Annotated in this window: 44 protein-coding genes and 1 other RNA gene; 14 read left to right on the forward strand and 31 right to left on the reverse strand. The window is 62.8% G+C overall.

Annotation, left to right across the window (positions count from 1 at the left end; genetic code table 11):
- Positions 1 to 144 precede the first annotated feature (144 nt).
- Complete coding sequence (locus ACFE8X_RS16825; RefSeq protein ID WP_375452654.1) at positions 145 to 1,014, forward strand: 50S ribosomal protein L11 methyltransferase; 870 nt, start codon at positions 145 to 147, stop codon at positions 1,012 to 1,014.
- A gap of 229 nt (positions 1,015 to 1,243) precedes the next feature.
- Here ACFE8X_RS16825 and ACFE8X_RS16830 read toward each other — a convergent pair whose 3' ends face one another.
- Positions 1,244 to 1,375, reverse strand: a complete 132-nt coding sequence (locus ACFE8X_RS16830) for a hypothetical protein (protein WP_263574796.1) — start codon at positions 1,373 to 1,375, stop codon at positions 1,244 to 1,246.
- 209 nt (positions 1,376 to 1,584) lie between these two features.
- Here ACFE8X_RS16830 and ACFE8X_RS16835 point away from each other — a divergent pair, with 209 nt between their 5' ends.
- On the forward strand, positions 1,585 to 3,408 hold the full coding sequence (locus tag ACFE8X_RS16835) for an aminopeptidase P family protein (protein ID WP_375452655.1): 1,824 nt from the start codon (positions 1,585 to 1,587) through the stop codon (positions 3,406 to 3,408).
- Between the two features lie 12 nt (positions 3,409 to 3,420).
- Here the strand turns inward: ACFE8X_RS16835 and ACFE8X_RS16840 are convergent, their stop codons facing one another.
- The 13 genes from ACFE8X_RS16840 to ACFE8X_RS16900 form a co-directional block, all read right to left on the reverse strand.
- The gene (locus ACFE8X_RS16840; protein WP_375452656.1) at positions 3,421 to 4,716 is read right to left on the reverse strand and encodes a hypothetical protein; all 1,296 of its coding nucleotides are present in this window, start codon (positions 4,714 to 4,716) and stop codon (positions 3,421 to 3,423) included.
- An 18-nt stretch (positions 4,717 to 4,734) separates the two neighbouring features.
- Entirely contained in the window at positions 4,735 to 6,945 is a 2,211-nt protein-coding gene (ligA, locus tag ACFE8X_RS16845) for an NAD-dependent DNA ligase LigA (protein ID WP_375452693.1), read from the reverse strand.
- A 181-nt stretch (positions 6,946 to 7,126) separates the two neighbouring features.
- A complete protein-coding gene (gene recN / locus ACFE8X_RS16850; protein ID WP_375452657.1) occupies positions 7,127 to 8,797 on the reverse strand; it encodes a DNA repair protein RecN in 1,671 nt (556 codons plus the stop codon).
- Positions 8,798 to 8,934: 137 nt separating this feature from the next.
- The gene (locus ACFE8X_RS16855) at positions 8,935 to 9,780 is read right to left on the reverse strand and encodes an outer membrane protein assembly factor BamD (protein ID WP_375452658.1); all 846 of its coding nucleotides are present in this window, start codon (positions 9,778 to 9,780) and stop codon (positions 8,935 to 8,937) included.
- An 88-nt stretch (positions 9,781 to 9,868) separates the two neighbouring features.
- Positions 9,869 to 10,825, reverse strand: a complete 957-nt coding sequence (gene lpxC / locus ACFE8X_RS16860) for a UDP-3-O-acyl-N-acetylglucosamine deacetylase (protein WP_375452659.1) — start codon at positions 10,823 to 10,825, stop codon at positions 9,869 to 9,871.
- Between the two features lie 109 nt (positions 10,826 to 10,934).
- Positions 10,935 to 12,593: a cell division protein FtsZ gene (gene ftsZ / locus ACFE8X_RS16865; RefSeq protein ID WP_375452660.1), complete on the reverse strand. Its 1,659-nt coding sequence runs from the start codon at positions 12,591 to 12,593 to the stop codon at positions 10,935 to 10,937.
- A 399-nt stretch (positions 12,594 to 12,992) separates the two neighbouring features.
- On the reverse strand, positions 12,993 to 13,976 hold the full coding sequence (locus tag ACFE8X_RS16870; protein WP_375452661.1) for a magnesium transporter CorA family protein: 984 nt from the start codon (positions 13,974 to 13,976) through the stop codon (positions 12,993 to 12,995).
- A gap of 236 nt (positions 13,977 to 14,212) precedes the next feature.
- Positions 14,213 to 15,511 (reverse strand): cell division protein FtsA, encoded by a 1,299-nt coding sequence (gene ftsA / locus ACFE8X_RS16875; RefSeq protein WP_375452662.1) that lies wholly within the window; start codon positions 15,509 to 15,511, stop codon positions 14,213 to 14,215.
- Between the two features lie 11 nt (positions 15,512 to 15,522).
- Positions 15,523 to 16,404 carry a cell division protein FtsQ/DivIB gene (locus ACFE8X_RS16880; protein ID WP_375452663.1) on the reverse strand — a complete coding sequence of 294 codons (882 nt, stop codon included), beginning with the start codon at positions 16,402 to 16,404 and terminating at the stop codon, positions 15,523 to 15,525.
- Positions 16,392 to 17,312 (reverse strand): D-alanine--D-alanine ligase, encoded by a 921-nt coding sequence (locus tag ACFE8X_RS16885; RefSeq protein ID WP_375452664.1) that lies wholly within the window; start codon positions 17,310 to 17,312, stop codon positions 16,392 to 16,394. The genes ACFE8X_RS16880 and ACFE8X_RS16885 overlap by 13 nt, the downstream gene beginning before the upstream one ends.
- Positions 17,309 to 18,727: a UDP-N-acetylmuramate--L-alanine ligase gene (gene murC, locus ACFE8X_RS16890; protein ID WP_375452665.1), complete on the reverse strand. Its 1,419-nt coding sequence runs from the start codon at positions 18,725 to 18,727 to the stop codon at positions 17,309 to 17,311. The genes ACFE8X_RS16885 and murC overlap by 4 nt, the downstream gene beginning before the upstream one ends.
- Entirely contained in the window at positions 18,724 to 19,839 is a 1,116-nt protein-coding gene (gene murG / locus ACFE8X_RS16895) for an undecaprenyldiphospho-muramoylpentapeptide beta-N-acetylglucosaminyltransferase (RefSeq protein ID WP_375452666.1), read from the reverse strand. Before murG ends, murC begins: the two co-directional genes overlap by 4 nt.
- Entirely contained in the window at positions 19,836 to 20,999 is a 1,164-nt protein-coding gene (locus ACFE8X_RS16900; RefSeq protein WP_375452667.1) for an FtsW/RodA/SpoVE family cell cycle protein, read from the reverse strand. Before ACFE8X_RS16900 ends, murG begins: the two co-directional genes overlap by 4 nt.
- Before the next feature lie 180 nt (positions 21,000 to 21,179).
- On the opposite strand from ACFE8X_RS16900, the gene ACFE8X_RS16905 reads away from it, so the two are divergent.
- Complete coding sequence (locus tag ACFE8X_RS16905; RefSeq protein WP_375452668.1) at positions 21,180 to 21,422, forward strand: hypothetical protein; 243 nt, start codon at positions 21,180 to 21,182, stop codon at positions 21,420 to 21,422.
- Between the two features lie 2 nt (positions 21,423 to 21,424).
- Positions 21,425 to 21,826, forward strand: a complete 402-nt coding sequence (locus tag ACFE8X_RS16910; RefSeq protein ID WP_375452694.1) for a type II toxin-antitoxin system VapC family toxin — start codon at positions 21,425 to 21,427, stop codon at positions 21,824 to 21,826.
- Here ACFE8X_RS16910 and mraY read toward each other — a convergent pair.
- The 6 genes from mraY to rsmH are packed head-to-tail and all read right to left on the reverse strand — an operon-like array spanning position 21,823 to position 28,873.
- Positions 21,823 to 22,908, reverse strand: a complete 1,086-nt coding sequence (gene mraY / locus ACFE8X_RS16915; RefSeq protein WP_375452669.1) for a phospho-N-acetylmuramoyl-pentapeptide-transferase — start codon at positions 22,906 to 22,908, stop codon at positions 21,823 to 21,825. The genes ACFE8X_RS16910 and mraY overlap by 4 nt on opposite strands.
- Positions 22,909 to 22,933: 25 nt before the next feature.
- Positions 22,934 to 24,313, reverse strand: a complete 1,380-nt coding sequence (murF, locus tag ACFE8X_RS16920) for a UDP-N-acetylmuramoyl-tripeptide--D-alanyl-D-alanine ligase (RefSeq protein WP_375452670.1) — start codon at positions 24,311 to 24,313, stop codon at positions 22,934 to 22,936.
- Entirely contained in the window at positions 24,313 to 25,758 is a 1,446-nt protein-coding gene (locus ACFE8X_RS16925) for a UDP-N-acetylmuramoyl-L-alanyl-D-glutamate--2,6-diaminopimelate ligase (protein ID WP_375452671.1), read from the reverse strand. Before ACFE8X_RS16925 ends, murF begins: the two co-directional genes overlap by 1 nt.
- Before the next feature lie 24 nt (positions 25,759 to 25,782).
- Positions 25,783 to 27,492, reverse strand: coding sequence for a peptidoglycan D,D-transpeptidase FtsI family protein (locus tag ACFE8X_RS16930; protein ID WP_375452672.1), 1,710 nt, complete (start codon positions 27,490 to 27,492; stop codon positions 25,783 to 25,785).
- Entirely contained in the window at positions 27,492 to 27,875 is a 384-nt protein-coding gene (locus ACFE8X_RS16935; RefSeq protein ID WP_375452673.1) for a hypothetical protein, read from the reverse strand. The genes ACFE8X_RS16930 and ACFE8X_RS16935 overlap by 1 nt, the downstream gene beginning before the upstream one ends.
- Positions 27,872 to 28,873 (reverse strand): 16S rRNA (cytosine(1402)-N(4))-methyltransferase RsmH, encoded by a 1,002-nt coding sequence (rsmH, locus tag ACFE8X_RS16940; protein WP_375452674.1) that lies wholly within the window; start codon positions 28,871 to 28,873, stop codon positions 27,872 to 27,874. Before rsmH ends, ACFE8X_RS16935 begins: the two co-directional genes overlap by 4 nt.
- Positions 28,874 to 29,143: 270 nt before the next feature.
- Here rsmH and ACFE8X_RS16945 point away from each other — a divergent pair, with 270 nt between their 5' ends.
- The 4 genes from ACFE8X_RS16945 (at position 29,144) to ACFE8X_RS16960 (ending at position 35,420) form a co-directional block, all read left to right on the forward strand.
- On the forward strand, positions 29,144 to 30,634 hold the full coding sequence (locus ACFE8X_RS16945; protein WP_375452675.1) for a CHASE3 domain-containing protein: 1,491 nt from the start codon (positions 29,144 to 29,146) through the stop codon (positions 30,632 to 30,634).
- On the forward strand, positions 30,631 to 31,077 hold the full coding sequence (locus tag ACFE8X_RS16950; RefSeq protein WP_375452676.1) for a response regulator: 447 nt from the start codon (positions 30,631 to 30,633) through the stop codon (positions 31,075 to 31,077). The genes ACFE8X_RS16945 and ACFE8X_RS16950 overlap by 4 nt, the downstream gene beginning before the upstream one ends.
- A gap of 3 nt (positions 31,078 to 31,080) precedes the next feature.
- Positions 31,081 to 32,112, forward strand: a complete 1,032-nt coding sequence (locus ACFE8X_RS16955) for a histidine kinase dimerization/phosphoacceptor domain -containing protein (protein ID WP_375452677.1) — start codon at positions 31,081 to 31,083, stop codon at positions 32,110 to 32,112.
- 317 nt (positions 32,113 to 32,429) lie between these two features.
- A complete protein-coding gene (locus tag ACFE8X_RS16960; protein ID WP_375452678.1) occupies positions 32,430 to 35,420 on the forward strand; it encodes a PAS domain-containing protein in 2,991 nt (996 codons plus the stop codon).
- 75 nt (positions 35,421 to 35,495) lie between these two features.
- On the opposite strand, the gene rnpB is transcribed toward ACFE8X_RS16960, so the two are convergent.
- Positions 35,496 to 35,888: RNase P RNA component class A (gene rnpB, locus ACFE8X_RS16965), an RNA gene on the reverse strand.
- 98 nt (positions 35,889 to 35,986) lie between these two features.
- On the opposite strand from rnpB, the gene ACFE8X_RS16970 reads away from it, so the two are divergent.
- The gene (locus ACFE8X_RS16970) at positions 35,987 to 36,589 is read left to right on the forward strand and encodes a DUF922 domain-containing protein (protein WP_375452679.1); all 603 of its coding nucleotides are present in this window, start codon (positions 35,987 to 35,989) and stop codon (positions 36,587 to 36,589) included.
- Positions 36,590 to 36,594: 5 nt separating this feature from the next.
- Here ACFE8X_RS16970 and ACFE8X_RS16975 read toward each other — a convergent pair whose 3' ends face one another.
- The 6 genes from ACFE8X_RS16975 to ACFE8X_RS17000 all read right to left on the reverse strand — a co-directional run bounded on the left by ACFE8X_RS16975 (position 36,595) and on the right by ACFE8X_RS17000 (position 43,732).
- Positions 36,595 to 37,242, reverse strand: a complete 648-nt coding sequence (locus ACFE8X_RS16975) for a TerB family tellurite resistance protein (RefSeq protein WP_375452680.1) — start codon at positions 37,240 to 37,242, stop codon at positions 36,595 to 36,597.
- A gap of 305 nt (positions 37,243 to 37,547) precedes the next feature.
- Positions 37,548 to 38,426 carry a hypothetical protein gene (locus tag ACFE8X_RS16980; RefSeq protein WP_375452681.1) on the reverse strand — a complete coding sequence of 293 codons (879 nt, stop codon included), beginning with the start codon at positions 38,424 to 38,426 and terminating at the stop codon, positions 37,548 to 37,550.
- A 182-nt stretch (positions 38,427 to 38,608) separates the two neighbouring features.
- Complete coding sequence (gene metF, locus ACFE8X_RS16985) at positions 38,609 to 39,505, reverse strand: methylenetetrahydrofolate reductase [NAD(P)H] (protein ID WP_375452695.1); 897 nt, start codon at positions 39,503 to 39,505, stop codon at positions 38,609 to 38,611.
- Between the two features lie 11 nt (positions 39,506 to 39,516).
- Positions 39,517 to 40,467 carry an ArsR/SmtB family transcription factor gene (locus tag ACFE8X_RS16990; RefSeq protein ID WP_375452682.1) on the reverse strand — a complete coding sequence of 317 codons (951 nt, stop codon included), beginning with the start codon at positions 40,465 to 40,467 and terminating at the stop codon, positions 39,517 to 39,519.
- Positions 40,468 to 40,674: 207 nt separating this feature from the next.
- The gene (locus ACFE8X_RS16995; protein WP_375452683.1) at positions 40,675 to 41,805 is read right to left on the reverse strand and encodes a DUF2336 domain-containing protein; all 1,131 of its coding nucleotides are present in this window, start codon (positions 41,803 to 41,805) and stop codon (positions 40,675 to 40,677) included.
- Between the two features lie 427 nt (positions 41,806 to 42,232).
- On the reverse strand, positions 42,233 to 43,732 hold the full coding sequence (locus ACFE8X_RS17000; protein ID WP_375452684.1) for a catalase: 1,500 nt from the start codon (positions 43,730 to 43,732) through the stop codon (positions 42,233 to 42,235).
- A 103-nt stretch (positions 43,733 to 43,835) separates the two neighbouring features.
- On the opposite strand from ACFE8X_RS17000, the gene ACFE8X_RS17005 reads away from it, so the two are divergent.
- Positions 43,836 to 44,795 (forward strand): LysR substrate-binding domain-containing protein, encoded by a 960-nt coding sequence (locus tag ACFE8X_RS17005; protein ID WP_375452685.1) that lies wholly within the window; start codon positions 43,836 to 43,838, stop codon positions 44,793 to 44,795.
- On the opposite strand, the gene rarD is transcribed toward ACFE8X_RS17005, so the two are convergent.
- The 3 genes from rarD to ettA all read right to left on the reverse strand — a co-directional run bounded on the left by rarD (position 44,713) and on the right by ettA (position 48,372).
- Complete coding sequence (rarD, locus tag ACFE8X_RS17010; RefSeq protein ID WP_375452686.1) at positions 44,713 to 45,651, reverse strand: EamA family transporter RarD; 939 nt, start codon at positions 45,649 to 45,651, stop codon at positions 44,713 to 44,715. The genes ACFE8X_RS17005 and rarD overlap by 83 nt on opposite strands.
- 172 nt (positions 45,652 to 45,823) lie before the next feature.
- Complete coding sequence (locus ACFE8X_RS17015) at positions 45,824 to 46,657, reverse strand: alpha/beta fold hydrolase (protein ID WP_375452687.1); 834 nt, start codon at positions 46,655 to 46,657, stop codon at positions 45,824 to 45,826.
- Between the two features lie 59 nt (positions 46,658 to 46,716).
- Positions 46,717 to 48,372, reverse strand: a complete 1,656-nt coding sequence (gene ettA, locus ACFE8X_RS17020) for an energy-dependent translational throttle protein EttA (protein ID WP_375452688.1) — start codon at positions 48,370 to 48,372, stop codon at positions 46,717 to 46,719.
- A gap of 290 nt (positions 48,373 to 48,662) precedes the next feature.
- On the opposite strand from ettA, the gene ACFE8X_RS17025 reads away from it, so the two are divergent.
- The 3 genes from ACFE8X_RS17025 to ACFE8X_RS17035 all read left to right on the forward strand — a co-directional run bounded on the left by ACFE8X_RS17025 (position 48,663) and on the right by ACFE8X_RS17035 (position 52,365).
- Positions 48,663 to 49,556, forward strand: coding sequence for a TolB family protein (locus tag ACFE8X_RS17025; protein ID WP_375452689.1), 894 nt, complete (start codon positions 48,663 to 48,665; stop codon positions 49,554 to 49,556).
- A 100-nt stretch (positions 49,557 to 49,656) separates the two neighbouring features.
- Entirely contained in the window at positions 49,657 to 51,021 is a 1,365-nt protein-coding gene (locus tag ACFE8X_RS17030) for a M16 family metallopeptidase (RefSeq protein ID WP_375452690.1), read from the forward strand.
- Between the two features lie 3 nt (positions 51,022 to 51,024).
- A complete protein-coding gene (locus ACFE8X_RS17035; protein ID WP_375452691.1) occupies positions 51,025 to 52,365 on the forward strand; it encodes a M16 family metallopeptidase in 1,341 nt (446 codons plus the stop codon).
- On the opposite strand, the gene ACFE8X_RS17040 is transcribed toward ACFE8X_RS17035, so the two are convergent.
- Positions 52,334 to 54,502 carry an FdhF/YdeP family oxidoreductase gene (locus ACFE8X_RS17040; RefSeq protein WP_375452692.1) on the reverse strand — a complete coding sequence of 723 codons (2,169 nt, stop codon included), beginning with the start codon at positions 54,500 to 54,502 and terminating at the stop codon, positions 52,334 to 52,336. The two genes, ACFE8X_RS17035 and ACFE8X_RS17040, sit on opposite strands and share 32 nt — an antisense overlap.
- A gap of 854 nt (positions 54,503 to 55,356) precedes the next feature.
- On the opposite strand from ACFE8X_RS17040, the gene urtA reads away from it, so the two are divergent.
- Positions 55,357 to 56,458: urea ABC transporter substrate-binding protein (gene urtA / locus ACFE8X_RS17045; RefSeq protein WP_375452696.1), on the forward strand; the 1,102-nt coding region annotated here is incomplete at its 3' end.

Below are 56,458 nucleotides of genomic sequence, written 5' to 3' on the forward strand. Positions count from 1 at the left end.
GAGGCACGTCTCGCCGCATGCCGTTTGACTGTCATCCAACCGCCCGGTGACCCCGAGCGGCGCATCGGCACGTCGCGTCCGCCAAGCCTGCATTGACTTGCCCTCCCCAAAACGCCAAGTACCAACCATCAAGAGGTTTCGCCCATGGCCGTCGACCAGCTTTCCGCCCCGCTCACGAAAGATCAGGCCTACGCCTTGGTCGATGCCGTCATGGAGCGCGACGACCTGGCTTTGACCGCTTCGGCGCACGAGCATGAGGCCACCGGCGAGTGGCTGTTCGAAGCCACCTGCGACAGCCCGCCGGACCTTGATTCATTTGCTGAACTGGCGCTCCAAACCCTTGGCGGCGCCGTGGATTTTTCCGTCGCACCGATCGATCCCGAGATCAACTGGGTCGCCCGCTCGCTCGAAGGCCTGCCCCCGGTGATCGCGGGTGGCTTTTACGTCTATGGGAGCCACGAAACCGGCCCGATTCCCTCGGGCCTCACCGCCATGCGGATCGACGCCGCCCAGGCCTTCGGCACCGGCCATCATGAAACCACCACCGGATGCCTCGAAGCCATCGATCGCCTGCTCAAGCGCAAACGGCCGCGCATCATGATCGATGTCGGCACTGGCACCGGCGTGCTCGCCATCGCCTTGGCCAAGCGCCTGCATATGCCTGTCATCGCCAGCGACATCGACCCGATCTCGGTCAGGACCACCCTGGACAACGCCACCCGGAACGGCGTCGGCAAGTTCATCATCCCGGTCGAAGCCACCGGCCTCAACCACCGCACCATCACCCAAACCGCGCCCTATGACCTGGTCGTCGCCAATATCCTGGCTGGCCCGCTCACCGCCCTCGCCCCCGCCATGGGCCGCCTGGTCGAACGTGGCGCCACCATCATCCTCTCCGGCATTCTCGAGCGCCAGGCCCCCGGCGTCATCGCCGCTTATTCCCGCCAGGGCATGGTCCTCACCCAAAAGCTGCAGCGCAAGGACTGGACCACGCTGATGCTGGAAAAGCGGTGAACCTTTCCCGTGAGGCGGCAGGTTGGTGCGTTCAGATTTGAGTCAGGCCGAGCCGAAAGCGGTGATCTTCGAGAACCGGAGCGGAGCGTACGTTTGGGTACGTGAGCACCGGAAGCGGAGAAGGTCAGCGCTTGCAGGCCGGCATCATCCAAACATCAATGCACCAAAGCAAAATCCCCGAAGCAAGCTCCGGGGATCCTTAGATCGTCAGCAGTAAACTGCAGCGGCCTTACGGGCGCTTGGTGAATGCGCCGATCAGCTGGTGCTGCATGCGATAGCTGACCTGGCGGCTCGATTCACGACCGCGGGCGTCGATGACGGACCCCAGGGCCTTGCGGAAATCGTTCTTGCTCTCAGTCATTTCAGTCTCCATGCGCGGTGTCGGTTGTCTGTTGCCCCCGACACGATGATATTTAGTCCAATGCGTTCCATTCAGTTAGGCCTTCGGCGACACATCAGCCATGTCGGCTGCGCAACTCCCGTTACCACTTCATTAATTTGCCGTTCAGACTGGCATTCGCGTCTCGCACCACTAAGATCGGCGCCGTTGTTCGCCGCAAGGAATCCACCATGACCACGCCAGACTTCGCTCCCGCCGTGTTCCAGAGTTTCGAGGAAAAGGCGGATCCCAAAAACGTTGCGCCGCGCCTTGCAGCGCTCCGAACCGAACTGGGCAAAGCCGGGCTGGACGCGTTCCTCATTCCCCGCGCCGATGCCCATCGCGGCGAAGCGGTGCCGCCGGGCGAGGCGCGCCTGGCCTATGTCACCGGCTTCACCGGCTCGGCCGGCATTGCCATTGTCGGCCCGAACAAGGCCGGCCTGTTCGTCGATAGCCGCTACACCATTCAAGCGCCGACCCAGACCGACACCAAAAAAGTCACCGTCCATGAAGTGGGCCAAGGCAGCATTTCCGACGAGATCGCGGCCTACGTGCCCAAAGGCGGCCGTATCGGCTTTGATCCCTGGCTGCACACCCCCGGCGAAATCCGCGACCTCACCGCCCGTCTTGGCGCCCGCGCTACCCTCGTACCCAGCGAAAACCTGGTCGACCGCATCTGGCCCGACCGACCGGCACCACCCGCATCGACCATTGAACTGCTCGGCCACAATCGCGCCGGCAAGACCTCGGCCGACAAGCTCGGCGAGTTGCAGGCCGATCTCATCGGCGACCATGCCGATGCCGCTATCCTCACCCTGCCCGAATCGATCAACTGGTTGCTCAACATCCGCGGCCGCGACGTGCCCAACACGCCCTTCGTGCTCGGCTACGCCATCGTGCCCAAAACCGGCCTTCCCACGCTGTTTCTTGATGCCTCCCGCATCACACCCGAGCTAACCCTGGCCTTGGCCGGCATCGCCAAACTGGCCAAGACCAAAACACTCGCCACCGCCCTCGCCCGCCTCGGCAAGGGTGCCAAATCCGTGCTGATCGACCCGGCCTCCGCGCCCGAAGCCGTCGCCGCCACCCTGCGCCAGGCCGGCGCCAAACTGATCGAAAAGCGCGATCCGGTGCTGCTGCCCAAGTCGCGCAAGAACGACGCCGAGCTCTCCGGCATGCGCGAAGCCCATAGGCTTGATGGCGTAGCGCTGGCCAAGTTCCTCGCCTGGTTCGATGACCATGCACCCTCGGGCCAGCTCACCGAAATCGGCATCGTCACCGCGCTGGAAGCCTTTCGTCGCGCGGAGGAAAGCTGCGTCGATGCCAGTTTCGATACCATCTCGGGCGCCGGCGCCAACGGCGCGATCGTGCATTATCGCGTCACCAACAAGACCGACCGGGCCCTGGCCGCCGGCGAACTCATGCTGCTCGATTCGGGTGCTCAATATCTATCGGGCACCACCGATATCACCCGCACCATGTCGACCGGCGCCTCCACCCCCGAGCAGCGCGATCGCTTCACCCGCGTGCTCAAGGGCATGATCGCCATCTCCACCGCCCGCTTTCCCAAGGGCACGTCGGGCGCCCAGATCGACGTGCTCGCCCGCCAGTTCCTCTGGCAGGCCGGCGTCACCTACAATCACGGCACCGGCCATGGCGTCGGCGCCTTTTTGTCGGTCCATGAAGGCCCGACCGGCATTTCCCCGCGCTACACCCTGCCGCTCGAAGCGGGCAATGTGCTCTCTAACGAACCCGGCTACTACAAGCCCGGCGAATACGGTATCCGCATCGAAAACCTGATCATCGTGCGCGACAGCACTATCGCGCCCGGCTACCTCGAGTTCCAAACCCTGACCCTGGCGCCTATCGACACCCGCCTGCTCGACGCAACGCTGTTGACTGCCGCCGAGCGCGACTGGCTCAACGCCTATCACCAGCGCGTTTTCGCCGAGATCGTCCCCCTGCTCGACGGCAAGGTCAAGGCCTGGCTCAAGCAAGCCACTGCCGCGATCTAGAAAAAGGACCGTTTAGTTGAACCAGAACGCATAGCCGAGCCACTGATCCCCGAACACGCGGTTGGCGTCGGCGAAGTTGGCCGCAGTCGCCACCGGGCCGTCCTTGAGGAACGGTTTGGCGCCGAGCCCGGTCAGGATCATGATCAGATCGGTCTGCGTCGCCGTCTCGAAATAGGCTTTGAGATCGAACCCCTGCTTCAAGCGCCAATGCGGCACCAGCAACTCGCCGTTGAGGATTTGATCGGCCGTGTCCAGCGTCGCCATCCAGGCTTTGACGACGTCCTCGTCCACCTTCAAATCCTTGGACATCGGCGTCTGACCGGGTGACGGCACCAGTTCATGATCATCGTCCGTTTCCGCCAGGATCGCGTCCCAGTTCCGGCGCGACAGCGCCGTGATCGACAGCAGCCGCTGCCGAATGCCGGCGAGCCGCGCCGTGTCGATCACCGGGAAATTCAGCGTATGAATCGCTGCCACTACGTCGGCGATCGAAGTGTCGGTCGCCGGGTCCATCATTAGCGTGCCGTTGCTGGTATCCTGCATCGGCAGGCCCGATTTGGGAAAGAAGCGGTGGAAATAGGCATCCACCAGGTCATGGAAGTCATGGGCCAAAAGGAAATCCGCCTGCGACGCCGCGACTTGGCTATAGCCTGCAAACCAGATCGCGTCCGCCCGATCAAAGCCGATCGTCAAGTCCTGCGAAGCGGCCGGCACGCCATCCTTTCTCTTTTGCGCGGGTGGCGGACCATCCGGAAACGGAATGTCCGCCCATCCAAAGGCCGGCCCCAGCAAATCGCCCAGCGTCTCGCCCGGCTCGGCCGCTCCATCGCCATCGGCGTCGAAGCGAAATTTCAGCGGCTCCAGCGCCACCACATAATCCCCATCCTCGCCTGCAGCTTCCAACAAAGCCCGGCTTGCATCCATGCTGGTGACGAAGTCATTCAATACGGTGCGAAACTTTTCGTACGTGATCGGCTCGGGATTGGGATTGGCCGGCATCGCTTGCGGCCCCGAAACCGGCATGCCGAACAAGAGCGCCGGTACGCTGAAGTCCGGCGCCACCGGGCCATATTTGTAGAGGTCCTGCGAAACCCGCTGCAATCCGTTGACCAAGGTCAGCAAGCCGGCCGCGAACTTGGCCTCCGGATCGCCTGCCTCTGCCAGCGGCGTCACCGCGCCCAGTCCCTCGACAATCGTGCCGTCGTACAAATGGGTGCGCAGCAGATACCCCGCCTCCCCTGCCATAGCCGCGCCCGGCACCATCAATGCCCCCGCTGCAAGTCCGGTTGCCCAAGTCCTCAAGCCCATTGTCTCTCCCTCCAGCCATTATTGCGCGATCAGCACGAACCAGTCGTCTTCGCTGATCACCCGGATGCCGAGTTCTTCGGCTTTCTTGAGCTTGGAGCCGGCGCCAGGTCCCGCCACCAGGATGTCGGTCTGCGCCGAAACCGACCCCGCGACTTTCGCACCGTGCCGCTCGGCCATAGCCTTGGCTTCCGATCGTGTCATTTTTTCGAGGGACCCGGTGAACACTACCGTCTTGCCTGCCACTTCGCTATCGGCGGAAACGCTGAGCACATAAGGCTTTGGCCTTACCTGCAGCAACAGCGCGTCTATGACCGCATCATTGCGCTGATTGCCAAAAAAATCGATCAACGCCGCGATCACCGTATCGCCGATGCCGTCCACGGACGGAAATACGCTATGGGGATCGTCCGCATGTGCCGCAACTGCCTTGCCGATGGCAATCAGCCCCTCCATCGTCGAGAAGGTGCGCGCCAGCACCGCCGCCGTCGTTTCCCCGATATGGCGAATGCCCAGCGCGAAGATGAACCGGTCCAGTTCCGGCTCGCGCCGCGCGTCCACGGCCGCGAACAGCTTCTCCAGCCCGTCGTAGTTGCGCGCCTCGAGGCCACGTACATTTTTGCGCGCCTTGCCTGAAGCCGTTTCGCGCAATCGTGCCTGCTCCTCGCGCCGAGCCCCCAGCGCCCCTTGCACCTCGGCGCGCCGGTCCTTGAGCGTGAAGATATCGGCCGCTGTCTTGATCAATCCGGCATTGAAGAACAGATCGATGTTCTCCGCGCCCAGCCCCTCGATATCCATAGCCCCGCGCGACACGAAGTGCCGCAGCCGCTCGATTGCCTGAGCCGCGCACACCAACTCTCCCGTGCACCGCCGCCGCGAGTCGGCCTTGCCGGTCTTTTCGTTGAGCGCACGCGTTGCCGGCGAACCGCATACCGGGCACACCTGGGGAAAGTCATACGGCACCGCATCCGCCGGCCGCCGCTCGAGCACCACGCGCACGATCTGCGGAATGACATCTCCCGCGCGCTGGATCACCACCGTATCGCCGATCCGCACATCGACGCCGTCGCGGATCGGCAGCCCATTGCTGTCCAGGCCCTTGATGTAATCCTCGTTGTGCAGCGTCACGTTTTCGACCACGACGCCACCCACCGTCACCGGCGCCAGCCGCGCCACCGGGGCCAGCGTACCGGTGCGCCCGACCTGGATATCAATGCGCTTGACCACGGTGGTCGCCTGTTCGGCCGGAAATTTATGCGCAACCGCCCAGCGCGGCTCCCCGGTCACAAAGCCCCATCGCCGCTGCAGATCCAGCCGGTCGACCTTGTAGACCACCCCGTCGATATCGTAGCCCAGCGCTGATCGTTGCGCCTCGATCAGCCGGTACTGTGCCACCAGTTCCTCAACCGATTTCGCGCGCACCATCAGCGGGCTCACCTGAAAGCCCCATTCGCCGAATTTTTGCACCGCATCGAATTGCGTTTCCGCAGGGTCCGCGCTGGCCTGCCCCCAGCCGTAGGCGAAAAACCGCAGATTGCGACTGGCAGTGACTGACGCATCCTTCTGGCGCAGCGACCCCGCCGCGGTGTTGCGTGGATTAACGTAATCCTGCCCACCCGCTGCCGCCGAGCGCTCCTTGAGCGCCTTGAACTCGGCATAGGTCATATAAACCTCGCCGCGGATTTCGATGGTTTGCGGCCAGCCGCTCCCTGACAGCTGTTTCGGAATATCGCCAATCGTTCGTAGATTGGCGGTGATATCTTCGCCCACCGTGCCGTCGCCCCGCGTCGCACCCTGCACGAAACGGCCATTCTCATAGCGCAACGAAGCCGACAATCCGTCGATTTTCGGCTCCGCGGTAAAGACCAGCTCCAAATCCTTGTCGCGCTCGAAGAACCGGTGCCCGCGCTGGATAAAATCCACCACATCCTGATCTGTATAGGCCTTGGCCAGGCTCAACATCGGCACCGCGTGCCGCACCTTGGCAAAGCCTTCTGCCGGCGCGGCCCCCACCGATTGCGACGGGCTATCGACCCGCACCAACCCCGGAAACGCTTCCTCGATCGCATCATTGCGTCGCCTCAAGGCGTCATAATCGGCGTCCGTGATCTCGGGCGCATCGTTCTGGTGGTAGGCAATATCGGCCTTGCCGATCTCGTCCGCCAGTCGCGCCAGCTCGGCCTCGGCTTCGGCCTCGCTCATCTCATCGGCGGGTTTGCTGGAGAGATCGATCACGGAAACGCTCACTTCATTCAACCCCACCAATTTTCTCCTCTGCCCTTGATGCGGAGGGAGAGCCTTACATGTTCAGCGGAAGGCCAGGGTGCTGCGCCATCCCACGCTTGATTGCATAAGAAAAAGACCCTGCATCCGCCTCACGGCACCTTCTCCCTCAAGGGGAGACGGAAAGATGTCAATGCACCTCGCTCAGCAACTTGCTCGCCGCTGCCCGCGCTTCCGCCGTAACGCTGGCTCCTGCCAGCATGCGGGCAACCTCCTCGCGCCGTGCCGGCAGGTCCAGCGGCTTGACATGCGTGCGCACAAACGCCCCCTCCTCCATCGCCTGCTTTTCGATCAGCAGATGGCGCTGCGCCCGCGCTGCCACCTGGGGCGCATGGGTCACCGCCAACACCTGCACCCGGCCCGCGAGCCGCGCCAACCGACGCCCAATTGCGTCCGCCACGGCGCCACCAACCCCCGTATCGATTTCGTCAAAGATCAGCACCGGCGCCGAACCCCGGTCCGCCAGTACCACCTTGAGCGCCAGCAGGAACCGGCTGAGTTCACCCCCGGAGGCGACTTTCAGCAGCGGCCCTGCAGCCGTGCCCGGATTGGTCTGGACATGAAAGGCGATCTGGTCGAACCCGCTGGCGGCGATGCGCTCCGGATCGACCTGGTGATCGACGATGAACTTGGCCGCGCCCAGCTTCAAATCCGGCAGTTCCGCCCCCACCGCAGCACTCAAGGCATCCGCAGCCTCGCTTCGACCCGCGCTCAGGGCCCCTGCCAAGCCCTGATAGTCCGCCAAGGCCTTGGCCGCCGCATGCTTGAGCGCCGCCAGTCGCTCTTCGCCACTATGCAGCGTCTGCAGATCGGCAGCGTATTTGGCCAGGATTGCCGGCAGCTCGTCGCACACCGTCTGGTGCTTGCGCGCCGCAGCCCGCAACGCGAACAGCCGCTCTTCGACGGCTTCGAGTTCGGCGGGGTCGTAAGCCATTTCGCGCTTGAGCGCCTCAAGCGCATCGGAGGTATTGTCCAGCGCGATCAGCGAGGCATCCAGCGCGTCCACGATCGGCTGGAACAGCGTCGCCCCCCCGTCGATCTTGCGCAGCAGCCGCCGCATCAGGCTCGACAGCGCTGGTGCCGGCGCCGCCGGGCCGTTCAGCACATCGTCGGTTTCCTTGACGTCCGTGGCCGACCGTTCGATCTGCTGCAAATGCTGGCGCCGCTCGGCAAGCTCTTCTTCCTCGCCCACCACCGTGCCGAGCTTGGTCAATTCTTCCACCGAGTGGCGGGCATAATCTTCCAGCGCCAGCGCCTCGGCCACCAGATGCTTTTGTGCCGCCACCGCCTCCTGCGCTTCGCTCAGCATGGCCCAAGCCGCGCGCACCGCTCCTGCCTGCCCGTCCAGCATGGCGAATGCGTCTAGTGCAGCGCGGTGCGTGGCGGCGTCAACCAGCGCCCGGTCGTCATGCTGACCATGAATTTCCACGATTTGCGAGCCGACCCTCTGCAACAGTGCCGCAGAAACCGGCTGGTCGTTGATGAATGCTCGCGTGCGCCCATCGGCAAACTGCACGCGGCGCAAAATCACTTCGTCGTCGTCCGGAATGGCATTGTTGCGCAAAGCCGCCCGCGCTGGATGCTCGGCCGGCAGTTGCAGTACCGCCACCACCTGCCCGCTGTCGCAGCCATTGCGCACCAGCGACGCGTCGCCCCGTCCGCCCAGCGCCAGCGTCAGAGCATCGAGCAGAATGGACTTGCCCGCGCCCGTTTCGCCGGTCAGCACGGTCATGCCGGCATCAAGGGCCAAGTCGAGCTGGTCGATCAGCACGATATTGCGAACCGAAAGCGCGTAGAGCATGCGTCACCGTTTTCGAACTGCGCCGAGGCGCCCCAGCCAAGCGCTCCTAACTCACCGACAAGCTGGCCTGCCGGTAAACGAGCGAGGTGCGCCAGCAAGCTAGCGCACCCCGGAACAAACAAGCAACAAAATAGTGATTACTTTCGCAAGCTGGCCATCCAGCTGCCGTCATTGACGGCAGGAGCCAGCCCTTGTTTTCCCAACAATTCAAAAGCTTCCTTATACCAGTCGCTCGAAGGGTAATTGTGCCCAAGGACCGCCGCGGCCGTCGTCGCCTCGTTGGTCAGCCCCAGCAGCAGATAGCCTTCGGTCAACCTATACAGGGCCTCCTCGATATGGGTCGAGGTCTGCCATTGCTCCACCACCACGCGGAAGCGGTTGATCGCCGCGGTATATTGCCCGTTGCCCAGATAATAGCGGCCCACCGACATTTCCTTGCCCGCCAATTGGTCATAGGCGACCAGCAGCTTTTCCTTGGCATCGTCGGCGTAATCGGACTGCGGGTAGTTCGAGATCAGCAAATTATAGGTATCGATGGCGTCGCGCGACAGTTGCTGGTCACGCGTAATGTCCTTGATCTGCCCATAGTAGGCGGTGCCCTTGAGATAAAGCACATAGGGCACGTCCTTGCCCGAGGGATAAATGGCCAGGAACCGGTCTGCCGCCAGAATAGCCTCGGGAAATTCTCCGATGCGGTAATTGGCATAAACTTCCATCAGCTTGGCTTTTTCCGACACCGGATCGCGCGGGTGCTGGCGCTCCAGCTTCTTGAGCGTTTCGATTGCGGTCATATAACGCTGCCGGTCCATGTCATCGAGCGCGCTCTGATATAGCGCAGCAGCCGGAACGATCGGCTCTTCCTTTATTTTCGGCGGCCCGAACAGGTTAAAGCCCGAGCATCCGGCCAGCATCACCACCAGCAGGCCCATTGTCACGAACCGGGCGGTCCGGCCGGTGTAAACACCAATTGCGTCAACTATCACGAACTGCCCCGTCCTCATTAAGAACCGCATAACGGCTGCGGCCTAAAGATCAAATGGATCAAAACTGTGGCCGCGCGGTGACCGCCGGTCAGCGCACGGATCGCAGATAATGATGAACCTCGAGGCCGTCCGGCTGGTCATCGAAGGTATCGAATTCCAGCGACAGGTCCTCGGCCGACACTATCTCATAATTGGCGTCGCTGGAAAAGAGACCCGACAGGACGTGGGCATTGAGCGCATGCCCGCCCTTGTAGGAGCGGAACCGTCCCCAGATCGGCAGCCCGCCCAGCGACAGATCGCCGATCGCATCGAGCAGCTTGTGGCGCACGAATTCGTCCTCGAAGCGTAGCCCGCCTGGGTTGAGAATGCGGTCCTCGTGTACCGTAATCGAGTTGTCCAGGCTCGATCCCAGTGCATAGCCCGCCTGCCGCAGGATCTTGGCGTCGCGCACGAACCCGAACGTGCGCGCCCGCGATACATCGTCGTAATAACGCCGCGGCGTCCAGTCGAAGATCATCCGCTGGCGGCCGATGACCTTGCTGTCGAAATCGATCTCCAGATCCAGCGCCCGCCCGTTATAAGGCTCCAGGGCTGCAAACGCATCGTTGTTGCGCACCGTCACGGCGCGGATGATCTTGAGGAACTTGCGCTGCGCCGGCTGGATTTCCAGCCCTACCTGCAGGATCGCCTCGGCGAAGGGGCGCGAACTGCCGTCCAATATGGGGCACTCGCCGCCATCCACGGTGATCAGCGCATTGTCGACGCCCATGCCGCTTAGTGCCGACGTCACATGCTCGATGGTCGCCACCGAAACGCTGTCGCCCAGATCCAGCGTCGTGCACAGCGTTGTTCGGGTAATGCGCGAAAAGTGCACCGCCACCGGACTGGTTCGACGGCCATCGGCCAGATCCCGGCAAATCAAGAAGCCGCTATCTGCGGGCGCCGGGCTGAGCGTGAGGGTAACGGGTTGGCCGCTGTGAACGCCATAGCCGGAAAAATTGATCGCGGCAGCGAGGGTGCGCTGGCGCGTACTTGATTTTTGCATACTCGAGAGAACTCCGGCCCCAGCCCTTTGACGCACAAATGTGTTATCCAAAAAAAACTCGGCGCGGAAGCCGCACCGAGCAATGTTTCACCTGCTCGATAATCGCGCTTTAACCGTGCTTGCGCAGGAAAGCGGGGATTTCCAGGTGGTCTTTCTGGGGCACCGCGGTGCTTGGACGACCCCGTGCGTCGAGCCCACCCTTGGCGCCGTCAGTGGGTGGGCGGGCGCTCGAAGCCCTTGCGCTGCTTGCTTCAATCGCGCTGCGCGCCGATTGATCATCGACTTCAATACGCGCAACTTCTATTTTCTCGGCCGCCTGCTGGCCCAGGTTCAAGCCGACATTCGAGGCGAGGCGCTTGAACAATGCGCGCGCATTGCGCGGCTCGCTTTCCTGACGTTCCTGCCCTTCCTGTGACCGCCGCGCAACAATCGGCAGCTCCTCGGTGCGTGGCATCCGGCGCTGGCCTTCGGGGCGAGCGGCGTTGGAGGGCACATAAACACTCGGAACGGGCTCGTCCTGAACTGTTGCCGGCTCGTCATGCTCGTAATTCGATTCGGCTGCGGGGATGTAGGGTTCAACGAACACGCCATCATCCTCGTGACCATAGCCCTGTGTCGGCGCCGGCTGCTCGAACGCAAACGCCTCGGCGACTGCGGCCTCCACCTGATGCTCGATTTCCAGCGGCGAGCTCATCGCCGCGCGTTCGATGGCAACCCGGGTGGGTTCCACGGGAACGTGCCGCTTGACCGAAAGCGGCGTGCGCGAGGCATGCGGCTTGGCCGGCTCCAGCGCCTGCACCATGGTCGCGTCGGTCCCCGTCGCCACCACCGACACACGGATCGTGCCGGTCAGGCTCGGATCGTAAGTTGCGCCCAGGATGATATTGGCATCCGAATCCACTTCTTCGCGGATGCGGCTGGCCGCTTCGTCCACTTCATACAGCGTCAGGTCGGGACCACCGGTGATCGAAATCAGGAGGCCCCGCGCGCCCTGCATCGATACATCGTCGAGCAATGGATTGGCAATGGCGGCTTCGGCGGCATGGCGCGCCCGGTCCTCGCCCGAAGCCTCGCCGGTGCCCATCATGGCCTTGCCCATGCCGCGCATCACGGCGCGCACGTCGGCGAAGTCCAGGTTGATCAGCCCTTCCTTGACCATCAGGTCGGTAATGCAGGCGACCCCGGAGAACAACACCTGGTCGGCCATCGCGAAAGCGTCGGCGAAGGTGGTCTTTTCGTTGGCAACCCGAAACAGGTTCTGGTTGGGAATGACGATCAGCGTATCGACATGGCGATGCAGCTCATCGATCCCGTCCTCGGCCAGCCGCGCCCGACGATTGCCTTCAAAGGTGAACGGCTTGGTGACCACGCCCACCGTCAATATGCCCTGCTCGCGCGCCGCGCGCGCCACCACCGGCGCCGCGCCTGTCCCGGTGCCGCCGCCCATGCCCGCGGTGATGAACACCATGTGCGAGCCCGACAGGTGGTCGTTGATTTCGTCCCAGCTCTCCTCGGCCGCTGCCCGGCCCACTTCGGGATGCGAGCCGGCCCCGAGCCCCTCGGTGACGCCGACGCCCAGCTGGATGATCCGTGGCGCCTTGCTGAGGGCCAACGCTTGCGCATCGGTATTGGCAACGACGAAGTCCACACCATCAAGGCCGGACTCGATCATGTTGTTGACGGCATTGCCGCCGGCGCCACCACAACCGAACACGGTAATGCGGGGTTTGAGTTCCTGAATATCCGGGATCGTGAGGTTGATGGTCATGAAGGGCCTCGTAATGGCGTGTTGGTAAAGATTTAGCCTGCCATTCGTTAACCGGGTCCTAACAATTCTCGCTTGGTCGTTAACGTGACCGTAATTTGCGACACTTCTGGCCACTTTGCTTACGGCGCATTAACCATGTGGCGCCTGGGCCACACAAACCCGGCTGCGCTTGTGGGGGCTATATGAGCCCGGTCAAACAAAACGCAGGAGATCACCAGGACAGCCATCAGGCCCTGTCTCTGGTTTGACGATCGTGAGGCCATGGCTTTTTATACGTCGACCTTCAAGAGTGCCAAGATCGCCAACATCAATCGCCCCCGGCCCGATGCTCCCGTTTGTACCGCCGAGTTCGAGCATGCCGCGCGTACGGAAAACCCCACGCGCTTGGTAAAGCACGACCTACAGCCAGCCGCGCCGCTTGAAATAAAGGTAGGGCAACACAGCCGACAGCACCATCAGCCCCAGCGCAAACGGATAGCCGATATACCAGTGCAGTTCGGGCATGAATGCGAAGTTCATCCCATAGATCGAGGCCACCAGCGTCGGCGGCAGGAACACCACCGCCGCCACCGAAAAGATCTTGATGATCTGGTTCTGCTCCAGATTGATCAGCCCCAGCGTCGCGTCGAGCAGGAAATTGATCTTGCTCGACAGCGTGCGCGCATGTTCCCCAAGCGACACCGCATCGCGCTGGACCAGCTTGATCAACTGCCGCGAGTCGCGCCCGGCCTTGGTCGTGCCGGCATCAGTGGCGGTATGGAACGCCGTCAGCCGCGAGATACTGACCAGGCTTTCCTGCACCATAGTCAACAGTTCTGCTTTGGCCCCGATCTGCTCGATGATCGAGCGCAGGTCCTGCTGCAATTGCTTGGCGCTCGACTTTTTCTTGCCGAACACGTCGCGCGAAATATGGTCGATCTCATTGCCCGCCCGCTCCAAGGCATCGGCCGTACGGTCGATCATCGCCTCGAGCAACCCCAGGAACACCTGTTCGCCCGATCCGCAGACCACGCTCCTGGCCTTTTGCGCTCGCGCCAGGAACGCTAAAAACGGCTTGGGCTCCGCATAGCGCACGGTCACCAGTGCCTGGCCCTTGATGATGAAGGTGATCGGGGTCTTTTCCGGATCGTCCGTGTCCAACTTGCTCAACGCCGTCATGGTCATGAACTCAGCGCCGTCTTCATTGTATAGGCGTGCCGACAGCTCGATTTCTTCCATCTCGGCCTGCGTGGGGATAACGATCCCCAGCAAGGATTCCACCAGATTGTCTTCCGCCGTGGATGGGTTGAGCAGATCGACCCAGACCAACCCGTCGACCGGCTGATCCGGAATGATCTGAATTTCAACGAGTTTAGCAGCTTGATGTTGATAGGCACGCAGCATGACGAGGCTCCTGGGCAAGGCCTTTGCGGTCCCGCCGAGCCGACACGCCTGTCAGCAGGGAGAAACCGTGTTTGTAATCGACGAACAACTTCGACTGTCGGGGTTCATAGCGTTTCTCTGGACTGGAATGGCTGGGCCACAGGCCGGCTCATGCGCCACTTGGGATGAGCTGTCAACGCCTTGCTGTCATCGATTGAACACGTTGTTCGCAGATCGATAATTTGGCTGCTGCGGCTCTAGAAACTCGTCCGCAGCCAACTACCGACGCGCGAAAAATACCCGTCCGTGCCGGTGAGTTTTCTCGCTCCGCGCGGCTCGGCATATTCCTGCACGCACACCTGTGGATAGATCAGCATACCCGCCACGCTCGCGAACGCTGCGCCCTTGGCCATTTCAGGCAGCCCCGCAATGCCCATGGGCCGACCGTTGCGCACATTGCGCGCCAAAATCCGCCGCGCCACTTCGGGCAGGCCGGTCATTTCGCTGGCCCCGCCGGTCAACACGAACCGCCGCCCGCAAACATCCATCATCCCCGTGGCCTGCATGCGATCGCGGATGGCGGTAAGGATTTCCTCGATGCGTGGCCGCATGATGCGCGTCAACACCGAGCGGGCGACCTGCCCCGGCGCCTCGTCATGGCTCGCGCCAACCGGCTGGATCGAGATCATGTCGCGTTCGTCCGCCTGTCCGGGCAGCACCGAGCCATAAAACGTCTTTAGCCGCTCGGCATCGGCCACGCTGACCGACAACTGCCGCGCTATATCGAGCGTCAGATGATGTCCGCCGATGGCGATCGCGTCGGTGTAGCAAAGGTGCCCATCGTTGAACACCGACACCGTGGTCGTCGCCCCACCGAAATCGAGACACGCCACGCCCAGTTGGGACTCGTCATCCACCAGCGTCGCCAGGCCAGAGGCATAGGGCGTCGCAATCAACGCTTCGATTTGCAGATGGCACCGATGCAGCACCAGTTCCAGGTTGCGCATGGCCAGGGTTTCCGAACTGACCACCGCCACATCGACCCCAAGCTTGTCGCCCACCATGCCTTTAGGATTGCGAATGCCCTTCTGCCCGTCCAGCGAATAGCCGATCGGCAGCGCATGGATAATGGAGCGTTCGGGCCGTACCGACCGCTCGTTGACCGCCTTGAGCACCCGGTGAATATCCGATTTCTCGACTTCCTGCCCGTCCAGCGACACTGCGGCCGAAAATGTTTCCGATCCCAGCCGACCCGCCGTCACGTTGACAATCACCGATTCCAGCGTCAGTCCCGCCGCGCGTTCCGCCATCCCCACGACCGAGCGGATTGCCTGTTCGGCCTTTTCGATGTCGGACACCACCCCGCTCTTGACCCCTGCGGATGGCCCATAACCGAACCCGATGACCTCGGCCTGATGCGTGCGCCCGCGCAACGCCTTGCCCTCGGCGCGCGGAGTCAGCCGGGCGATCACGCAACAAATCTTGGTCGAGCCGATATCGAGCACGGCCACCAGCGTGGTACGCCCTGGCTGCAGGGGGCGAAGCCGCGATGTCATCGAGTCGGTCATCATTTGTCTTCGTCTTCTTCTTCGCTCTGGGTTGGCCGCACCGCCACGATGCTGGCAACCCTTAGGTCGATCTGTGTCACGTCGCGGTCGAGCAGCTGATAGTCGCTCTGGTAACCGTCGAGCCGGTGCAACGCCTGCGCCACCCCCAGCTCTGGCAATTGTACCCGCAACCCGGTGTCGTAGATCAGGTCCCAGCGGCGGTCAGCGATCCGCGACAAGGCGACTAGTCCGTCCTGTAGACGTGGATATTGCTCGAGGGCCCGGATCATCACCAGCGCATCGTCGGCCGCCCCGTCGCCCACCACCAACGGCAGCTCGCCGTAAGCGCCATGATCTTCCCCGATCTGCTCGCCCTCGGCATCGACCACGAACGTCACCCCGTCCACCCGCCAGCGTGCCACCGGCACCTTTTCGAGAATTGTGACACTCACGTCGCCAGGATAAATCTTGCGTATGCTCACGGTCTTGACCGCCGGCAGTTCCGCGATCCGCTGGCGCGCCGCCTCTGCGTCGAAACTCACGCTCGAAATGTGCGGCTCGACCCCTAGCGCATCGAAGATTGACTGCTCGCTGGCCAGCGACTGTCCGGTGATCGAAATCTCACCGATGGCGAAGCTGGTATGGCCCAATTGGCCTAGTCCGACATCGCGCAACGCTGTGGCGCCATCCAGGATCGGGGTTCGCACCTGATAGAGGACCCCGGCAGCAACCAGCGCCATTACCGCTGCCGCAATCCGCACCACCCGCCTGCGATGCAGGACCCAGGTGCGGCCGACATTGTTGCGCAGCCGCCGGCGCGGCTCGCGGATACGAGCAGGCAGCGCGCGCGGGTCGATGACCTGCGCGCCGGCGAGAATCGCCTTGCTTCCTACCTGTTGCAACTCGCGTCCTCCACCATCCAGGCGACCAGTTCCTCGAACGAATGCCCGGCATGCAAAGCCTGTTCGGGAGCCAACGAGGTCGGGGTCATACCCGGCTGGGTGTTGATTTCCAGACAGACAAGCTCGCCGTCCTCACCCGCCCGGTCATTGTAGCGGAAGTCGGTGCGGGTGACGCCGCGGCAGCCAAGCGCGCTATGCGCCAACAGACTCATCTTCTGTACTTTGTCGTAAATTTTTGGTGAAATCTGAGCCGGGATAACGTGTTGTGATCCACCCGCAGCGTATTTTGCCTCATAATTGTAGAAAGCCAGATCGGTAACGATCTCGGTCACCCCCAGCGCCACGTCGCCCATCACCGCACAGGTCAGCTCGCGCCCGGGGATATAGCGTTCCACCATCAGCGCTTCGCCGCCCTTCCAGTCTTCCCCGAGGATTTCCTGCGGTGGATGGCTTTGGTCGGCCTTGACGATAAGAATACCAAAGCTTGATCCATCGGCCACCGGCTTGACCACATAGGGGGTGGTCATCACGTGCGCGCGGCCCACTTCGGCGCGGCTGGCGATCACATGATCGGTCACCGGTACTCCGGCAGCCTTCAGCATGATCTTGGCCTGGTGCTTGTCCATGGCCAGGGCCGAAGCCAGCACGCCCGAATGCGTATAGGGAATACGCAGGAATTCGAGCACGCCCTGTACGGTGCCGTCCTCGCCGAACCGGCCATGCAGAGCATTGAACGCCACGTCAGGCCCGACTTCTCGCAGCCTCTCGGCAATGTCGAACCCGACATCGACTTCGCTGACCCGGTAACCCGCCCGCCGCAATGCTTCGGCGCATTTGCGCCCCGAACTCAGCGACACTGGACGTTCATTGGAAAGCCCGCCCATCAGCACCGCGACATGCTTGCTCATTCGACGTCCTTCCCCAACAGCGCCCCCAATTCCGCTGGCAAGGCGCCAGCCCATTGGGTGATATTGCCGGCCCCCAGACACACCACGTAATCCCCGTCCGCAGCACGGCTCGCAATCAGCGGCGCCAGCGCTTCGGGCCGATCGATCACCCGCGCGTCGCGATGCCCCCGCGCCCGTATGCGGTTAACCAGTTCGTCATGCGTCACCCCGGCGATTGCCTGCTCGCCCGCCGCATAGACCGGCGCCACGATCACCGTGTCCGCATCGTTGAAACAGGCCGAGAAATCATCGAACAGATCATGCAGCCGGCTGTAGCGATGCGGTTGCACCACCGCGATCACCTCGCGCCTGGCCGACTGCCGCGCCGCCCGCAATACCGCCGCGATCTCGACGGGATGGTGCCCGTAATCATCGATCACCGTGATCCCGCCGACCACACCGGTCTTGGTGAAGCGCCGCTTGACCCCGGTGAACCCCTTGAGCCCCTTGCGAATGGCCTCGGCCGGAACATGCAACTGATCCGCCACCGCGATCGCCGCCGTGGCGTTGAGCGCGTTGTGCACCCCCGGCATCGGCAGTTCCAACCCATCGATGCGCAACTGCGTCATCCGGATGCGGTCGCGGATTTCCACCGCAAAATGGCTCACCCCGTCGATCGTCTCGAGGTCCACCAGCCGCACGTCCGCCTGCGGATTGCGCCCATAGGTGATCACCCGCCGGTCGCGGATTTCGCCCACCAGCGCCTGCACTTCCGGATGGTCGAGACACATCACCGCAAAGCCGTAGAACGGCACGTTCTCCACGAAATTGTGGAACGCGGTCTTGACCCCGTCGAAGTCGTGGTAATGATCCAGATGCTCGGGATCGATATTGGTGACCACCACGACATCGGCCGGCAGCTTGACGAACGTGCCGTCGCTCTCGTCGGCCTCCACCACCATCCACTCACCCTCGCCCAGCCGCGCATTGGTGCCGTACGCGTTGATGATGCCGCCATTGATCACCGTCGGGTCGAGATTGCCCGCGTCCAGCAATGTCGCCACCAGCGTCGTCGTCGTCGTTTTGCCGTGCGTGCCGCCAATGGCGATCGCATTCTTGAACCGCATGATCTCGGCCAGCATCTCGGCCCGCCGCACCACCGGCAACCCGCGCGCGCGCGCCGCATCGAGCTCGGGATTGCCCTTTTTTATCGCCGACGACACGACGACCACGGCCGCCTCGCCCAGATTTTCCGCGCGCTGGCCGATCTCGATCCGGACACCCATGGCCTGCAGCCGCTGCACATTGGGGTTGGCCGCCGCATCCGATCCCTGCACCACATAGCCCTGGTTATGCAGAATTTCGGCAATCCCGCTCATGCCAATGCCACCGATCCCGACAAAGTGGACCGGCCCGATGTTGCGCGGCATTTTCATGAAGTGTGTTCCATCTCGTTCAGGCCGCCGCCAGCCAGCATCTCGGCCAAGTCCGCCAGCTTTTCCACGGCCAGCGGCTGGCCCAGGCCGCGTGCTGCGCTTGCGGCCACCCGCAGGGCGTCGGGGTCGGTTAACAAAGTCGTGAGGCGAGTGCCCAGCGAAAGCGGCGAAAGCGTGTCCTGCTCCGCGATCCAGCCCGCTCCTGCCGTCTCCATCACCATCGCATTATTCTTCTGGTCGGCATCGATCGAGCCCGGCAGCGGCACCAGGATTGCCGGCCGCCCCAGCACGCACAGCTCGGCTATCGTCGAGGCGCCCGAACGCCCGATCACCAGATGTGCCCGCGCCATCCGCTCGGGCAGATCGTCGAAAAACGGGGCCAGCTCGACATTCACCTTGGCTAGGCGATAGGCCTCGGCCACCCGGTCCAGATCCTCCGCGCGGCATTGCTGCACCACCTGCAGCCGATGCCGCACCGCCTCGGGCAGTAGCGCGATCGCCGGGGGCACCAGATCGGCCAATGCCCGTGCCCCCTGGCTGCCGCCAAAGATCACCAGCCGGATCGGCCCCTGCCCGTCCAGGTCTGGAAACGGCGTGCCCGCCATCGCCCGCACCCGGTCGCGCACCGGATTGCCCGTCATCCGCTTGTCGAGCATCAGCGCATCGGCGAATTTCGTCTTGGGAAAGCTCATCGCCAGCAGATCGGCAAACCGCGACAGCGCCCGATTAGCCCGCCCCAATACGGCGTTTTGCTCGTGCAAGATACCCGGAATACCCCTGAGCCTGGCGGCCACAAATGGCGGAAACGTCGGATACCCGCCAAACCCGATCACCGCGTCCGGCTGGATCTTGCCCAACTTGCCAAAGGCCACGGCGACCCCGCCCACGATCTTCAACCCTGCGGCCACGAACAGGAAAGGATTGCGCAACGACGGCGTCGCTGCCGGCACGACATGGATTTCCCGCGCCGGAAAGTCCGCGCCGTAAGTGGCCACCCGATGGTCCGTCATCAACACGATGACGTGGCCACGCCGCCCCAGTTCCTGCGCCAATGCCATGGCCGGAAAGAGGTGTCCTCCCGTGCCGCCCGCCATCAACACGAACGTTTTCATTCCGCAGGTGCCAATGCGCTGCGATAGACCGGAATGCCCGTGGTCAGACGTTCTTCGGGCTTGGAGCGCGTCAGCGCCAGCATCAGTCCCATGCCGAAGGCGATGGCGATCATCGAGGTGCCGCCATAGCTCACGAAGGGCAGTGTCATGCCCTTGGGCGGAATGAGGTTCAAATTCACCGCCAGGTTGATGCCCGACTGCATGGCGAACTGGATCGCCAGCGTCGAGGCCGCTAGCCGCGCAAACAGGCTCGTCTGTCGCTGCGCGCCGATCATCGCCCGGATGACGATGAAGCAGATCAGCCCCACCAGCACCATGCAGAACAAAATCCCGAACTCTCCAGCTGCAGCCGAAAACACATAATCCGCATGCGCATCGGGGATCAGCTTCTTGGCGATCGATTCACCCGGCCCCCTCCCGAACCAGCCACCTTCAAGAAGCGACTGCAGCGCCCGGTCGATCTGATAGGTATTACCGCCACCTTCGGGATTGAGGAACGTGTCGATGCGCTTGGAAAAATGCGGAAAGAACATATAGGCGCCAAACAGCAGCCCACCACCCGCCCCCGCCATGACAAAGATGATCCACCACGAAATACCCGAAACGAACATCAGCACCGCCCAGGTCGCCAGGATCAAGGCCGTCTGTCCGATATCGGGCTGCAGCAACAGGCCGCCGACAATGGTGAAGGCGATCACCGTCGCCATGATCTTGCCTGGCACGTTCTTGAGCACCATGCTCTCGGAAAAGAGCCATGCACCCAATACCGCAAATGCCGGCTTGACGAATTCCGAGGGCTGGATCGATTGCCCCCCAAACGACATCCAGCGTCGTGCACCCTTGACCTCGGTGCCGAATTTCAGCGTCGCCCAGAGCAGCGCCAGGCTCACCACCAGCGTCGCCAGCGCCCAAAGCCGCGCCTGCCGGTGATTGAGGAACGAGGTCGCGATCATCACCGCCAGCGCCGGCACGCAGAACATCGCATGGCGAATGACGAAATGCCATTCGTTGAGCCCGAGCCGCTCCGCCACCGGCGGGCTCGCAGCAAAGCTCAGCACCATGCCGCACGTCATCAGCAGGATCAGCGCACCCAGCAGTTCGCGGTCGATCGACCACCACCACTCAGCCAACGGCGTCTTTTCTGCGCGGGAAAACATCATGCGCGTGCCGGTCGGGCCGGCCTCCACGAAATACCTAAAACTGTTCGCATTCTAACGTCTCGATGGTTACCGATTTCCCACCGAATTTGCGTTTTGCAACTCTTCCGGCGAAACGGTAGTCAACCTTGTTGGCAGCCTCGTGTACGCGTATCTTTCAACAAAGCCATTCAGGAGGCAGCCGTGGATGAAAGGTGGGAGGTCGAAAGGGACAGCACCCTGATACCGTTGCTGGAGCGGGCCGGAACCAATCCGATCGAGGTTACCCGCAACGGTGAAGTCGTCGCCAGAATTGTGCCGATGCCAAAACGCGACATCGCTAAATCGAGGGCTGCTGCGGCGGCACTTAGGAATCTGAGCGCAGGGCTAAACCTCGGGCCCGGCCTGACGATCAAAGACCTGATAAATGAAGGTCGAAAATATTGATTGTGCTCGATGCTTCGATCACTTTGGCATGGAGTTTCGAGGATGAGCGGACACCACCAGTCGATGCTGTGTTGGACCAAATTTCCGATTTTGGCGCGGTAGCGCCGCAACTCTGGCCACTGGAAGTTGCCAATACCCTAAGGCTGGCTGCACGACGAGGCCGCATTCCGCTGGACCGCGTGGCAGGAATACTGTCCAGCCTGACGGCATTGGATATTGAAATAGACACCGAGACCGTTGGCCGGGCCTGGACGACGATCTTGAACATAGCCGACAAGCACGATCTTACCGTTTACGATGCGTCTTATCTCGAACTCGCCATCCGTCGCGGTCTACCCCTGGCTACCGGCGACAAGGCGCTTGTCCGCGCCGCCCGCGCCGAAGCCGTCTCCGTCCTACCCTAGCGCAGCTTCAGCGAACTCAACCCGATCAGCGCCAGCACAAAGCTGATGATCCAGAACCGGATCACCACCTGGCTTTCGGTCCAACCCATATGCTCGAAATGGTGATGGATCGGGGCCATGCGGAACACGCGTTTGCCCGTGAGCCGAAATGAGGCCACCTGCACGATGACCGACACGGTTTCCAGCACGAACAACCCGCCGATGATCGCCAGGACGATCTCGTGCTTGGTCGCTACCGCGATCGTACCCAATGCGCCCCCCAAGGCCAGCGAGCCCGTATCGCCCATGAAAATCTGCGCCGGCGGGGCGTTGAACCACAAGAATCCCAGCCCCGCGCCGATCAGCGCGCCGCAGACCACCGATAATTCCGCCGTGCCTGGCGTATAGTTGAGGAACAGGTAGTCCGAAAACGTCACACTGCCGACCAGGTACGCGATCAGCGCGAAGCAGGCAGCCGCCACCATCACCGGCACAATAGCCAGCCCGTCCAGCCCGTCGGTCAAATTGACCGAATTGCCCGCCGCCATGATCACGAAGCCACCGAACAGGATAAAGAAGTACCCCATGTTCCACGCCAGATCCTTGACGAACGGAAACAGCAGCGAGGTCGCATAAGGCGTCGCGCTGAGCTGGGACAAGGCAAAACAGGCCATCATGCCGATCACTGCCTCGATCAACAGGCGCTGGCGGCCGCCAAACCCCTTGTGGCTCATCCGGGTCACCTTGAGATAATCGTCGTAAAACCCGATAGCGCCGAACCCGATGGTCACGAACAGCACCACCCAGACATAGCCATTGGTCAGGTTCGACCACAGCAGCGTCGACATGACCGCGCCCGACAGGATCATCAGTCCCCCCATCGTCGGCGTGCCCTTCTTGGTCAACAGGTGCCCCGCCGGCCCGTCTTCGCGGATCGGCTGGCCCTTGCCCTGCTTGAGCCGCAGCAGCGCGATCATGCCCGGCCCGAACATGAAGACAAAGAACAGCGCCGTGACCACCGCGCCGGCCGTGCGGAAAGTGATGTAGCGGAAGACGTTGAATGCGGCGAGGCTGTCGCCGAGCTGGCCGAGAAAATACAACATGGTTGGAAATATCCTCGTCTCGGGTTCAGGCGAACCGCTTGCGGATGTGCTCGACGACATCCGCCAGCCCGATGCCGTTGGATGCTTTGATCATAACTGCGTCGCCATAGGCAAGCGTGCCCACCACGATCGGCGCCATCTCTGCGGCGCTTTGGGTATGCGCGGTGATCCGCCCCGGCCCCAGCGCGTCGGCAAGGGCCGCCATTTGCGGGCCAACGAGATAAATCCGCTCGGCGCAGGAAGCGTTTACTGCCTCGGCGAGGCTGGCGTGCAATTGCGGGCCTTGCGCGCCCAGCTCCAGCATATCACCCAAGACCAACACCTTGCGCCCGCTGGCCGTCTGGTTCGCAAACACATCCAGCGCCGCTACCATCGAGGCGGTATTGGCGTTGTAGCTTTCGTCAATCACCACTAAAGGCCTATCTTCGTTTCCGAAAACAAGCTTCTGTCCGCGCCCCGGCTGGGCGCCGAAGCCGGCCAAGGCCCGCAAGGCGACACTCGGGTCCACGCCGGCGATGAAGCCGACAGCCAGGGCGGCTACCGCGTTGGCCACCATGTGTCGGCCCGGGACCTTGAGTAGAAGCTGGTAATTTTGACCATCATGCCGGATTTCTGCGGAACTCTTGTCGCCCATCGCGTCGTGCTTGACGATCTGCCAGTCGCTACCCGGTGCGAAGCCATAGGTCACGACGTTTTCGACCCCCGCCGCTGCCGCATACTCGCGCAGGAGGCCGATCTGGTCATGGTCCGCGTTCAGCACCACGGTGCCGCCCGGCTCCAGCCCCGCAAAGATTTCGGCCTTGGCCCCCGCAATTGCCTCGAGCGAGCCCAAGGTTTCCAGATGCGCCGGCGCGATGGTAGTGATCACCGCGATATGCGGGCGCACCACCCGGCTCAGCGGCGCAATCTCGCCAGCGTGGTTCATGCCCATCTCGAACACACCGAACTGGGCGTCCTGTGGCAGGCGCGCCAGCATCAGCGGCACGCCCCAATGGTTGTTGAAGCTCTTGATCGAGGCATGTGTCTGCGCGGCGGCAGCGAGCACGGCGCGAATCATTTCCTTGGTCGTGGTCTTGCCCACGCTGCCGGTAACACCCACGATATTGGCCCGGCTGCGCGCCCGCGCGGCGACAGCCAAGTTGCGCAGGCCCTCGAGCGGGTCGGCAACCACAATGCGCCCAGCGCCCTCGCCCCGGCTGACCAGCGCGGCCAGAGCCCCGTTTGCCAGCGCCTGGTCGACAAAATCATGCCCGTCGAACCGGTCACCCTTGATCGCCACGAACAGGGCGTCCGGCCCGATCTCACGCGAATCGATGGTGATGGAATCCAAGCTTTCCGCTGTCACCCCCTCGGCCCGCCCTCCAGTGGCCGCCAGAACCGCGTCAAGCGTATATAAAGCCGGCATTATCGCCCCTTGAGTGCCTCCGCCACGGCCTCATGGTCGGAGAAATGATGCTTGGTCGTGCCGACGATCTGGTAGTCCTCATGCCCCTTGCCGGCAACCAGCAACACGTCGCCGGCCTGCAGCGCCTTGACCGCCGTGGTGATGGCGCTGTGCCGATCGCCGATTTCCCGGGCGCTCTTGGCCGCGGCCATGATGTCCTTGCGGATCCTTCCCGCGTCTTCTGTGCGTGGATTGTCGTCGGTCACGATCACGTCGTCGGCAAGCTCGCTGGCGATTGCGCCCATTTGTGGACGCTTGCCCTTGTCGCGATCCCCGCCGCACCCGAACACCACCCGCAGCTTGCCCTTGGCATAGGGTCGTAGCGCCAGAAGCGCCGTCTTGAGAGCGTCGGGCGTATGTGAATAATCCACAAAGATTGCTGCCCCGTCCCGCTCGGCGACCAGTTCCAGCCGCCCTGTGGCACCCTTGAGCTCGGAAAGCGCGGGAAACGCCTGCGCCTTGTCCACCCCGCTCGACATCGCCAGTGCCGCTGCGATCAGCGCATTGCTGACCTGGAACTCCCCGGTCAGCGGCAGGTGAAAACTGAGCTTTTCCCCGACATGGCGCACTTCTACGCGCTGGCCATAGCCTTCCGGTTGGATCGACAGGATTTCGATATAGGCCCCTTCTCGGCCCACGGTCAAAAGCGTCGAGCCATTGCCCAGCGCCGCAAACATGAACGGCTCATGTTCGGGGTCATCGACATTGACCACCGCCGGCCCACCATCCACGAGCAGGTCCGTGAACAGCCGCAGCTTGGCATTGCGATAGGCGTCCATGTCCGCATGATAGTCGAGGTGGTCGCGGCTCAGATTGGTGAAAGCCACGGCCTCGAAATGAATGCCATCCAGCCGACGCTGGTCCAGCCCATGGCTCGAAGCCTCGATCGCCACATGGTTGATGCCTTGTGCCTTGAGCGCCCGCATCGACTGGTGCAGCGTCCGGCTGTCCGGCGTCGTCAGGCTGCCCTCGATATGGCGCGTCGCCGTATCCACCCCCAGTGTGCCGATGCTAGCCGCCGCAATTCCCGCATAGCTCCAGATCTGGCGCGTGAACGAGACCACTGATGTCTTGCCATTGGTGCCCGTCACCGCCACCGTGATCTCCGGCTGCGGCTCGAAAATGCGCGACGCGGCGCGGGCATAGGATGCCCGCACATCCGAGACCACGATCACCGGCACCCCCGGATCGCCAACGGGCGCCGTGTCGCTGATCACCGCCAGGGCGCCGCGCCTGACCGCTTCGGCAATAAAGGCATTGCCGTGCACCTTTTCGCCCGGCAGCGCGAAGAAAATATCGCCGGGTTCGATGAAACGGCTGTCGGCGCGCAGGCCGAACACGGCTCCAAGGCCCTTCTTGGGCCGGGCGCCGGAGCCTTCGAGCAATTGGGTGACGCTAAGTGACACTGCAGATTATCCTTCTGGATCAATCTATTGGAACAAACCGGGTGGAACCATTGCGGCGTCGAGCGCCGGGCTGAAATTGGGGGCGATGCCGAGCATCGGGGCGACGCGCTGCACGATACGGCCGCTCATCATGCCGGCATTGTAGCCGGCGGTATCGCCCGATTGCGGGTTTTCTCTTTGCGGCTCATCCACCACCACGACCAGCGCGTACTGCGGCTCATCCATGGGGAAAACCGCGGCGAACACGTTGAAGTCCTTGCTATGCGAATAAACCCCGTTCTCAACCTTTTCGGCCGTTCCGGTCTTGCCACCGATCCGGTAGCCCTTGGCTTCCTTTTCGGTCTGGCTACCCGATCCTTCGAGCGCGTTTAGCCGCATCAGGTAGCGCATATCGCGACTGGTTTCGGGCTTGAGCACGCGCACATACTGCGCTTCCGCCTGCTCCAGGCTGCGCTTGTACAGGGTCGGCGTAATATAGTTGCCCCCATTGGCGACCGCCGCCATCGCCACCGCCATATGGAGTGGCGACACGCTCAAACCGTGCCCGAAACTCATGGTGGCTGCGCTGATGTCCGAAATGTTGTTGGGCACGTTAGGCAGCCGCATTTCCGGCAGTTCGAACGGCACCCGCTTGTCAAAGCCCATGCGGGTCAAGAACGCCCGGTAATTGTCCTTGCCCATCGCCTGCATGACGCGGATCGTGCCGATATTGGACGAATACTTGTAGATTTCGGGCACCGACAAAACGCGGTGCTTGCCATGAAAATCGTCGATCGTGTAGCGGCCATAGCGAATGCCGTACCGCGCATCGAACTGGTCGTTCAAGCTCACCGCCCCGCTGTCGATGGCCCCGGCAATGGTGATGGTCTTGAAGGTCGAGCCCAGCTCGTAAATACCTGCGGTAATCCGGTTGAAGCTATCCTTGACCAGGGCGCTGGAGGGATCGTTCGGATCGAAATCGGGTACTGATGAGAGCGCCAGGATTTCCCCGGTATGGATGTTCATCATCACCCCGGCCGCGGCGATCGCCTGGTAGCGGGTCAGCGCGTCGACCACCTGCTCGTGCACCACATGCTGTACGCGCATGTCGATCGAGAGCTCCACCGGGGCCAGGGCATTGCCGCGCGCCAGGCCAAGGTCCTGCAACAGTGCCACATCCTCGCCGTCCATGTGCTTTTCGATGCCGGCGATACCCTGATTGTCGATATTGGTTGATCCCAGGATATGGGAAGCCTCGTTCATGCCGGGATAAAAGCGCTTGGATTCGGTCAGGAATTCGACGCCGGGAATGCCCAGCCGCATCACCCTTTCCTGAATGGCCGGGCTCAGCTCGCGCTCCAGCCATACAAAGCCCTTGTCCCCGGTCAGGCGCTGGCGCAGCCAGTCTTCGCCCAGCTCGGGCAACACCGTGCGCAGCTTGCGCACCGCCTCCTCGATATCGATGATCCGGCGCGGCTCGGCATAAAGCGAGGGCACGCGAATATCCACCGCCATTTCCAACCCGTTGCGGTCCAGGATCGGCGGCCGGGTGGCGGTGATGACGTCGCGCGCCTGCCCCTCGATAGTGGTATCGGGCTGTACCATGCCCAATTGCACCAGCCGCGCCCCAATAGCCAAAAACCCCAGGACGATCGCCAGGATCACCCAGCGGATGCGCGCCTGCGTCATGTTCCCGCGCACTTTGCGGGTGCCGTCCAGCGCGATGGTCGGGATGAAATCTTCGGTGATGGCCATTACTCGATGCCTTCCAGCGTCAGGATTGCCTCGATGGGGTCGACGCCCGCGTCGAGCGAGCGCAGCAGCGCGTCCAGCGCCGCATTGTCGGGCTGGGCGGGCCGCATCTTCAAATCGGCAAAAGTGCCGAACTGCTTTTGCATCACCGGCCCCAATGCCAGCACCTCCTGGTGGCGCTTGACGATCGGCTCGATATGCCCGGGCTGGTTGAGCACCGCTTCGTCCGCCTTGAGCACGGACAAATCGCCTTCCTGGCTGTCGATCAGTTCCGCCAGCGCCGTGCGCTCGCTGGCCGTATGCTCGATGGAAAACTTGAGCGTATAAACACCCGACAGCATCAGCACGCTGGTGAAGATCAACACTATATTGAGGTTACGGATCACGCAGCACCCCTGATTTGCGGCACGCCTAGCCCGTCCAACCGCACCGGGCGCGCAACAGCATCCGAACGCAGCGCCGATCGTAATGTCGACGAGCGCGCCCGTGGATTGCGCCCCAGCTCGGCCTCGCCTGCCTTGACCGCTTTACGAACCTCGACCCAGCGTCGCGCTTCACTTTGTGCCTGCGGCAGGTGCCGCGATTGCGGCGGTCCGCCCTTTTCGGGATCGAGGAACCGCTTGACGATCCGGTCCTCCAGGGAGTGAAAACTGATTACGGCCAGCCGCCCGCCTTGGGGTAACAGCCGCTCCGCCGCAAACAAACCGTCCACCAGTTGCTCGAACTCGCCATTCACCGCGATCCGCAGCGCCTGGAAACTGCGCGTTGCCGGATGCGCATCGCCCGGTTTGCGACCGATGGCCTTTTCGATGATCCTGCCCAGCTCCAGCGTCGTCGCGATCGGCGCTGTTTCGCGCGCCGCCACGATGAACTGCGCGATCCGCCGCGATTTGCGCTCCTCGCCAAAGGCATAGAGCAGATTGGCCAGCGGCTCGGCGTCGAGCCTATTGACCAGGTCGGCCGCGCTCTCCCCCTGCCCGCTCATGCGCATGTCCAGCGGCCCCTCGCGCATGAAGGAAAATCCGCGCACCCCCTCGTCGAGCTGCATGGAGCTGACCCCGATGTCCAGCACCACGCCATCGATCGGGCCGTGCGCCGCCGCCAGCGCGTCGAGCTGCGAAAACGTGCCGGCAACGAAGCTGAAGCGGTCGCCAAACTCAGCTTTCAGCGCCTGGGCGAACGGCTCGACGCTGGGATCGCGATCGATCGCCACGACCGTAGCGCCCGCCTCGAGCAGTGCTCGCGAATACCCGCCTGCCCCAAAAGTACCGTCGACGATGCATGCGCCGGCCAGGGGCGCCAGCGCGGCGAGCACTTCATCGAGCAAGACCGGAATATGAGGGCCGGCTATCTGGCTGGTTTCGGGCACGGAACGCTTGCCCATCTGGCGAACTCCAAGACCGGCTGCAAATGCCGGTATGCATAGTCCCCGCACTTTGACCAAGACGTTTTAAGATTCTGTTTCCCATTTGGATTTGGACGCGATCTTTGTGCCGGTCGCCGTCGTCGCTGGCGCACTCAGTTGGACGAATGCGCAGCAAACCGTTGCCAGACGCCGCAAAAACCAAACAAAGCCACCACAATTAAACTTTGCATATTGCCGGTTTGCACCCATTTTGCCATGAACAGGCACGATTCTGGGGAAACGACCCGCATGCCCATTTCCGGCAACGTGTTGGTGCGCTCGACAGCGGCTCTGCTGCTGGTCGGCTTGCTGGCGCTCGCCGCCATTGTCGGCACCACGATCTGGCTGGTCCAGCGCAACCAGGTCTATTTCGAGCAAAGCCTGCAGGCGCGGGTTGCGCGTACGGCCGTCATCAACCTTCGCAATGCCCTGCAAGATGCGGAAACCGGCCAGCGCGGCTTCCTGCTGACCGGGGAGGAGCGCTATCTGGACCCTTATAGTCAGGCGGCCCCCCGGATTCCCGAACTGCTGCAAGCCACCGTTGCAGCACTCGAACCCTATCCTGAGATTGCCTCTGCCGTCCCCAGCCTGCAAAGCGGGGTCACCGACAAATTGGCCGAACTGGCCCAAACCGTTGCGCTGACGCAGTCCGGCGCGCGCGACCAGGCCATGGCCATCGTGCGGACCGATCGCGGCAAGCGGGCCATGGACGAGGCCCGAACACTGTTCGAGAGCATCATTGCCGACGCCGATCAGCGCATTGCGGGCGGAAACGAGGACCAGCGCGGCGCCACCAACGCCCTGCGCTGGGTCACCATCATCGGCGCTTTCGTGATTTTCGTCGTGGTCGGGGGCTCGGCCCTGACCGTGATGATCTATACCCGCGATCTCGCCAAAGCCCGCAGCGATCTTGAATCTGCCAATGATGGCCTGGAGGAACGGGTGCGTGAACGCACCTCCGATCTTGGCAAGGCCAACGAGGAAATCCAGCGTTTCGCCTATATCGTCACGCACGACTTGCGGGCGCCCCTGGTCAATATCATGGGGTTCACCGCCGAACTCGAAACCAGCATCGAAACGCTGCAAGCCTATATCGCTGGCCACGACGACAGCAACGATCCGCGCTGGAAGGATGCCCGCCTGGCTGCCAGTGACGACCTGCCCGAAGCGCTGGGCTTCATCCGCACCTCGACCCGCAAGATGGACGCTCTGATCAACGCTATCCTCAAGATTTCTCGCGAAGGGCGGCGCCAACTGCGCCCCGAGCCGCTCGACCTGCCGGCGATCATCCAGGCCTCGACTGCATCCGTGCACCACCAGATTTCCGAAAACGGCGGCACCGTCACCACCGATATCAAAGTGCCGCGCATCGTTTCGGACAAGCTGTCGCTCGACCAGATCTTGGGCAATCTGCTCGACAATGCCGTCAAGTACCAGGATTTCACCCGCCCCCTGGCCCTGGCCATCCGCGCCGCCATGGCAACCGGCAATCGTATTCTGATCCAGGTCGAGGACAATGGCCGCGGCATTGCCGCCACCGATCATGAACGGGTGTTCGAGTTGTTCCGCCGCTCGGGCGCCCAGAGCCAGCCGGGCGAAGGCATCGGCCTGGCCCATGTCCGCACCATGGTGCGCAGTCTTGGCGGCGAGATCACCCTGGTTTCGACACTGGGTTCGGGAACCACCTTCACCATCAGCCTGCCGCGCGATTTGCGCAATTTCCTCGGGAGCAATTCATGAGCCAGGACCCCAAAACCGTAACCATAGTGATGATCGAGGACGATGACGGCCATGCCCGCCTGATCGAAAAAAACATTCGCCGCGCCGGGGTCTCCAACGAAATCGTTCCGTTCACCAACGGCACCGAAGCGCTTGGCTTCCTGCTGGGCGCCGATGGTTCGGGATTGGTCAACAAGGGCCGCCAGTTGCTGATCCTGCTCGATCTCAACCTGCCCGATATGACCGGCGTCGATATCCTGGAAAAGGTCAAGAGCAACGAGCACACCCGCTCCTGCCCGGTCGTGGTGCTGACCACCACCGATGACCAGCGCGAAATCCAGCGCTGCTACGATCTTGGTGCAAACGTTTATATCACCAAGCCGGTCAACTACGAGGGCTTCGCCAACGCCATCCGCCAGCTTGGTCTGTTCTTCTCGGTAATCCAGATACCGGAAACTAACTGATCCATGCCCAACGGCACGCCACGTGTGCTCTATATTGACGACGATCCCGGCCTCGCACGCCTCGTGCAGCGGACCATGGAGCGGCGCGGCTATGAGTTCGAGCATGCGGCAACCGGGGAGGCCGGACTAAGCCGCATCGCCGCCGGCGGCATCGACGTGGTGGCGCTCGACCATTACCTGCCCACTGGTACCGGCCTCGACGTGCTGGCCGCCATGACCAACGCGCCCGATCGTCCTGCCGTGGTCTATGTCACCGGCTCGGCCGAAACCGCCATCGCCGTCGCTGCGCTTAAATCGGGCGCCACCGACTATGTCTCCAAAAGCCTGGACGCCGAGTTCATGGAATTGCTGGCCTCGGCCATCGATCATGCCATCGAACGCGTCCGCCTCAACCGCGCCCGGTTGCGCGCCGAGGCCGAGGTGCGTGAAGCCCGCGACCGCGCCGAAATCCTGCTTGGCGAGGTCAATCACCGCGTCGCCAACAGCCTGGCCATGGTCGCGGCCCTGGTGGGCCTGCAGACCAATGCCGTGCAAAGCCGCGAGGCCAAGGACGCGCTGGTCGAAACCCAGGCCCGCATCTCTGCCATCGCCGGGGTGCATCGCCATCTCTACACCTCCGACGACGTTCGCACCGTCCAGATCGCCGATTACCTCGAGAGCCTTGCCGGCGAACTCGATACCTCCATGAAGGCCGCCGGCCATCACTCGCCCATCAAGATCGATGTCATGAGCTTTCCCATCGCCACCGAAAAGGCGGCCTCGCTGGGCGTCATCGTGACCGAACTGGTCACCAATGCGATGAAGTACGCTTACCGCGATACCGCCCGTGGCGAGGTCCGCATCCGCCTCAGCCAAACTTCGCAGGGCGTCGAACTGCGTGTCGAAGACGACGGCGTCGGCTGGGACGGCACCGGCACGCCCCAGGGCACGGGCCTTGGCAGCCGCATCGTCAAGGCCATGGCCCAAAGCCTGGGCGCTACCATCGCTTACGGCCAAGGCTCGGGCACCAGCGTGTCGCTGCAGTTTCCGGGCTAGGTCGTTTCGAGGCATATCCTGGCAGACTAGACCCACCCTTCGTCCTTGGCGGCGGACCACGGACTGCAGCCACTCTTCTTTGCGGCTGAAGGTGGTCAGTGATCGTCCGAGTCTGGCCGCGGTCATCCCGGAACGGCGACTGAGGATCGGCCGGAGGGACATGAGTTAGGTCGTCCTCCAGTTGTCGGCGCGGGGCGTGGCGATGTTAGCGCTCGCCCCAAAGTCCCAGCGACGCGCCTTCAATCAGGCTTTGCGGGTGCTGACAGTGATGCCGGGCTGTTTTATAGAGAAATAGTTGAGTCAGGATGTTGCGTGGAGTGGACGTGGATAACGCAAACGCATCGAATTTCAGGAACCAAGCCCATGCCGATGCCGTAGCGCTGTTTGCCGGCCCCGGCGAGGTACGTTCGGTTGCGCGAGATCTCGACTGGTCGACCACCCCACTCGGGCCGACCAAAGCCTGGTCACCGGCACTGCGTACCTTGGCTCGGTCGATCTTTGATTCGCCCTTCCCGATCTGTCTTTGGTCGGGTCCGCATTTTGCCCTGATCTACAACGATCCTTACCGGCGCATTCTAGCCGCCAAGCACCCCACGTCGCTCGGCCAACCCGGCTCCAGCGTTTGGGCCGAAATTTGGGAAGAACTTCAACCCCAGTTTGATGGTGTGCGCGCAGGCGGCGAGCCAGTCTACTTCGAGGATGCGCCGTTCATCATGGCGCGGCTGGAAGGGGGAGGCTCAGAGACTGCCTGGTTTAACTACTCGCTGTCGGCACTCCGCGACGAAGACGGCAGCGTCGCTGCAGTTCTCAACATTACGCCCGAGACGACCGGCCGCGTTTTGCTCGAGCAGCGCCTGCAGGAGGAGCAATCGGCGCTGGCGATGAGCGAGGAGCGCCTGCGACTTGCCGTCGACAACGCCGATGTTGGCTTCTGGGACGTTGATGTGATCGCCGACCGGTTGATCTGGCCCGCCCGCGTCAAGGCCATGTTCGGGATTTCGGCCGACGTCCCGGTGACAATGCAGGATTTCTTCAACGGGCTGCATCCCGACGATCGCGAAGCGACGGCGGCGGCGTACCTTGCTGCAACCGATCCTGCTTGGCGCTCCGTCTATGACGTGGAATACCGCACGATCGGCAAGGAAGATGGCGTTGAGCGCTGGGTCGCCGCAAAAGGCCGCGGCGTGTTCGACAGCGCCGGACGATGCCAGCGCGTTACCGGCACAGCGCTTGAGATTACCGCCCGTAAGGTTGCGGAAATCCGCCGTGATGCCATTGTCGAACTCACGCAAGCCATCGGCGATTTGCAAGAACCTGCCGCAATCGCTTTCGCCGCTGCCGCGGTACTCGGCCGAACACTCGGCGCGAGCCGGGTTGGCTATTCCGCAATAGACTATGTTTCAGAAACGCTCCGCACCGACCGCGATTGGACCGCGTCTGGAGTAGAGTCGCTCGCCGGCGTCATGCCCCTGCGCGACTACGGCTCCTTCATCGACGATCTCCATCGAGGCGAGTTGGTTGTGGTCAACGATGCCCGCACCGATCCCCGGACCGCTCCGGCCGCTGCCGCGCTGGAAAGCAAGACCACCCGGTCGTTTGTCAATGCGCCGGTGCTCGAGCAGGCAAGGCTCGTTGCTGTTTTCTTTGTCAATGATGCTCACCCGCGAAACTGGAACGAGGGCGATCTCGGCCTTATCAGGGAATTCGCCGAACGGACGCGCAACGCCGTCGCGCGTGCGCGCGGAGAGCAAGCCTTGCAGGTCAGCGAGATGCGGCTGCGTGAGCTGAACGAAACCCTGGAGGCTCAGGTCGCGGCGCGCTCGGCAGAACGCGATCGTTTGTGGAACCTGTCCGAGGATATGCTGGCGCGGGCCGACTATACCGGCATGATGTCGGCAGTAAGTCCGGCTTGGACGCGGGTGCTCGGCTGGACCGAGAGCGAATTGCTCACGCGTGGCTACGCCGCCTTCATGCATCCCGACGATGAGCCTCCCACGCTTGCCGCGATTGGGCACATGGCCCAAACCGGCCAGCCAGCGCGCTTCGAGAACCGCATCAGCACCAGCGACGGCGGCTGGAAGCCGATCGAGTGGACCGTTGCTCCAGAGCTCGATGGTGCAAACTTCATCGCGGTAGGGCGCGATCTTAGCCATGCCAAGGCCCGCGAGGCGCAGCTAGAGCACGCCCAGGACGCCTTGCGGCAGAGCCAGAAGATGGAAGCGATGGGCAGCCTGACCGGTGGCGTCGCCCATGACTTCAACAATCTGCTCACGCCCATCATCGGCTCCCTCGACATGCTGATCCGAAGGGGCATCGGAAACGAACGCGAACGACGGCTCATTGATGGAGCCCTGCAGTCTGCGGAACGGGCCAAGACGCTGGTTCAGCGGCTGCTTGCCTTTGCACGCCGTCAGCCGCTCCAACCGACTGCGGTCGATGTCAGCCGGCTCATAGAGGGCATGGTCGGCCTGCTCGGCTCTACTCTTGGCCCCATGATCGAGGTTCGCGTCGAGGTGTCGATCGACCTGCCACCAGCCAGCGCCGATCCCAACCAGCTGGAGATGGCCTTGCTGAACTTGGCAGTAAACGCGCGCGACGCTATGCCCGGGGGCGGCGTCCTCACCATCAGCGCGCAAGGGGAAAGCATTAAAGGAGGCCACTCGTCAGGCGTAAAGCCGGGGCAGTATGTGCGTCTGTGCGTCTTGGATACCGGCTTTGGCATGGACGAGGCTACGTTGCGGCGTGCGACCGAGCCGTTTTTCTCGACCAAGGCGGTCGGTAAGGGCACCGGGCTGGGCCTTTCGATGGTGCACGGGCTCGCTGCCCAGCTGGGTGGCGGCTTGTCGATCCAAAGCGCCCCCGGACGCGGCACGGCGATCGAGCTCCTGCTGCCCATTAGTTCGAGCTCGATGAGCGGGGAGGACCAGGAAACTGCTTTCCCCACGGCGCTCGAAGCCCGTGGCGTCGTCCTTTTGGTCGACGACGAGGAACTCGTGCGCATGAGCACGGCCGATATGCTGGTCGATCTTGGCTATCAGGTTGTTGAGGCCAGCTCGGCCGAGGAAGCCTTGTCGCTGCTTCAAAGCGGGCTGCAACCAAGCCTCGTCGTTACCGATCATCTAATGCCCGGCATGAGCGGCGCCCAGCTGGCGCGCGAGCTTAAGGATAAGCGGGCGCACTTGCCGGTATTGATTGTGTCCGGATACGCAGAGTCTGGCGGCATCGATCCAGGGGTAACCCGGCTGACCAAGCCTTTCCGCAACGCGGAGCTCGCTGAGATCCTGTCTGGCCTGACGCCATCGCGTTGAGGTGGCGCATAGAGGTGTCGAAAAACCTGTGGCCGCAAAACGGTACCGGAGGCCGCCGCTGCCTACCCCGAAATCAACGCCAGTTGACCTGTAAGCCGGGTTCTGTAGGGCACGCATCTTGCGATGCATGCGTGGCGGCCATTCATCTTGAACGCCTGTCGCCAAGCGTTTCATGCAACCAACCCGGATGATCTGGCCTCAAAACCGGCTGGGGCATAAAGCCCCGCGTCATCCCTATTTGGTCTTGCTCCCGGTGGGGTTTGCCGTGCCGTCCCTGTTGCCAGGTCCGCGGTGCGCTCTTGCCGCACCCTTTCACCCTTGCCCCGGCATGCCGGGGCGGTTTGCTTTCTGTGGCACTTTCCCTGAGGTCGCCCCCGCCGGGCGTTACCCGGCACCGTGTTTCGATGGAGCCCGGACTTTCCTCCATCCCGCGGTTACCCACGGGGCGGCGGCCACCCGGTCAACTGGCAGGCCTCGTCTAGGCAATGTCGCCATCCCCGTCAACCGCCGCTGCTTGACAGCTTCGACCACCCGCGGCCAAGTTCAGCCCAACCGGAGAACCCGCCGTGACGACTTCGCCTCTAGCGCGCCGCCTGCTGCTCGTTGCCCTGGTCATGCTGATGCCCGTACTGCCGGCCGCCGCAAACCCGGTAACCATCACCCGATCCACGCTTCACTATGACATTGCCGGCGCCACCGCCCCCGACATTGCCGATAGTATCCATCGCAACATGCCTGACGCGACAGAAGGCTTTGTCGGCTCCACCGCCTATATGTACCGCTGGACCTACAAGTATCGCGCTGCCGCCGATGCCAGCGGTACATCCGGCTGCGCGGTCCATGATGTCCGCGTCACCATCGCGATTACGACCCGTATGCCGCGGCATTCCACCATTCGCGCCGCCCCCGACGCCGTGCGCGCGCTTTGGGAAAACTACGCCATTGCGCTCAAGCGCCATGAAGACCACCACGCTGACGATTTTGTCGAGATCGGCTCGCGCCTGCCGGCCGCGATCGCCGCGGTCATCACGCCCGATTGTGCCACCATTGAGGCTGCCGCCAATCGGATCGGCATGGAATTCGTCGCCCGCGCCCAGGACGATGCCGACGACTATGACGCAGCCACCCATCACGGCGTGGACGAAGGCGCCAGCTTTCCGGGCCTCTGAAGCCCTTAAGCGCTCAGCAACGGTTGCGCCCGGGGCTTGGTGATGGCCTGGTAGGCCAGGTTGATCGCCGCCATCTTGGCAGTCGCCACATCGATCAGTTCTTCGGGAACGCCCTTGGCGATCAACCGGTCGGGATGGTGCTCGGCCACCAGCAGGCGATAGACCCGCCGCACTTCCTCGGGCGGCGCATTGGGCGTCAGCCCCAGCACCATGAAGGGATCGACCCCAGCTTCCAGCACCACGTGCTGGGCCGCCATCTGCTCGAACCGCGCCGGATCGAACCCGAAAATGGTGCTGACCGATTGCAGGTAATCCAGCTCCGCCTCATGCACCATGCCGTCGGCCGTGGCGATGAAGAACAGGCTGTCGAGCACATGCTCCAGCGTTTCCGGGCTATCGGCGAAAAACCGCCCGATCTTGCGCGCATAATGCTCGTAGCCGGCGGTATCCTGCTTCGCCAGGTTGAACAGCCTCTCCACCTGCGGCTCCTGCCCGGCGGCGATTTCCACCGTCGCGTTGAACGCCCGCACTTCGGAGGCCGTTACGGCGCCATCGGCAACCGCCATCTTTGCCGCCAGGGCAATCAGCGCCAGGGTAAAGGCCGCCTCGCGCCCGCCGGGCAACCAGGTGTCGGGGTCCAGAATGTTGGCCATTGACCCTGCCACCCCCGTGCGACGCGAAAACGAGCCGATGAAGGTGCTCAGTTTGTGCCAGACGTCCCGATTCTCTTCCGGCCGACGCACGCAGATGAACATTCCGGTAGCCTTTCCAGACGAATACCGGCGCGCAGCGGTGGCGCGGCACGGCATATGTTCGTCCAGCATATAGATTACCGCTGCATTGGTCCACCGCCTGCGACGCATGGCCGCTGTGCCGACCGCAGCATGCTCGGAAAATCCTAGCGAAACCCAGTCGCGAGCAAGTGTTCCGCTATGCGCAAGAACGCCAACTACTGGTTTTAGTTCAGGAACGGGAAATACGCGTCGTCTTCCACCGGCCCGACATAAACATCGCGTTGCCGGCGACGAGTGTTGGGCCCCTCGTTCAGGAAGAACCCGTCATTGTCGTATTCCATCTGCGCGGACGACTGCTCGCCCTGTCGCTCGGCCAGGAAGTCCGACAGCGGGCCCGATTCCCAATCGCGCAAATCATCCACGACCACCGGCCGGTCATTGCCCGCCACCACTTCGGGCGGCAGAAAGATGTCTTCGGCCTGCTGGCGGGCGAGCGGCTGCGTCACTGGCGTCGGACGCATGGATAGCGGCATGGGCATGGGCGCCATCTTGCTCGGCGTCAGCGTTGCCACGGTCATTGGATCGGTCGCAGCAGGTACGACAGGCGCCGCTGCCTCGACCGGCACAACAGCGGTTTGCAGCGGCGGGTTCACAACGGGGGCAGCAGCAAGCGGAGCCGCAGGCTTCACCGCAGCCGGCGCCTTCGGCGTTGGCGCCACGGCCACTTCGGCCGGCGCACCGATGTCGCCACCGGTGATGTAGCTGGGTAAAGCTTTACCCGATGAGAGATAGCCATCCACAATCAGGTTTGCCGACGCCGCCGGCTTGACCGCCTGTGCAACGACCAGCTTTACCGACGGTGCAACCACCGGCTTGGCGGGCTCCGCCACCACCGTTTCCATCACCACGGTCGCAATCGGCGCGGCAGGACGCCGGCTTGATGGCGCTGGCATGGGAGGTTCGACCTCCGCCACCGAGGCAACCGCGATCTGCTCGCCATCACCCATCAACTGCGCCGAAATCGCATCGGCCACCGGCACTGCAACCACGACGAACAAGCCGGCCCAAGCCAGGCCATTGGTAATGCGACGGTTGATCTGCATGGTCCCAGTCCCGAATTGCGCCGCCCTCCATGAGCGACAAAGCCGGCTTTCATGGCCGATTTATGGAGTCGAGCCATCCCCTACGAGGCGCTTGATGGCCTGAATGCAACCTGAACAACGCGTCGTGATGCTGCCGGCCGCGAGCGCGGCTCTATTGGCACCAGATGATGGTGAACACAAGGTTAATCCGGGCGCTTGCCGAGCAGCCGCGCCAGTGCCAGCGCCAGGTTCGACCGATTGAGCGTATAGATATGAAACTCCGTCACGCCCTCGTCGAGCAATTCGATCACCTGCTCCGCCGCCACCGCCGACGCAACCAGCGCATGCGTCTCGGGATCGTCCTCGAGCCCTTCGAACCGCTCCGCCATCCACGCCGGAATGCTCGCCCCGGTTCGCGCCGCAAACCCCGAAATCTGTTTGAAGCTATGGATCGGCTGGATGCCCGGCACGATCGGCGCGGTGACCCCGGCTTTGCGCGCCCGCTCCACATAACGCAGATAATCGGCATTCCTGAAGAACATCTGGGTGATCGCCCGGCTCGCCCCGGCATCGATCTTGCGCTTGAGATTGGCGATATCGCTGTCCCAATCGGGGCTTTGCGGATGCCGTTCGGGGTAGGCCGCCACCGAAATATCGAAATCCCCGATCCTGCCGATGCCTTCCACCAGCTCGGCCGCGCTGCGATAGCCCTCTGGATGTGGCGCGAACGGATGCCCTACCCCCTCCGGCGGATCGCCGCGCAGGGCCACGATGCGGTTGATACCCGCGGCCTGATAGCCGCGCACCACCGCATCGACTTCCGCGCGCGACGCTCCAACGCAGGTCAGGTGTGCCGCGGCGTCCACGCCCGTATCCGCCTTGATGGACGCCACCATGCGCAACGTGCGCTCGCGCGTCGTGCCGCCTGCACCATAGGTTACCGACACAAAGCGCGGCTTTAACGGGGCAAGCTTGTGGATGGAGTCCCAGAACCGCTCCTCCATGGCGTCGGTCTTGGGCGGGAAAAACTCGAAACTGAGCTGCAGGTCGCCGCGCTTTTCCCCGGTCAGCCGGCTGGCCCGGGCGGTATCGTCGATCATGGTCATGTCTTTCAGGTCTTGTCGCTGAGGCGCCACAGGCAGACGGTCAGCCCGCTTTCGCCATTGTCGCTGGGAAATTCACGCACCAGGTCCACATCCATCCGCATGGCGCCAGCCCAGCCCTCCATCTGCGTGCGCGACAATCCAAGCCGTCGATGCGCATGCTCGGTGCGCAGGAATTCCAGAGTATGCGGCGCAAAATCTACGATGACGATCTGGCCGCCCGGCTTCAGCAACCGCCGCGCCTGCGCCAGCATACGCCCCGGATCGTCGAAATAATGCAGCACCTGGTGGATCACCACCACATCGGCCGGCCCAATCGCCGCATCCAGGGCCGCGATATCGCCCAGCCGCACCTGTGCCTGCCCGATACCGGCATTGGCCAGCCGGGCTCGCGCCACCGCCAGCATTTCGCGGCTCGCATCGATGCCTATAGCGCGCCTGTAGGAGGCGGCGAGCACGTCCAGCATCCGCCCGGTGCCGGTTCCAAGATCGATCAGCAGATCCACCACCCGCCCCTCCAGCGCCCCGGCCACCGCTGCCTCGACGGCGGATTCGGGCACATGCAGCGTCTTGAGCAGGTCCCAGCTTCCCGCCACCTTGGCGAAATATTGCGCCGCCTGCGCCTGCTGGTTCGCGCGCACCGCATGCTGGCGCTCGCAGTCGCGCTTGCGCTCGGGATCGCCGTCGTCTACCCGCTCGATCAACCAACGGCCCAGCGCCGCGCCGTCGCCGTCGGGCGCCAGCCCGTAATATGCCCAGGCCCCTTCGGCGTTGCGCCGCACCAGACCAGCATCGGCCAGCAATTTGAGGTGGCGCGACACGCGCGGCTGGCTTTGCCGCAGGATTTCCGTGAGATCCTTGACCGAGTGATCGCCATCGGCCAGCAATGCCAGAAGCCGCAGCCGGGTCCCCTCACCCGCCGCCTTCAGCAGCCCCACCAATGTACCCAGCTCCGCCATCGTCCCTCCCGCCGCATATAAAGATATCTTTATATTTACTGGATGCCGCGGAGTCCAGAGTGACGGAATCGCTGGATATAAAACGATACAGTTCGGAGTTTGGTGGAAACAATGGCGTCACCGCGGTATTTGTACGAAGCGTACGATGCCGCGTCTGCAGGGTTCTGCAGTGCTGAAAGACTGGAAAGGACCTATGCGTGCCGGCACTCAGGCCGGCACATCTGCCCGCTCTTCCGTAGTGGTCCGCTTGCGGAATGCATGCGCGCGCCACAATTCGAAAATCCCGCTCGCCTCGTCCCGGCTGATTGCTTCAAAGCGCACCAGCACGTTCTTCTTGTCAGCTTCGCTCGGCAGGTCGCGCCACGGCAGCGTGCCGACGATGGCTTCAAACAGCTCCGGGGTCAGCCCGGCCGCCTTTAGCGCCACGGTGACAGCCACGTAGTCCTGCCCCGCCAGCCATTTGACGAACACTTCTGGCGCGACCTTGAGCATGACCGTCAACGCCGCCGCGGCATGGTGGCCATAGCCGAAGCGCGCAAACCGCGCCAGCGCCCGCTCGTCGAGCTGCTTGCGGTCGCTCAGCGCCTTGACCTGGTTATAGGCCACCTTCCATTCGGTGGCCGAAAAACCGGCGCGATTGCGCATGCGGTTGTAAACCACGGCGTTGACCTTGCCCGCAGCCACCGGGTCGATCATCGTGTCGGTGCCACCCAGCGTTTCCAGCACCTTGCCGGACGCCTGGTCGATTTCGCCGCGCAGTTGCGACCAGTCGATCGAAGTGCGGCCGCGCAGGTCGCTGGCGATTTCGGCGTCCGTATTCGCCCGCGCCACCAGCTTTTGCAGTGTCGCGGTGTCGAATTCGGCCGTCTCATTGCGCACCAGCCGCACCACCGAGGAGGTTTCCCCATGCTCGACGATCGCTTCGCCGACCCTGTCCGGCACGTTGACGCGCCCCGCGATCGCCACCCGGTGCTGCTCGCTCTGGCGCCCGATGATGTCGATCAGATCGTCGTCACTCAGCACATTGGAAAATTCCAGCAGGTGCTTGGCCACTTCGATATCATCATTGGCCAGCTTGACGACCACCGTCCCCGGCGCCCGCTCCAGCGGCGCCAGCAGCTTGGCCACATGCACCCGCGCCTCGACCTCGACCAGCTCAGCCAGTTGGCACAACACCTCGTCATATTGAGCAACTTGCTCATCGTCGCACTGGTCCGACACGAAGCTGAACAACTGCGCCATATTGCGAAATAACTGGTCGCGCTCGGAATGATTGTCCTCTCCGTTCAGGACCCTGAAACTCGAGAACGCGCGCTGGCCCTGGTCAAGTTCGCTCATCGTCTTTCTCCCGGCCGCTGCCGTCATCTGCATTGGAGGATGGACCGGCAGGTTCTTGTGCCCGCTGAAGTTGGCGAACCGGATTTTACTCAAATTTTACGGGATTTTGCGTAAGGAATTGCCCCGCGGTTCGGCGTTCCCGCCCGATCTTCACCCTGGCCAAGACAGGCTTGCACAAAGCTAGACCCAATCCAACCGCCCACGAGCCGACACCTCCTCTTGACGGTCGAGGTATCGCGAAGCTTGGCACGATCCCATCATTACCGCCGGACAGCTCCTCCCCCTTCCAGGGGGAGGTTGGGTGGGGGTATGAGAGCCCCAATATTGGGGCCAGTCCACCCCCATCCTGATCCTCCCCCTGGTAGGGAGAGGCCAGGCGGACGTGCCCGATCCATAGACCGGCACGCACCCCAGTCTGACCTGCAGCCTATTCCGCCGCAACGGTCTCCTCGTCCGAGATACTGTCCACCGCTCTGCCGGACAACGCCGCCCGTGCCGCCCTGATACCCAGCGAATACGCCGGATCGATCAATGCGAAATGCGCCAGTTGCCGCTCGATGATCTCGTCCGGCACCCCGTCCATGGCAGCGGCCAGGTTATCGTAAAGCCGTCCCTTCTGCGCGTCATCGAACAGGTTCCACAACGCCCGCGGCTGGCCATAATCATCATTGCCCTCGCGGTGGTTGTAGCGATCCGCATCGCCCACGATCCGCAACGGCGGCTCCTTGACTGCGTGGTCCTCGACCGGCCCGCCAAACGAATTGGGCTCGTAATACGCGTCCGGATTGCCCGTCTTGATCCCCCCATAAACATTCATCTGCCCGTCGCGGTGATAGTGATGCACCGGCACCTGCGGCTGGTTGACCGGGATCGATTCGTAATGCGTCCCCAGCCGGTAGCGATGCGCGTCGGCATAGGAAAACACCCGCGCCTGCAGCATCTTGTCGGGCGAATAGCCGATCCCGGGCACCTTGTTGGAGGGCGAAAACGCCGCCTGCTCGATCTGGGCGAAATAATTGTCCGCGTTCCGGTTCAGCTCGACAATGCCCACCTCGATCTGCGGATAGTCGGCATGCGGCCACACCTTGGTCAGATCGAACGGGTTGTACGCTGTCTTGTCGGCATCGGCCTCCGGCATGATCTGCACTTCCATGCGCCAGCGCGGAAATTCGCCGCGCTCGATGCCGCCGAACAGCTCTTCCTGATAGGTCTCGCGGCTCTGCCCGATGATCTTTTCGGCCTCGCCATTGGTGTAATGCCGATGCCCTTGCAGCGTCTTGAAGTGAAACTTCACCCAGAACCGCTCGCCATCGGCGTTCCACAGCGAATAGGTGTGGCTGCCATAGCCGTTCATATACATCGGCGCCACCGGCAGGCCGCGATCGGAAAACAACGTCGTGATCTGGTGCAGCGCCTCCGGGCTCTGGCTCCAGAAATCCCACATCGCCGTCTTGGAGCGCAGATTGGTTTTCGGATGGCGCTTCTGGGTGTGGATGAAATCGGGGAACTTGAGCGGATCGCGCACGAAGAACACCGGCGTATTGTTGCCTACCAGGTCCCAATTGCCCTCCTCGGTATAGAACTTGAACGAAAACCCGCGCACGTCGCGCTCGGCATCCGCCGCGCCCATCTCGCCGGCCACCGTCGAAAACCGAATCAGCAAATCCGTCGTCTTGCCAACCGCCCCGAATACCTTGGCGATGGTGTATTTCGAGATATCGTTGGTGATGGTCAGCGTGCCAAATGCACCCCAACCCTTGGCATGCACCACGCGCTCGGGAATGCGCTCGCGGTTCTGATGCGCCAGCTTTTCCAGCAGTTGATAATCCTGCAGCAGCACCGGGCCGCGCGCTCCAGCGGTTTCCGAATTCTGATTGTCCGGCACCGGAGCTCCGGCACTCGTCGTCATTACGGGTTTGTCAGTCATCCGCCGTCTCCCTTGGAACAATTCTAATGTGTCCCTGTTTTGGGCCAACAAAGTTCATTAGGCAAATTGATTGATCTTCTTATTGCGATAAGCTGCCCCTATTATGACAATCTCGCTCAAGCAAATGCGCTATGCGGTCGCGGTCGCCGATTTCGGCCATTTCGGTCGCGCCGCCACCGCCTGCAATATCAGCCAGCCAGCCTTGTCCCAGCAGATCGCCCAGGTCGAAGCCGAGTGCGGCACTGCCCTGTTTGACCGGCTGACGCGCGCCGTCCGCACCACGCCCTTCGGCCGCGAATTTATCGAGCGTACCCGCCTGGTGCTCGACAGCGCCGGTGCCCTTGCCGCCTTTGCCTCGGGTCACGCCGGCGAGCCGCAACGCCCCTTGCGCTTCGGCCTCATCCCCACCGTGGCGCCTTATCTGCTGCCCGAAATCTTTCCCGCACTGACCACCGCCCTGCCCGGCCTGCAATTCACCATTAGCGAAAACCGTACCGATGCGCTGCTCGCCGGCCTCGTGGACGGCAGTCTCGACATCGCCCTGATCGGCACCAGTCCACCCACCGACGGCCCCAAGCTGGCCAGCGCGCCGCTGTTCGATGATCTCTTCGTTCTGGCCACCAGCCACGACGAGGTCACGGCGATCCCGGTAACGCTGGCCACGTTGCGTCCCGAGCGCATTCTTTTACTGGACGAGGGTCATTGTTTCCGCGACCAGACCATCGCCGCCTGCCGCCTGGATGCCGACCCCGCCGGCCGCACCTTCGCCGCCACCTCGCTCTCCACCATCGTCGAATTCGTCGCCAACGGTCAGGGGGTAACGCTGCTGCCCACCATTGCCCTGCGCAAGGAGGCCAATGATCCACGCATCGCCATTCATCCCCTCGCCGCCCCCGGCGCCGGCCGCCGACTGTCGCTGGTGTGGCGCGACGCCACGCCCTTTGCCGCCCAATTCACTCGAATCGCCGAGGTGATCCGCGCTACGCCGCCGCCAGGCGTGGGCGCCGCCGAAAACTATCCGCCGTATACACCGCCAGCGACAGCCAGATCAGCCCGAAGCTGAGCAGCCGCACCGGATTGAGCTCCTCATGGAACAGGAATACTGCGATCAGAAACTGGATCGAGGGCGCAAGGTATTGAAACATCCCGATCGTGGTCAGCCGCAACCGCTGCACCGCAAAGGCGAACAGCAGCAGCGGCACCGCCGTTGCTGGCCCGGTCAACACCAGCAGCAGCAGCGTCTGCGGATCGCCATGCACCCCGACGCCCACCGTGAACAGATTGTAGCCGATATAGACCAGCGCGATCGGCGCGATCATCAGCGTCTCGGCAAACAGCCCCGTCGCCGGCCCCAGCATCGCCGTTTTGCGGAAATAGCCGTAAAGCCCGAAGCTCACGGCCAGGCCCAGCGCGATATAAGGCACCCCGCCCAGCCCGGCCGCCTGGATCGCGATCGCGACCACCGCAATGGCGATCGACACCGTCTGCCACCGGTTTTGCCGCTCGCCCAGGAGCACCATGCCCATGGCGATATTGACCAGTGGATTGATGAAATAGCCAAAGCTGGCCTGCAGCAATTGCCCCGCTTCGACAGCATAGACGTAAAGCAGCCAGTTGAACGCCAGCAGCACCGCCGACAAGAAGAGGATGCGCACCTTGCGCCCGTCGCGCAGAAACGCCCGCACTTCGCCGAACTTGCCCGTCACCGCCAGCACGACCGCCAACAGGATCAACGAATAGACCGTCCGCTCGGCCACGATCATGATCGAGCCCACGGCCTCCAGTGGATGGATCAGCAGCGGCAGGAAGCCCCACAGCAAATAGGCGACCAGCGCCGCCACAATGCCATTGGCGGCATCCTTGGCCTGGATGGCGGAAACCGGCGCAATCGCCTCGGACGCTGATTCTGGGAGGGACATGAACAACTCCACGCCTGTGCGGCGCCCTAAAAGCCCCTGATAGCAGCGCCGCCCCGCGCCCGCCAATGAAGCTTTGTGATTGCTCTACCGCCTTTTGGTGATGAGCCAGGATCCTTGCGCAACCGGATAAAGGTGCCTGCCTAGCCACCAAGTTCCAAGACCCGGCACGGCCTCATTCCTGCTCGTCGTCCTCATCCTCACCCATCACTGCATCGAGAAACTCGACCAGCAGGGGATTGACCAGATCGGGCCGCTCGATGCTGGCGATATGCGCGACGCCTTCCAACACCACCGCGAAGGCATTGGGTATTTCTTCGGACAGATCGTCATGCCGTTCGATCAGGCAGGAAAAATCCTCGTCTCCCACCACCAGCAGCGTTGGTGTACCGATCTGGTGCATTCGCGGCCAGGCATCGGGCGACCTCTCGGCCTGCGTTAACGCCGGCTTGCGCAGCACCACGCCATTCATGTCCAAAAATAGCTCCCGCGCCGCGCCGCGCACCCGCCCATTGGCCGCCCGCGGCCCATCGAGCCATTCATGCGCCTGCACTTTGTTGAGCATATCCAGATCGCCGCGCTCGACCGCGTCCTCCTCAGCCATTTCCAACTGCCGCTCGGCCTGCGTCGCCTCCCAGGGCGCGCCCGTGATCGACGTGCCAAACAAGGCCAGCCCCATCACCCGCCCGGGATGGCGCAGCGCGAAATCCACCGCCAGCCCGCCCCCCATCGAACACCCAACCAGCACCGCCGCATGCACCCCTCGTGCGTCCATCACCGCCGCGAGATCATCCACGTGATCGAACGCCACATCCTGTGAAACCGCTTCTCCATAACCGCGCCGATCATAGGCAATGGCATGCCACCCCTCCTCGGCCACCGCCTCTATCTGGCTCAGCCACATCCGCTTGTCGCACACCCCCGCATGCAAAAAAACCACCGCCAACCCCTCGCCCACCTCGACGGCCGCGAGCGTCCCGCCCGGCACGTCAATGGAAAACGGCGTCACCCCCCGCCCCAAGAGCATCCAATCCTCCAGACAATCTGCCGGGGCGAGACCCCGCTCCCCTACCGTGTCAGCGGCTTATACGTCGCACGCTTCGGGTTCACCGCGTCGGCGCCCAGGCGCCGCACCTTGTCCGCTTCGTAGTCCGCAAAATTCCCCTCGAACCATTCGACATGGGAATCCCCCTCGAAGGCCAGCATGTGCGTGGCCAGCCGATCGAGGAACATGCGATCATGGCTGATGATCACCGCGCACCCCGCGAATTCTTCCAGCGCTTCTTCCAGCGCGGCAAGGGTTTCGGTGTCGAGATCGTTGGTCGGCTCGTCGAGCAGCAGGACGTTGGCACCGCTCTTGAGCATCTTGGCCAGGTGCACGCGGTTGCGCTGCCCGCCCGAGAGATTACCCACCTTCTGCTGCTGGTCGCCGCCCTTGAAGTTGAACGAGGACGTATAGGCGCGCGAATTGACCTCGCGCTTGCCCAGCAGCAGGATTTCGTCGCCCTCCGAGATTTCTTCCCAGACGGTCTTGTTCGGGTTGAGGCTGTCGCGGCTCTGGTCGACATAGCCCATATGCACGCTGTCGGCGACGCTCACCGAGCCGGCGTCGGGCGCCTCCTGCCCGGTGATCATGCGGAACAGCGTGGTCTTGCCCGCTCCGTTTGGCCCGATCACACCCACGATGCCGCCCGGCGGCAACTTGAAGGTCAGATTGTCGATCAACAGCCGATCACCATACGACTTCGTGACGCCTTCGATATCGATCACATTATTGCCCAGCCGCTCGCCGGCCGGAATGATGATCTGCGCCGTCGATGACTGGGTGCGCGCCTCGTTGATCTTGACCAGTTCCTCATAGGATTTGAGGCGGGCCTTGGACTTGGTCTGTCTTGCTTGGGGAGATTGCCCCATCCATTCGCGCTCGCGCTCGAGCACCTTGGCGCGCGCCGCGTCCTCGCTTTTTTCCTGCGCGAAGCGCTTGGCCTTCGCCGTCAGATAGGCGGAATAATTTCCCTCGTAAGGCACGCCGCGCCCGCGGTCGAGCTCCAGGATCCAGCCGGTGACATTGTCGAGGAAATAGCGATCATGGGTGATGATCAGCACCGCGCCCTCGAACTCGCGCAAATGCCGCTCCAGCCATGCGGTGGTCTCGGCGTCCAGATGGTTGGTCGGCTCGTCCAGCAGCAACAGGTCCGGCTTGCTCAGCAACAGTGCGCATAGCGCAACCCGCCGCCGCTCGCCGCCCGACAGCTTGGTCACGTCGGCATCGCCCGGCGGGCAGCCCAGCGCTTCCATCGCCACTTCCACCTGCGATTCCAGGTCCCACAGGTTTTCCGCGTCGATCTGGTCCTGTAGCTTGGATGCCTCGTCGGCAGTCTCGTCGGAATACTCCATCATCAATTCATTATACCGATCAACGACGGCCTTTTTTTCCTTGACCCCGGTCATCACATTGCCGAGCACGTCCAGCGCCGGGTCCAGCTCGGGCTCCTGCGCCAGGTAGCCAAGCTTGGCCCCCTGCGCCAGCCAGGCTTCGCCACCGAATTCGGTGTCGATCCCGGCCATGATCTTGAGCAACGTCGACTTGCCTGAGCCGTTGGGCCCCAGGACGCCGATCTTGGCGTCGGGGTAGAACGACAGGTGGATATTGTCCAACACCTTCTTGCCGCCGGCATAGGCTTTGGACATTCCGCTCATGTGATAGATGAATTGGCGAGCCATCGGCTGCAAACCTTCGGTAACGGGAACACGATTTTGGCCCCGTATGTAGGGCAAGCCCTCCGGCGCGGCAATCCTGTTCAATGCAGACACCCTCATCCGGCCCTTCGGGCCGCCTTCTCCCCGACGGGGGAGAAGAACGAAAGGCATCGCGCCTTCTATTCCTCTCCCCGTCGGGGAGACGGGTGAGGGTGCCTGCTCGCCAATTCACATACCGTTGACTGCGCTCTGGCGCTCAATCACACGCTGCGCTACGTTGAATTAACGTTCATACAAGCTCGAGGCGTCTCATCTTGCCCTTCACCTTTCCCCGCCGCGGCCGCACCCTCTCCCCCGGCCAGCGTTCCGAACTGACCGTCATCGACCTGGATGGCCATGCGTCGGTCATCCTCACCGCCGATGAAATCATCGAAGCGCCCAACTGGTCCGCTGACGGCCAGTGGCTGGTATTCAATGCCGGCGGCAAGCTGTTCCGCATTGCCCCCAACGGCGGCGACATCGCCCCCATCGATACCGGCCACCTCGCCGATCTCAACAACGACCACGTCCTGGCCCCCGACGGCTCGACCATCTATGTCAGCTCCGACGATGGTCACCTCTATGCCGTGCCCTTTGCCGGCGGCACCCCGCGCCGCGTTTCCAATACCCACGACACCCCGTTCCACTATTACCTGCACGGCATCGCGCCCGATGGCAAAACACTGAGCTACGTCGCCATCGAGGGCAAGGGGCCAGACCGCCGTGTCAACGTCTTCACCATACCTGCCGCCGGCGGCCCCGATACCCGCCTCACCGACCTTTCGGTCCCCAACGACGGCCCCGAATATTCGCCCGACGGCCGCTGGGTCTACTTCAACTCCGAACTCGCTGCCAGCCAGCCTGGCCACGCCCAGGTGTTCCGCATGCCCGCCGATGGCAGCGCCGCTCCCGAGCAATTGACCTTCGACAACCTGGTCAACTGGTTCCCCCACCTGTCACCCGATGGCAGCCAGGTCGCCTTCATCAGCTTCCCCGAGGGCACGCTTGGCCACCCCGCCGACAAGGACGTCCTGCTGCGCTTGATGAACCCCGATGGCGCCAGCCAGCGCACCTTCGCCAGCCTCTTTGGCGGCCAGGGCACCATCAACGTCAATTCCTGGGCTCCCGACAGCAAGCGCTTGGCCTACGTCGCCTATCCCCTGGCGTAAAGGAGCAGGCGCGCACCGTCACCAGGCTCGACTTCGCCACATTTTGCCCCCTACAAGGCTTTGCTTCGCCATCCCGGGCGAATGCGAGCCTGGAGCCCTGATGGTATCGACGATTGGACTGGCGCGCGCCCTTGCCCTGGCCGCCTGCATGGCCGGGCTCGCCTTGCCCACCCTCGCGCAAACCCCGGCCCAGGCCGAGGTGGCTCATTACGTACTCGACAATGGCCTTGAAATCGTAGTCATCCCCGATCACCGGGCGCCCATCGTCACCCATATGCTGTGGTACAAGATCGGCAGTGCCGACGAGCCACCCGGCAAGTCCGGCATCGCCCACTTCTTCGAACATCTGATGTTCAAGGGCACCAAAGCGCATCCGGCCGGCGAATTCAGCAAGGTCGTCAGCGATGTCGGCGGGACGGAAAACGCGTTCACCGCCAATGACTACACCGCCTATTTCCAGATGGTCCCGCCCGACGCTCTGGCCACCATGATGCGCTTTGAGGCCGATCGCATGCGTGGCCTCGTCCTGTCCGAGGATGTCATCGACGCTGAGCGCGACGTGGTACTCGAAGAGCGCCGCTCGCGCATCGACAGCAGCCCGCGCGCCTTGCTGCAGGAAGAAGTCGCGGCGACGCTCTATCAAAATCATCCTTACCGCATCCCGGTGATCGGCTGGCTGCACGAAATGGAACAGCTCAATCGCCGCGACGCCGTCGCCTTCTATGACCGTTACTATGCGCCCAACAACGCGTTGCTGGTGGTGGCTGGCGATGTCGAGCCGGCCGATGTGCTGGCCATGGCCCAACAGACCTATCGCCTGGTCCCGCCTACCCCAGATCTGCCGCCCCGCCTGCGCCCATCCGAGCCCGAGCACGACACCGCGCGCACCGTTACGCTACATGACCCGCGCGTCGGCGTGCCCGCCTTCTCCACATCCTGGGTCGTACCCACCTACAACAGCGCCGCGCCGGGCGAAGCCGAAGCGCTCGATCTCCTGGCCGAAATTCTCGGCGGCGGTATCCGCAGCAGGCTTTACCAGCAGGTCGTTGTCAAAACCGGCATCGGCGCCGCCGCCGGCGCAGCTTATGATTCAGGCGCCTATGATCCCAGCGGCTTCACCGTTTATGGCGTGCCCCAGGGCAATGCCACATTGGCGGCCGTCGAAGCCGCAGTCACCGATCAGATCGCGATGCTGATCCGGGACGGCGTCACCCCCGCCGAACTCGAAAGCGCCAAGACGCGCTTCGTTCGCAGCCTGGTTTTCGCGCGCGACCAGCAATCGGACATGGCCAATCTCTACGGCCGCGAATTGAGCACCGGCGGCAGCGTCGAGGACATCGCGCAATGGCCCGACCGCATCCGCGCCGTCACCGCCGAACAGGTCCAGGCCGTCGCCCGGCGCTATCTCGATCCGTCGGTGGCGGTCACCGGCTATTTGCTGCCTCCCGCCGTGCAAGGACAATAGAACATGCTCGCTCGTTTTCTTGCTCTGCTCGTCACGGCTGTTCTGAGCGTTGTTCCCGCCCATGCCGAAGTGGTGTTCCAGCAGGTGACATCGCCCAAAGGCATCACCGCCTGGCTGGTCGAGGATTATTCAGTTCCTGTCGTGACCATCCGCTTCTCCTTTGCCGGCGGCAGCGCCCAGGATCCGGCCGGCAAGGAAGGGTTGGCCAATCTGATGACCAGCCTGTTCGACGAAGGCGCCGGCAATCTCGATAGCGATGCGTTCCAGATCAGGCTGGACGACGCCGGCGCCGAGATGGGTTTCAACGCCGACATGGACGGTGTGTATGGCTTCATGCGCATGCTTGCCGACCATCAGGCCGAAGCCTTCGATCTGCTCGAAATGTCGATCGAAACTCCAAGGTTTGATGAAAATCCGATCGAGCGGATGCGCAGCCAGATCGTCTCGGGCATCACCGCCAACGCGCAAAATCCCGAAACCGAGGCCAATCGCCAATGGGCCAGAACGCTTTACGGCGACCACCCCTATGCCCGGCCGGGCGATGGCACGATTGCCAGCCTGGCGAGCATCGGCCCCTCCGATCTGCGGGCATTTCACCGGGCCATGTTCGCGCGCGCCAACCTGCATGTCGGCGTCGTCGGCGCCATCGCTGCGTCAACGCTCAAGACCCGGCTCGATGAGCTGTTCGGCGACCTCCCCGAACAACCGGTGCTGGCCCCGATAGCCGACATCCAGCCCAGTCTCGGCCAAAAGGTGACGATCGACTACGACCTGCCGCAAACCGCTATCTATCTGGCTTATCCCGGCGTCGACAGCAACGAGTCCGACTTTTTTGCCGCCTATGTGATGAACTACATCCTGGGTGGCAATTCCGGCTCGCGCCTCTTTGCCGAAGTGCGCGAAAAGCGCGGCCTCACCTATGGGGTCAGCTCGTCCCTGCAAGGCTCCGAACACGCCGATTCGCTGATCGTGGGCACCGCCACGCGCGCCGACCGGGCCGCCGAAACCCTCCAGGTGATCGAGAATGTCATCGCCGACATGGCGAGGAACGGTCCCACGCCAGCCGAACTTGCCTCGGCCAAGAAATATATTATCGGCTCCTACGCCATCGAGAACATGAGTTCCTCGATCGCCATCGCCAGTACCCTGGTTGCCCTGCAGGACAATGGCCGGCCCATCGACTACATCGCCAGCCGTCCCGCCCTGATCGATGCCGTCACGCTCGACCAGGTCAAGGCCGCCGCCGTCAAACTGCTGACTGCCAAGCCGACCATCCTGCTGCTTGGCCCGGCCGCAGAGCCGGCCGCGCCGGCTACGCCTCGATCCACACCGGCACCGACTTGAACGCCGGGGTCTTGCTGCGCGGGTCGACCGTCGTCCCCACCAGCACATTGGCCTCGGGATAATAGGCCAACGCACTGCCCCGCGGCAGGTCGAACGCCCGCACCACCCCGCTCATCCGCCCGACCACCGATGCCACCGTCACCACCTGCCCCTCGCTGACCCCGAATGCCGCCATGTCGGCGCTGTTCAGAAACACCGCATCTCGCCCCGCGCCGCCGCGATAACTGTCATTGTCCTCGTAGATTATGGTGTTGAACTGCCCCTCGCTGCGCACTGTGGCCAGCAGCAGCTTGCCCGGCGCCAACACCGGCAACGGCGTCACCACGAAATGCGCCCGCCCGTCCAGCGTGCCGAATTCGGGCAGGTGCATCACCCGCTGCTTGATGTGAAATTCCTCCTTGGCCACATCGATATCGGCCAATTGCTCCATCCCTGGTACGATCGCCGCAATCGCCTCGCGCACCTTCGAATGCCGCGCGAACGCCTTGAAATCGATCACCGAATCCGGCAGCAACCGGCTGGCGATATCGCACAGGATCTGGCTCTCGGGCCGCACGGTTTCCAGCCGCCTGATCCCGCCATCGCTGAGCCGCACGTAGTTGAACATCGATTCCTGCGTCGTCGGCTGCCATTCCTCATCCCGCGCCGTGACCGGCAGGATCAGCACTTCTCCCTCGCCCAGCCCATGCACATGGCCCTTGTTCAGCGTCGTGGTCAAAAACAGCTTGAAGCCGATCGTCCCCATCGCCCGGCTGGCGAATTCGGTGTCCGGCGTCGCACCCCACAGATTGCCGCCCATGATCACGGCAGCATCCATCTCGCCGCGTTCCGCCGCCTTGAGGCACGCCATGGTGTCCATGCCCTGCTGGCTCGGAAAGCTCATCCCGAATGCGCTTTCCATCTTGCCCAGCACGTCCTTGGCTAATACCGGCTTGACCCCGATCGTGCCGATGCCCTGCACATTGGAATGTCCCCGCAGCGGCAACAGCCCCGCGTAGCGCTTGCCGATCATCCCCCGCAACATCGCCAGGTTGGCGATCGCCTCGACATTGGCGACGCCATGTACATGGTGGGTCATCCCCATGCCCCAGGCGAACACGGCGTTCTGCGCCTGCCCGTAACGCTGCGCGATCTCCTCGATCCGCGCTTGCGACACCCCGCAAGCGGCCTCGATCTCGTCCCATCCCAGCGCCGCTACGTCATCGCGAAACGCCGCGTAGCCGCTGGCGTGCGCCGCAATGAATTCCCTGGCTTCGAGCCCCGCTTCGATCACCGCCTTGGCAATGCCCTTGAGCAGCGCAATATCCGAGCCGATGCGCGGCTGCACATAGTCCGAGGCGATCTCGCTGCCGCCCTTGAGCATCGAACTGGGCGACTTGGGCACCGCGAACTTGACCAGCCCCGGCTCCTTGGCCGGATTGATCACGATCACCTGTCCGCCCCGCTCGCGGCAGTTCTTGAGCATATGGATGAAGCGCGGATGGTTGGACGACGGATTGGCGCCGATCACGAAGATCAGGTCGCACCCCGTCAAGTCCTCCAGCTCGATCGTTGCCGTACCCGACCCGATCGTGGTCTTCAGCCCCTCGCTGGTCGCCTGATGGCAATAATACGAGCAATTGTTGACGTTGTTCGTCCCATAGGCGCGCGCCAGCAGCTGGAAGATAAATCCCGCCTCGTTGGACGATCGCCCCGACGAATAAAAAAAACTCCGCTGCGGATCGGTTACCTTGAGTTGCGCCGCCGCATGCGAGATGGCGAACTCCCAGCCCACGGGCTCGAACCTGTCCGCCCCTGCCGCCTTGAAGATCGGCATGCCCAGCCGCCCGAGCTTTTCCATCTCGCGCCCGCTCAACTCGCCCAATTCGGCAATCGAATGCTCGAAAATCGGTCCGGGAATCGCTGCCTGCACATCGCTCGATTGCGCCTGCACGCTCTTGTTGCAAACCGAGGGGAACTCATCGAGTTCGTTGGTCATGCCGCCGCGCTGCCCGCCCATGCCATAGGCACATGCCTTGCAGGCGTTCTTGGATGTCAGCGCCTTGGCCGCCTTGCCGACGCCCATGCGCCCCACGGTCCGCAGCGTATAGAGAACCTTCTTGGGTCCACCGCCAACGATCGGCTTCTGCTCGGCCATTATATTTCCGCCATCCTGACCGCAACCGCTTTCGTTCCTGCCAATCAGGACGAAGCGCGCCATTGTCTTTTGAACCCGGCGGTCCATTCAAGCAAGAAGGCCCCGGCACAATTGCCGAGGCCCTTTTCAATGCAACGCTGACGGCTTTAGAACGTGCAGCACTACCGTGCCATCGCGCGCGGGTCGCCCGTCACCGCCCGTGCGATATTGGCCTGGCTGATCGTCCAGTTGCTGCATTGGGCACGGATTTCGTGATGACCTGTGACGAAACTGGAGCCGCATCGCCACTCTATCGATGACCCGTTTTTAACGCCATGGATGGAAAAAAAAAGGGCGCGAAACCGAAGTTTCGCGCCCCCACCGGAGACACCACAAAGGAGCGTCAGCCTCTGCGGCAGTCCGCCGATCGTATGGCGCCCGTGGAGGGGGCGGGCGCCATTTCGATCACCGCCAGATATTGGTGCATTGGCGGTTCTCACACTCAACGGTGCGTTCCGCCAACGGTTCCGCCACCAACATCGAATGCCCTATCAAACTTGCAACCATACGATCCAGACGTGTTGGCGTCTTAGCACAATCGATAAGCGTCACGCTCGCCATGCTCAAACCTTAAGCATGAGTAGACATACTTGCCTAAAGAACCAGCATCACCCGAACGCCAATGCGTGCGGAACCTCACCCCTGCCCCGCGTTAATCCCACTCCCATCAATTGAATCAACTCATTAGCCATCCGCGCCAAGCAATGGCACGGGCTTTGCAATTTAGTCTCCGGTGCAAACACACATCTGTCGGAGGTAATATGACAGTCGTAAACCGCATGATTGCGGGCCTGGGGCTCGGCGTGACGTTGACTATGGGGGCATTGGCCGTTCCGGCTTTCGCGCAGGACGACACCATCAAGGTGGGCGTGCTGCATTCGCTGTCGGGCACGATGGCAATTTCCGAAACCACGCTGAAGGACACCATGTTGTTCCTCATCGATGAGCAGAACAAGAAGGGCGGGCTGTTGGGCAAGCAGCTCGAAGCCGTCGTCGTCGATCCGGCCTCCGACTGGCCGCTGTTTGCTGAAAAAGCGCGCGAGCTGATCGCCGTTGATGGCGTCGCCGCCGTCTTCGGCTGCTGGACCTCCTCGTCTCGCAAATCCGTCCTGCCGGTATTCGAGGAACTGAACTCCATCCTTTTCTACCCCGTGCAATACGAGGGCGAAGAATCCCAGCGCAACGTGTTCTACACTGGCGCCGCCCCCAACCAGCAGGCCATCCCCGCTGTCGACTACCTGATGGAAAACGAAGGCGTCGAGCGCTGGGTGCTGGCCGGCACCGACTATGTCTATCCCCAGACGACCAACAAGATCCTTGAGCAGTACCTCAAGGACAAGGGCGTCGCTGCCGAAGACATCATGATCAACTACACCCCCTTCGGCCAGTCCGATTGGCAGACCATCGTCACCGACATCAAAAATTTCGGCTCGGCCGGCAAGAAGACCGCCGTGGTCTCCACCATCAATGGCGATGCCAACGTGCCGTTCTACAAGGAACTCGCCAATCAGGGCATCAAGGCCGAGGACATTCCTGTCGTCGCCTTCTCGGTCGGTGAAGAAGAACTTGCCGGCTTCGACACCACCCCGCTGGTGGGCCATCTGGCCGCCTGGAACTACTTCCAGTCCGTCGATGTCCCCGCCAATGCCGAATTCATCTCGGCCTGGCAGACCTTCATGAAGAACCCCGAAAAGGTCACCAACGATCCGATGGAAGCCACCGTCATCGGCTTCAACCTCTGGGTCCAGGCCGTCGAAAAGGCCGGCACCACCGATACCGATGCGGTCCTTGATGCCATTATCGGCCTCGAAACCCCCAATCTGACCGGTGGCACTGCCACCATGCTGCCCAACCACCACATCACCAAGCCGGTGCTGATCGGCGAAATCCAGGCCGACGGCCAGTTCGAAGTCGTGT

This window comes from uncultured Devosia sp. (genome assembly GCF_964244875.1).
Taxonomy (GTDB): Bacteria; Pseudomonadota; Alphaproteobacteria; order Rhizobiales; family Devosiaceae; genus Devosia.

Excerpts from the sequence above, each read along its gene's own strand:
- ACFE8X_RS17030 (WP_375452690.1), top strand. The coding sequence starts at position 49,657 with ATGGTATCGACGATTGGACTGGCGCGCGCCCTTGCCCTGGCCGCCTGC.
- ACFE8X_RS17040 (WP_375452692.1), bottom strand. The coding sequence starts at position 54,502 with ATGGCCGAGCAGAAGCCGATCGTTGGCGGTGGACCCAAGAAGGTTCTC.
- ACFE8X_RS16885 (WP_375452664.1), bottom strand. The coding sequence starts at position 17,312 with ATGAGCAAGCATGTCGCGGTGCTGATGGGCGGGCTTTCCAATGAACGT.
- ftsA (WP_375452662.1), bottom strand. The coding sequence starts at position 15,511 with ATGACATCGCGGCTTCGCCCCCTGCAGCCAGGGCGTACCACGCTGGTG.
- ACFE8X_RS16830 (WP_263574796.1), bottom strand. The coding sequence starts at position 1,375 with ATGACTGAGAGCAAGAACGATTTCCGCAAGGCCCTGGGGTCCGTCATC.
- ACFE8X_RS16835 (WP_375452655.1), top strand. The coding sequence starts at position 1,585 with ATGACCACGCCAGACTTCGCTCCCGCCGTGTTCCAGAGTTTCGAGGAA.
- ACFE8X_RS16950 (WP_375452676.1), top strand. The coding sequence starts at position 30,631 with ATGAGCCAGGACCCCAAAACCGTAACCATAGTGATGATCGAGGACGAT.
- ftsZ (WP_375452660.1), bottom strand. The coding sequence starts at position 12,593 with ATGACCATCAACCTCACGATCCCGGATATTCAGGAACTCAAACCCCGC.
- ACFE8X_RS16930 (WP_375452672.1), bottom strand. The coding sequence starts at position 27,492 with ATGGCCATCACCGAAGATTTCATCCCGACCATCGCGCTGGACGGCACC.
- mraY (WP_375452669.1), bottom strand. The coding sequence starts at position 22,908 with ATGTTGTATTTTCTCGGCCAGCTCGGCGACAGCCTCGCCGCATTCAAC.
- rarD (WP_375452686.1), bottom strand. The coding sequence starts at position 45,651 with ATGTCCCTCCCAGAATCAGCGTCCGAGGCGATTGCGCCGGTTTCCGCC.
- murG (WP_375452666.1), bottom strand. The coding sequence starts at position 19,839 with ATGAAAACGTTCGTGTTGATGGCGGGCGGCACGGGAGGACACCTCTTT.
- ACFE8X_RS17035 (WP_375452691.1), top strand. The coding sequence starts at position 51,025 with ATGCTCGCTCGTTTTCTTGCTCTGCTCGTCACGGCTGTTCTGAGCGTT.
- ACFE8X_RS16870 (WP_375452661.1), bottom strand. The coding sequence starts at position 13,976 with ATGCTGCGTGCCTATCAACATCAAGCTGCTAAACTCGTTGAAATTCAG.
- metF (WP_375452695.1), bottom strand. The coding sequence starts at position 39,505 with ATGATCGACGATACCGCCCGGGCCAGCCGGCTGACCGGGGAAAAGCGC.
- ACFE8X_RS16900 (WP_375452667.1), bottom strand. The coding sequence starts at position 20,999 with ATGATGTTTTCCCGCGCAGAAAAGACGCCGTTGGCTGAGTGGTGGTGG.
- ACFE8X_RS16945 (WP_375452675.1), top strand. The coding sequence starts at position 29,144 with ATGCCCATTTCCGGCAACGTGTTGGTGCGCTCGACAGCGGCTCTGCTG.
- murF (WP_375452670.1), bottom strand. The coding sequence starts at position 24,313 with ATGCCGGCTTTATATACGCTTGACGCGGTTCTGGCGGCCACTGGAGGG.
- murC (WP_375452665.1), bottom strand. The coding sequence starts at position 18,727 with ATGAAAATGCCGCGCAACATCGGGCCGGTCCACTTTGTCGGGATCGGT.
- ACFE8X_RS16975 (WP_375452680.1), bottom strand. The coding sequence starts at position 37,242 with ATGGCCAACATTCTGGACCCCGACACCTGGTTGCCCGGCGGGCGCGAG.
- recN (WP_375452657.1), bottom strand. The coding sequence starts at position 8,797 with ATGCTCTACGCGCTTTCGGTTCGCAATATCGTGCTGATCGACCAGCTC.
- ACFE8X_RS17000 (WP_375452684.1), bottom strand. The coding sequence starts at position 43,732 with ATGACTGACAAACCCGTAATGACGACGAGTGCCGGAGCTCCGGTGCCG.
- ACFE8X_RS16995 (WP_375452683.1), bottom strand. The coding sequence starts at position 41,805 with ATGAGCGAACTTGACCAGGGCCAGCGCGCGTTCTCGAGTTTCAGGGTC.
- rsmH (WP_375452674.1), bottom strand. The coding sequence starts at position 28,873 with ATGGGCAAGCGTTCCGTGCCCGAAACCAGCCAGATAGCCGGCCCTCAT.
- ACFE8X_RS16955 (WP_375452677.1), top strand. The coding sequence starts at position 31,081 with ATGCCCAACGGCACGCCACGTGTGCTCTATATTGACGACGATCCCGGC.
- ACFE8X_RS16825 (WP_375452654.1), top strand. The coding sequence starts at position 145 with ATGGCCGTCGACCAGCTTTCCGCCCCGCTCACGAAAGATCAGGCCTAC.
- ACFE8X_RS16990 (WP_375452682.1), bottom strand. The coding sequence starts at position 40,467 with ATGGCGGAGCTGGGTACATTGGTGGGGCTGCTGAAGGCGGCGGGTGAG.
- ettA (WP_375452688.1), bottom strand. The coding sequence starts at position 48,372 with ATGGCTCGCCAATTCATCTATCACATGAGCGGAATGTCCAAAGCCTAT.
- ACFE8X_RS16840 (WP_375452656.1), bottom strand. The coding sequence starts at position 4,716 with ATGGGCTTGAGGACTTGGGCAACCGGACTTGCAGCGGGGGCATTGATG.
- ACFE8X_RS17005 (WP_375452685.1), top strand. The coding sequence starts at position 43,836 with ATGACAATCTCGCTCAAGCAAATGCGCTATGCGGTCGCGGTCGCCGAT.
- lpxC (WP_375452659.1), bottom strand. The coding sequence starts at position 10,825 with ATGCAAAAATCAAGTACGCGCCAGCGCACCCTCGCTGCCGCGATCAAT.
- ACFE8X_RS16980 (WP_375452681.1), bottom strand. The coding sequence starts at position 38,426 with ATGCAGATCAACCGTCGCATTACCAATGGCCTGGCTTGGGCCGGCTTG.